This is a genomic window from Pseudomonas sp. S2_A10, from assembly GCF_054668465.1.
Window position 1 is genome coordinate 5,866,281 of the sequence record NZ_CP162773.1, and the last position, 56,731, is coordinate 5,923,011.

General features: G+C 57.9%; 57 protein-coding genes (1 of these 57 running past the window's edge). 26 read left to right on the plus strand and 31 right to left on the minus strand.

Annotated elements, in window-relative coordinates:
- Positions 1-45: 45 nt before the first annotated feature.
- The 9 genes from AB4N41_RS26490 (at position 46) to AB4N41_RS26530 (ending at position 3,990) form a co-directional block, all read left to right on the plus strand.
- The gene (locus AB4N41_RS26490) at positions 46-222 is read left to right on the plus strand and encodes a hypothetical protein (RefSeq protein ID WP_460138283.1); all 177 of its coding nucleotides are present in this window, start codon (positions 46-48) and stop codon (positions 220-222) included.
- A complete protein-coding gene (locus tag AB4N41_RS26495) occupies positions 219-809 on the plus strand; it encodes a hypothetical protein (RefSeq protein ID WP_460138284.1) in 591 nt (196 codons plus the stop codon). Before AB4N41_RS26490 ends, AB4N41_RS26495 begins: the two co-directional genes overlap by 4 nt.
- 10 nt (positions 810-819) lie before the next feature.
- Positions 820-1,101 carry a phage antirepressor KilAC domain-containing protein gene (locus tag AB4N41_RS26500; protein WP_038362346.1) on the plus strand — a complete coding sequence of 94 codons (282 nt, stop codon included), beginning with the start codon at positions 820-822 and terminating at the stop codon, positions 1,099-1,101.
- Positions 1,102-1,259: 158 nt separating this feature from the next.
- On the plus strand, positions 1,260-1,577 hold the full coding sequence (locus AB4N41_RS26505) for a pyocin activator PrtN family protein (protein WP_460138285.1): 318 nt from the start codon (positions 1,260-1,262) through the stop codon (positions 1,575-1,577).
- Positions 1,578-1,632: 55 nt separating this feature from the next.
- On the plus strand, positions 1,633-2,178 hold the full coding sequence (locus AB4N41_RS26510) for a hypothetical protein (protein WP_460138286.1): 546 nt from the start codon (positions 1,633-1,635) through the stop codon (positions 2,176-2,178).
- Positions 2,175-2,717, plus strand: a complete 543-nt coding sequence (locus tag AB4N41_RS26515) for a phosphohydrolase (RefSeq protein ID WP_460138287.1) — start codon at positions 2,175-2,177, stop codon at positions 2,715-2,717. The genes AB4N41_RS26510 and AB4N41_RS26515 overlap by 4 nt, the downstream gene beginning before the upstream one ends.
- Entirely contained in the window at positions 2,714-2,965 is a 252-nt protein-coding gene (locus tag AB4N41_RS26520) for a hypothetical protein (protein ID WP_460138288.1), read from the plus strand. The genes AB4N41_RS26515 and AB4N41_RS26520 overlap by 4 nt, the downstream gene beginning before the upstream one ends.
- Positions 2,962-3,717, plus strand: a complete 756-nt coding sequence (locus AB4N41_RS26525; protein WP_460138289.1) for a DNA cytosine methyltransferase — start codon at positions 2,962-2,964, stop codon at positions 3,715-3,717. Before AB4N41_RS26520 ends, AB4N41_RS26525 begins: the two co-directional genes overlap by 4 nt.
- A 12-nt stretch (positions 3,718-3,729) precedes the next feature.
- Positions 3,730-3,990 carry a pyocin activator PrtN family protein gene (locus tag AB4N41_RS26530; RefSeq protein WP_460138290.1) on the plus strand — a complete coding sequence of 87 codons (261 nt, stop codon included), beginning with the start codon at positions 3,730-3,732 and terminating at the stop codon, positions 3,988-3,990.
- Positions 3,991-4,032: 42 nt separating this feature from the next.
- Here the strand turns inward: AB4N41_RS26530 and AB4N41_RS26535 are convergent, their stop codons facing one another.
- The 5 genes from AB4N41_RS26535 to AB4N41_RS26555 form a co-directional block, all read right to left on the minus strand.
- The gene (locus tag AB4N41_RS26535) at positions 4,033-5,190 is read right to left on the minus strand and encodes a DNA cytosine methyltransferase (protein WP_460138291.1); all 1,158 of its coding nucleotides are present in this window, start codon (positions 5,188-5,190) and stop codon (positions 4,033-4,035) included.
- A gap of 19 nt (positions 5,191-5,209) precedes the next feature.
- Positions 5,210-5,536 carry an O-methyltransferase gene (locus AB4N41_RS26540; RefSeq protein WP_460138292.1) on the minus strand — a complete coding sequence of 109 codons (327 nt, stop codon included), beginning with the start codon at positions 5,534-5,536 and terminating at the stop codon, positions 5,210-5,212.
- Positions 5,517-6,164, minus strand: a complete 648-nt coding sequence (locus AB4N41_RS26545; RefSeq protein WP_460138293.1) for an O-methyltransferase — start codon at positions 6,162-6,164, stop codon at positions 5,517-5,519. The genes AB4N41_RS26540 and AB4N41_RS26545 overlap by 20 nt, the downstream gene beginning before the upstream one ends.
- Positions 6,165-7,487, minus strand: coding sequence for an ATP-binding protein (locus tag AB4N41_RS26550; RefSeq protein ID WP_460138294.1), 1,323 nt, complete (start codon positions 7,485-7,487; stop codon positions 6,165-6,167).
- A gap of 192 nt (positions 7,488-7,679) precedes the next feature.
- Positions 7,680-8,777 carry a site-specific integrase gene (locus AB4N41_RS26555; protein WP_460138295.1) on the minus strand — a complete coding sequence of 366 codons (1,098 nt, stop codon included), beginning with the start codon at positions 8,775-8,777 and terminating at the stop codon, positions 7,680-7,682.
- Between the two features lie 102 nt (positions 8,778-8,879).
- Here AB4N41_RS26555 and dusA point away from each other — a divergent pair, with 102 nt between their 5' ends.
- Positions 8,880-9,899: a tRNA dihydrouridine(20/20a) synthase DusA gene (dusA, locus tag AB4N41_RS26560; protein ID WP_460138296.1), complete on the plus strand. Its 1,020-nt coding sequence runs from the start codon at positions 8,880-8,882 to the stop codon at positions 9,897-9,899.
- Between the two features lie 27 nt (positions 9,900-9,926).
- A complete protein-coding gene (locus tag AB4N41_RS26565) occupies positions 9,927-10,346 on the plus strand; it encodes a DUF2388 domain-containing protein (RefSeq protein WP_460138297.1) in 420 nt (139 codons plus the stop codon).
- Here the strand turns inward: AB4N41_RS26565 and AB4N41_RS26570 are convergent, their stop codons facing one another.
- Positions 10,347-11,180, minus strand: coding sequence for an undecaprenyl-diphosphate phosphatase (locus AB4N41_RS26570; RefSeq protein WP_252876642.1), 834 nt, complete (start codon positions 11,178-11,180; stop codon positions 10,347-10,349).
- 491 nt (positions 11,181-11,671) lie between these two features.
- Between AB4N41_RS26570 and AB4N41_RS26575 the strand changes: the two genes are divergently transcribed.
- From AB4N41_RS26575 to AB4N41_RS26585, 3 genes are all read left to right on the plus strand, one after another.
- A complete protein-coding gene (locus AB4N41_RS26575) occupies positions 11,672-12,412 on the plus strand; it encodes a winged helix-turn-helix domain-containing protein (RefSeq protein ID WP_095182403.1) in 741 nt (246 codons plus the stop codon).
- 277 nt (positions 12,413-12,689) lie between these two features.
- Entirely contained in the window at positions 12,690-13,349 is a 660-nt protein-coding gene (locus AB4N41_RS26580) for a winged helix-turn-helix domain-containing protein (RefSeq protein ID WP_041477289.1), read from the plus strand.
- 390 nt (positions 13,350-13,739) lie between these two features.
- Positions 13,740-15,134, plus strand: coding sequence for an undecaprenyl-phosphate glucose phosphotransferase (locus AB4N41_RS26585; protein WP_252867993.1), 1,395 nt, complete (start codon positions 13,740-13,742; stop codon positions 15,132-15,134).
- A 323-nt stretch (positions 15,135-15,457) separates the two neighbouring features.
- Here AB4N41_RS26585 and AB4N41_RS26590 read toward each other — a convergent pair whose 3' ends face one another.
- The 6 genes from AB4N41_RS26590 to galE form a co-directional block, all read right to left on the minus strand.
- The gene (locus AB4N41_RS26590) at positions 15,458-17,536 is read right to left on the minus strand and encodes a YjbH domain-containing protein (protein ID WP_460138298.1); all 2,079 of its coding nucleotides are present in this window, start codon (positions 17,534-17,536) and stop codon (positions 15,458-15,460) included.
- Entirely contained in the window at positions 17,533-18,294 is a 762-nt protein-coding gene (locus AB4N41_RS26595; RefSeq protein WP_460138299.1) for a capsule biosynthesis GfcC family protein, read from the minus strand. The genes AB4N41_RS26590 and AB4N41_RS26595 overlap by 4 nt, the downstream gene beginning before the upstream one ends.
- Positions 18,291-18,956 (minus strand): YjbF family lipoprotein, encoded by a 666-nt coding sequence (locus tag AB4N41_RS26600; RefSeq protein WP_024013610.1) that lies wholly within the window; start codon positions 18,954-18,956, stop codon positions 18,291-18,293. The genes AB4N41_RS26595 and AB4N41_RS26600 overlap by 4 nt, the downstream gene beginning before the upstream one ends.
- Positions 18,957-18,968: 12 nt before the next feature.
- Complete coding sequence (locus AB4N41_RS26605) at positions 18,969-20,084, minus strand: polysaccharide biosynthesis/export family protein (protein ID WP_177180896.1); 1,116 nt, start codon at positions 20,082-20,084, stop codon at positions 18,969-18,971.
- A gap of 91 nt (positions 20,085-20,175) precedes the next feature.
- Complete coding sequence (locus tag AB4N41_RS26610) at positions 20,176-20,412, minus strand: hypothetical protein (protein ID WP_016775457.1); 237 nt, start codon at positions 20,410-20,412, stop codon at positions 20,176-20,178.
- Positions 20,413-20,642: 230 nt separating this feature from the next.
- On the minus strand, positions 20,643-21,659 hold the full coding sequence (galE, locus tag AB4N41_RS26615; RefSeq protein WP_016775458.1) for a UDP-glucose 4-epimerase GalE: 1,017 nt from the start codon (positions 21,657-21,659) through the stop codon (positions 20,643-20,645).
- A 387-nt stretch (positions 21,660-22,046) separates the two neighbouring features.
- On the opposite strand from galE, the gene galU reads away from it, so the two are divergent.
- On the plus strand, positions 22,047-22,880 hold the full coding sequence (galU, locus tag AB4N41_RS26620; RefSeq protein ID WP_056791458.1) for a UTP--glucose-1-phosphate uridylyltransferase GalU: 834 nt from the start codon (positions 22,047-22,049) through the stop codon (positions 22,878-22,880).
- A 32-nt stretch (positions 22,881-22,912) separates the two neighbouring features.
- The gene (locus AB4N41_RS26625) at positions 22,913-23,326 is read left to right on the plus strand and encodes a mannose-1-phosphate guanylyltransferase (protein WP_460138300.1); all 414 of its coding nucleotides are present in this window, start codon (positions 22,913-22,915) and stop codon (positions 23,324-23,326) included.
- Between the two features lie 99 nt (positions 23,327-23,425).
- Here the strand turns inward: AB4N41_RS26625 and AB4N41_RS26630 are convergent, their stop codons facing one another.
- The 8 genes from AB4N41_RS26630 to AB4N41_RS26665 form a co-directional block, all read right to left on the minus strand.
- Positions 23,426-24,556, minus strand: a complete 1,131-nt coding sequence (locus AB4N41_RS26630) for an SGNH/GDSL hydrolase family protein (protein WP_460138301.1) — start codon at positions 24,554-24,556, stop codon at positions 23,426-23,428.
- Positions 24,557-24,668: 112 nt separating this feature from the next.
- Positions 24,669-25,718, minus strand: coding sequence for an acyltransferase family protein (locus tag AB4N41_RS26635; protein WP_460138302.1), 1,050 nt, complete (start codon positions 25,716-25,718; stop codon positions 24,669-24,671).
- Positions 25,719-25,730: 12 nt separating this feature from the next.
- Positions 25,731-26,834: a hypothetical protein gene (locus tag AB4N41_RS26640; RefSeq protein ID WP_056791467.1), complete on the minus strand. Its 1,104-nt coding sequence runs from the start codon at positions 26,832-26,834 to the stop codon at positions 25,731-25,733.
- The gene (locus tag AB4N41_RS26645) at positions 26,825-28,057 is read right to left on the minus strand and encodes an MATE family efflux transporter (RefSeq protein WP_460138303.1); all 1,233 of its coding nucleotides are present in this window, start codon (positions 28,055-28,057) and stop codon (positions 26,825-26,827) included. The genes AB4N41_RS26640 and AB4N41_RS26645 overlap by 10 nt, the downstream gene beginning before the upstream one ends.
- Positions 28,054-29,166 (minus strand): polysaccharide pyruvyl transferase family protein, encoded by a 1,113-nt coding sequence (locus AB4N41_RS26650; RefSeq protein ID WP_041477306.1) that lies wholly within the window; start codon positions 29,164-29,166, stop codon positions 28,054-28,056. Before AB4N41_RS26650 ends, AB4N41_RS26645 begins: the two co-directional genes overlap by 4 nt.
- A 15-nt stretch (positions 29,167-29,181) precedes the next feature.
- A complete protein-coding gene (locus tag AB4N41_RS26655) occupies positions 29,182-30,264 on the minus strand; it encodes a glycosyltransferase (protein WP_116657877.1) in 1,083 nt (360 codons plus the stop codon).
- A gap of 40 nt (positions 30,265-30,304) precedes the next feature.
- Entirely contained in the window at positions 30,305-32,527 is a 2,223-nt protein-coding gene (locus AB4N41_RS26660) for a polysaccharide biosynthesis tyrosine autokinase (RefSeq protein ID WP_252876647.1), read from the minus strand.
- A 39-nt stretch (positions 32,528-32,566) separates the two neighbouring features.
- Entirely contained in the window at positions 32,567-33,007 is a 441-nt protein-coding gene (locus AB4N41_RS26665; protein WP_041477312.1) for a low molecular weight protein-tyrosine-phosphatase, read from the minus strand.
- Positions 33,008-33,296: 289 nt separating this feature from the next.
- On the opposite strand from AB4N41_RS26665, the gene AB4N41_RS26670 reads away from it, so the two are divergent.
- Both AB4N41_RS26670 and tal read left to right on the plus strand, forming a co-directional pair.
- The gene (locus AB4N41_RS26670; protein WP_252876648.1) at positions 33,297-34,253 is read left to right on the plus strand and encodes a glycosyl hydrolase family 5; all 957 of its coding nucleotides are present in this window, start codon (positions 33,297-33,299) and stop codon (positions 34,251-34,253) included.
- A 202-nt stretch (positions 34,254-34,455) separates the two neighbouring features.
- Positions 34,456-35,382 (plus strand): transaldolase, encoded by a 927-nt coding sequence (gene tal, locus AB4N41_RS26675; protein ID WP_016775468.1) that lies wholly within the window; start codon positions 34,456-34,458, stop codon positions 35,380-35,382.
- A 214-nt stretch (positions 35,383-35,596) separates the two neighbouring features.
- Here the strand turns inward: tal and rssC are convergent, their stop codons facing one another.
- The 3 genes from rssC to AB4N41_RS26690 form a co-directional block, all read right to left on the minus strand.
- Positions 35,597-36,079 (minus strand): anti-sigma factor antagonist RssC, encoded by a 483-nt coding sequence (rssC, locus tag AB4N41_RS26680; protein WP_003226553.1) that lies wholly within the window; start codon positions 36,077-36,079, stop codon positions 35,597-35,599.
- Positions 36,079-37,260, minus strand: coding sequence for a two-component system response regulator RssB (gene rssB / locus AB4N41_RS26685; protein WP_024013622.1), 1,182 nt, complete (start codon positions 37,258-37,260; stop codon positions 36,079-36,081). Before rssB ends, rssC begins: the two co-directional genes overlap by 1 nt.
- Positions 37,261-37,604: 344 nt before the next feature.
- Positions 37,605-38,294, minus strand: coding sequence for an MlaA family lipoprotein (locus tag AB4N41_RS26690; RefSeq protein ID WP_252876649.1), 690 nt, complete (start codon positions 38,292-38,294; stop codon positions 37,605-37,607).
- Between the two features lie 199 nt (positions 38,295-38,493).
- Between AB4N41_RS26690 and AB4N41_RS26695 the strand changes: the two genes are divergently transcribed.
- Together AB4N41_RS26695 and AB4N41_RS26700 are read left to right on the plus strand one after the other, a co-directional pair.
- Positions 38,494-39,114 carry an HAD family phosphatase gene (locus AB4N41_RS26695; RefSeq protein ID WP_252876650.1) on the plus strand — a complete coding sequence of 207 codons (621 nt, stop codon included), beginning with the start codon at positions 38,494-38,496 and terminating at the stop codon, positions 39,112-39,114.
- Between the two features lie 108 nt (positions 39,115-39,222).
- On the plus strand, positions 39,223-39,489 hold the full coding sequence (locus AB4N41_RS26700) for a DUF4404 family protein (protein WP_252876651.1): 267 nt from the start codon (positions 39,223-39,225) through the stop codon (positions 39,487-39,489).
- Positions 39,490-39,676: 187 nt separating this feature from the next.
- Here AB4N41_RS26700 and queF read toward each other — a convergent pair whose 3' ends face one another.
- Together queF and copI are read right to left on the minus strand one after the other, a co-directional pair.
- Positions 39,677-40,507, minus strand: coding sequence for an NADPH-dependent 7-cyano-7-deazaguanine reductase QueF (gene queF / locus AB4N41_RS26705; protein WP_056791486.1), 831 nt, complete (start codon positions 40,505-40,507; stop codon positions 39,677-39,679).
- A gap of 61 nt (positions 40,508-40,568) precedes the next feature.
- Entirely contained in the window at positions 40,569-41,102 is a 534-nt protein-coding gene (copI, locus tag AB4N41_RS26710; protein ID WP_252868005.1) for a copper-resistant cuproprotein CopI, read from the minus strand.
- A 166-nt stretch (positions 41,103-41,268) separates the two neighbouring features.
- Between copI and AB4N41_RS26715 the strand changes: the two genes are divergently transcribed.
- Entirely contained in the window at positions 41,269-41,949 is a 681-nt protein-coding gene (locus tag AB4N41_RS26715) for a heavy metal response regulator transcription factor (RefSeq protein WP_130903103.1), read from the plus strand.
- Positions 41,949-43,295, plus strand: a complete 1,347-nt coding sequence (locus tag AB4N41_RS26720; protein WP_252876652.1) for a heavy metal sensor histidine kinase — start codon at positions 41,949-41,951, stop codon at positions 43,293-43,295. Before AB4N41_RS26715 ends, AB4N41_RS26720 begins: the two co-directional genes overlap by 1 nt.
- A gap of 119 nt (positions 43,296-43,414) precedes the next feature.
- On the opposite strand, the gene AB4N41_RS26725 is transcribed toward AB4N41_RS26720, so the two are convergent.
- From AB4N41_RS26725 to AB4N41_RS26735, 3 genes are all read right to left on the minus strand, one after another.
- Positions 43,415-44,659, minus strand: a complete 1,245-nt coding sequence (locus AB4N41_RS26725; RefSeq protein WP_024013627.1) for a lipoprotein-releasing ABC transporter permease subunit — start codon at positions 44,657-44,659, stop codon at positions 43,415-43,417.
- 63 nt (positions 44,660-44,722) lie between these two features.
- Complete coding sequence (gene lolD, locus AB4N41_RS26730; protein WP_024013628.1) at positions 44,723-45,421, minus strand: lipoprotein-releasing ABC transporter ATP-binding protein LolD; 699 nt, start codon at positions 45,419-45,421, stop codon at positions 44,723-44,725.
- Positions 45,414-46,664, minus strand: a complete 1,251-nt coding sequence (locus AB4N41_RS26735; RefSeq protein ID WP_024013629.1) for a lipoprotein-releasing ABC transporter permease subunit — start codon at positions 46,662-46,664, stop codon at positions 45,414-45,416. Before AB4N41_RS26735 ends, lolD begins: the two co-directional genes overlap by 8 nt.
- Before the next feature lie 94 nt (positions 46,665-46,758).
- On the opposite strand from AB4N41_RS26735, the gene AB4N41_RS26740 reads away from it, so the two are divergent.
- Both AB4N41_RS26740 and AB4N41_RS26745 read left to right on the plus strand, forming a co-directional pair.
- Positions 46,759-47,340 (plus strand): PilZ domain-containing protein, encoded by a 582-nt coding sequence (locus tag AB4N41_RS26740; protein ID WP_016775478.1) that lies wholly within the window; start codon positions 46,759-46,761, stop codon positions 47,338-47,340.
- A 14-nt stretch (positions 47,341-47,354) separates the two neighbouring features.
- Positions 47,355-48,077 (plus strand): glycerophosphodiester phosphodiesterase, encoded by a 723-nt coding sequence (locus AB4N41_RS26745; RefSeq protein ID WP_056791501.1) that lies wholly within the window; start codon positions 47,355-47,357, stop codon positions 48,075-48,077.
- A gap of 42 nt (positions 48,078-48,119) precedes the next feature.
- On the opposite strand, the gene sthA is transcribed toward AB4N41_RS26745, so the two are convergent.
- Entirely contained in the window at positions 48,120-49,514 is a 1,395-nt protein-coding gene (gene sthA, locus AB4N41_RS26750; RefSeq protein ID WP_039760770.1) for a Si-specific NAD(P)(+) transhydrogenase, read from the minus strand.
- A gap of 201 nt (positions 49,515-49,715) precedes the next feature.
- Positions 49,716-50,762, minus strand: coding sequence for an FAD:protein FMN transferase (locus AB4N41_RS26755; protein ID WP_252876653.1), 1,047 nt, complete (start codon positions 50,760-50,762; stop codon positions 49,716-49,718).
- Positions 50,763-50,837: 75 nt separating this feature from the next.
- On the opposite strand from AB4N41_RS26755, the gene tcuC reads away from it, so the two are divergent.
- Entirely contained in the window at positions 50,838-52,136 is a 1,299-nt protein-coding gene (tcuC, locus tag AB4N41_RS26760) for an MFS transporter (protein ID WP_252876654.1), read from the plus strand.
- 172 nt (positions 52,137-52,308) lie between these two features.
- Here tcuC and AB4N41_RS26765 read toward each other — a convergent pair whose 3' ends face one another.
- The gene (locus tag AB4N41_RS26765; RefSeq protein WP_016775482.1) at positions 52,309-53,772 is read right to left on the minus strand and encodes a glyceraldehyde-3-phosphate dehydrogenase; all 1,464 of its coding nucleotides are present in this window, start codon (positions 53,770-53,772) and stop codon (positions 52,309-52,311) included.
- 354 nt (positions 53,773-54,126) lie between these two features.
- On the opposite strand from AB4N41_RS26765, the gene mfd reads away from it, so the two are divergent.
- Positions 54,127-56,731, plus strand: the 5' portion of a protein-coding gene (gene mfd / locus AB4N41_RS26770; RefSeq protein WP_252876655.1) for a transcription-repair coupling factor. It continues 845 nt past the right edge of the window; the window shows 2,605 of its 3,450 coding nt (coding positions 1-2,605); it begins with the start codon at positions 54,127-54,129; its stop codon lies beyond the right edge, outside the window.

Below are 56,731 nucleotides of genomic sequence, written 5' to 3' on the forward strand. Positions count from 1 at the left end.
CGTGATATTTGCCTCACTCTCACACCACAGAGCGAGGCATCACCTATGCAAACCAGTGCAACCCTCCACATCCACCCGGCGTGCGTCAGTAATAAAAAGATGATCGAGCAGCTGCAGTCCATCACCGGCTGCTTGGTCATCATTCACAACAACAAACCGAAGCTTATTGCTAAGCCCCAAGCCTCTCCATTTGATCCAAATGGCGGAGGGCACGCGGCATGAGCAAATACCGAATCGACAACCGCACCCTGCAATTACTCAAAGCTCAGGTCAACCTGACCGAAACCTTCAATCATGTCCTACGAACCGCTCCCACTCGCGAGTGCCTTGCGTTCCGTCTCAAAGTAGAACGGGGCGCAACTGAGACAGCATTCAGTGTCGAGCTGGGGACTGAGCGTCACACGCTGACCCTTCCAAGCGACAAGAAAACTCACCTTAAGCTGGCCGACTTCATTGAAGAGATTGCCAACGGACCGCTCGATCCGAGCAATAGCAGCGATCCGGTTCATCTCCCGCATGCCAGCCGCGTATACGGCCGCTTTGAAACCCAAGACAAGCAGCGCGTGCTTGAGCTGGTGCGCACCGGCGGCGTGCTGAGCCTCGACATGGGGTTTGATCTCCCCCTGCACGTTGCCATTCACCGTACACACACGCGCCGAGGGGCGACCATCATCCTAAGCATCGGGAACAAAAGCCCCAACACCCGATGCTTCACCGTGAGCGACACCGATGCCGAGATTTACCTGATGGTTATCGAGTCCATCAACCATCTCGCGGCCGCAGCAACACCTGCCGCACATGCGGCATGAGGTGGACGACATGGAACGCACCCTCGCCCAAGTAGCCTCGCAATTAGGTCTCACACGTCCAAAACTGATTGCACTCATGCGGGAAAAAGACCTGCTTAAGGGCAACTTGCCGGCTTACCCAAAACGGGACAAAGAGTATCTGCGGGTTAAGGACGGCACTTGGTATGACGAAAAGTACGGCTTGCAATACAGCCAGTCGACGCGGGTCAAGCAAGCCGGCATTCGTTGGCTGGCTGAAAAACTCGGCATCGACCTACCTGAAATTCCGGCAGACCGCCGTGACGTGGCCTAGGGAATATGCCCGACAGATCATCGCAATGCGGACACGAGAGGAGCGCAATGCCGCGCTCCTTGAGGTGCCCGAGCATCTGCGGGAGTTGACCAAACGCCATTGCCTGAACGCCTGGAACCATCCAGCAAGAAGCAAACGCAAGGAGGCCACACAAAGCCATGAGTAATGCAGCCCAAGCCCCACTGCGGCTACGCCCCGCTCCTGAACCAACGACCATCGAGCTGCTGTACCGCACCTTCGGTGATGTGCTGATTCCGCTGGAGGCCGTACGCGAAAAGTATTTCCGCAACCTCAACGAGCAAAAGTTTGTGATTGAAATCAACAGCGGTCGGATCCAGCTTCCGATCACCACACTGGACTCAAGTCGGAAAGCGCCCAAGTACGCCCACATTCGACACGTTGCATCGCTCATCGATATCCGCGCCTACCAGGCCGACGAAGAAATGCAGAGCCAGCAAGACGAGCCAACCGAGTAAGCCTTATCCCAAGGACTGCCACCACCAGTCCGACCCTGAACCAGGAGCAAACCAAATGACTGCAATTCAAATCTGCGCACTCATCGCCCTAATCATTCTGGCCGGACTATTAGTCTGGGCCGGCTACATCATGGGCCGTACCGACGGCATGTCCGCTGGCATGAAACATAGCGACGACATCCTGCGCGCCGAAAGCGCCAAGACCATTCGCGAGCTAAGAGCCTCCCTCGAATTCATCAACGCCGACCACGCCCATTTGGCGCAAGTCAGCAAACGCCTTCAGCAAGCGTTGAAGTTCGGCAATACCGAACGCCAGACGCTGTTCGATATCGCCGAAAAGCTCCGCATTGCCGCCGATACGTTCGCCGCCTTCCGCACGGGGAAAAAACTCGAACGAGAAACCCGCGCCCTGCTCGACCAGGCGCTTGCCATGGCCGAATTACTGAGACCCGCTGAAATCACAGGCAATGCAGAGGTTGAGGTAATGCCTCTTCGTATTGCTCTCAGCACGGACGATGCGGAGAAGGCTGCCGTTTTTTTCCAACAAGACCACCAAGCAATCGCCACCGCAATGCATACAGCTTTAGGCGATGCCGCATGAGCGAGATTCTGACTTCCACCGGCAAACGGTTCGAACTGTTCAAACCCGACACCATCATGATTGATCCGAACGACATCTCTCACGCACTCGCCCATGTGTGCCACTTCGATGGCCAAGCCCGCGAGTTCTACAGTGTTGCCCAGCACAGCTGCATCGTTGCCGCCATGGTGCCGGAAGAACACAGACTCGCAGCCCTACTTTATGCCGCCACCGACGCGTATGTGCCCGTCATCAACGAACACCCCAAGATATGGATGTTCCTCCAACAGCATTTTGAAGATGTTATTTGGCAACGTATTTGCGAGCGCTTCAGCCTTTCCCTTGAGACTCCCGAATGCGTATACGAGGCAAGCCTCGTTACGATGGCCACCGAATACCGAGATCTCATGCCAACAGCCCCGGTTATCCGTGAATGTCTTATCGGCATCGAACCTTCAGTCGAAACCATCCGTCCCTGGCCTGCTGCAGAAGCTCAACTCAATTACCACCAGCACTTGATGGATCAACTAACTATCGAACTTCGGAGGAAAGCGGCATGAAGGTCCCACAGAACATCACCCATACCCAGGCCGCTTTGCTCCGCAACAATGACGGTATCGCCACGCGTGTAAAAAACAGCTGTTGCGTAGCAGCAAGCATTATTGCTCCTTCCAGCAGCACCGAGGCGCTTATACCCCACGAAAAGCTGCGCGAGGCAGCCACCCTCAGTGCAACGCTAATCGCTCAGAATCGCCAGCCCGCGCAGCTTGTTCAGGGGTATAAGCGTCCTTCACTGGAGGCCATGTGAATGAGCTGGCTCTTTTCGCAGGCGCTGGTGGCGGAATACTCGGCGGCCACCTCCTCAGCTGGCGCACCGTCTGCGCCGTTGAGCGTGATGCCTACGCCGCACAGATTCTGGCGCAACGACAAACCGATGGACTGCTCCCGCCTTTCCCGATTTGGTCTGACGTGTGCAGTTTTGACGGACGCCCTTGGCGAGGCCTTGTTGACGTGGTTTCGGGAGGATTTGCTTGTCAGGACATCTCGGTCGCAGGCAACGGCCTCGGTATCACCGGCGCCCGCTCAGGACTGTGGCGGCAGATGGCACGAATTACCGATGAGGTACGACCGCGCTACGTCGAACTGGAGAACTCACCATTGCTTGTGGGAAGAGGACTTGCCGTGGTGCTCGGTGACCTTGCCGAAATGGGGTATGACGCGCGATGGGGTGTTATCGGAGCGGCAGACCTCGGCGCCCCTCATCAGCGTGACCGGATCTGGCTCATCGCAGAAGACACCCTTCAGACGATGGCCAACACCCGTGGCGAGCATGGCAAAGGGATCCTCCCGTGCCGCACTGACTCGCCGATCCGGGGCCGACCGTTCGAACGATCGCCTAGATCACGCCGTGATGGCACTGGATGGTGGTCATCTGAACCCGGAATGGGCCGAGTGGCTGATGGGGTGGCCCATCGGGTGGACCGACTTAAGTCCATTGGCAATGGACAAGTTCCACTCGTGGCAACGGCAGCATTCGAATTGCTCTCCAAGACAAGCTAATAAGGTGGTCGCATGAACACACTTTTTTTACTTATGGCGCAGTACGATGGCCAAGCGGTGATACCACTCAGCCGCGTTTGCGCCGATTATATGTCTTTAACTGTCGAAAAATTTAAACTCAAGTGCTTGTCGGGTGAGATAGACATACCAATTGTAAGACTAGGTGCAACCAGTCAAAAAGCCGCACTGGGAATTCATCTGAAAGACTTAGCAGAGTACATAGATAGACAACGTGAGAAAGCAGCCACAGAGCAAAAAAAATTAATGAGATGAGACCAAACAGTCAAGGGCTGGAGAAACCAGCCCTTGTTCTAACTAAGCAGCCATTTTTCTAAGAATTGATTCAGACAAAATATCCAAAAGATATTTTGACATGACTGGCGAGACGCTATTACCAATCATACGAAATGAATGCCAAATCGTCGGGTGAAATAAAAACCAATCTGGAAAGCCTTGGAGCCTCGCTGCTTCCCGGACAGTAATAACGCGAGACTCTAAGGGATGAATGGGTCTCATAGCCTGAAAGCTCCCCTTATCGCTTCCAGTACCTGCACGAAGAGTAGGGCAATATCCATCCCAAGATAAACGGGGATAACGGCTCACAGCCTCGATTTTACCAGGAGGCGTAGCCGCGAAACGCTCTACAACTGCAGGAGTATGCTTAGTACCCAAAACACCAGAAACGTATCCATTGGCAAGCATTTCAACTGAAATACTTGAGCCTAACCCATTGAGAGGCGCTAACTTTAAATTTGACGCGTAGTCAGAAACATCATCGCTAGTCGCTTTAACCCACCTGAAACCACCCACGACAAGAGAATTACCGAGCGAGCAAGGGGAGGGCAAATCACTGATCGCCTCTCTTACAGTGGTGGATTTGACATCAGGCTTCATCAGCGACGATATATCAGGCAAAGACATACAATTTGAATCATAGCCTACTACCACTACTCGTTTTCTTGATGTTGCTGCACCGCAATCTAGTGCATTGACTTTAAATGGCCCTACAACAGTATATCTTTTATCAACAGACGCAATCGCAAGTTCCAATGTAGATTTGTTTTGCGAGTCCAATATACCCTCAACGTTTTCCATAACGAAAAACTTTGGCTGTAGAATATTTACTTGTTTGAAAAAGTGCATCACTAGATTGTTACGAGGATCCTCAGGTTGACGCAAGCCAATGCGGCTGAAGCCTTGGCAGGGTGGCCCACCGATAACACCATCTGGTTTGATATTGCCAATAGTCTCCTTCCAAAAGTCTTTGGTCAGGAGAGAGATATCGGCTAACACTGCCTTCACATTTGGAAAATTCAGGCGATATGCAGATTGGAGGTTAGGATCAACATCCACTGCAGCCAAGACTTTAAAGCCTGCTAACTCTGCACCTAGCCCAAAGCCGCCGCATCCGCAGAAAAGATCAACAATGGTTGGCTGGCCTTGCATCATAGTATCGCCCAAATTTCCTATCATAGCGTTTTCCCGCCATTTTTTAAAGCGTTAGCTCTCCATAGGTTGGATAAAGTTTGTAAAACTTTGAATAACCGTCTAGTTGATCTTGACGCAGAGTGAAACCGAGAACCTTTTTTACTTCCGCTTGCGTCAGACTTGCATCGGAGGGTAGAAGAGCATCAAGCGCCATTCTCTCTCTATGCGTGAGCGGAGGAATACTTATCTCATACAACTCTTCACCGAAATATTCGGAAGTCTTGAAGTGGGGATCATTCAATAGCTTTTCTTCAGACTGTTCGTTCACAAACATACCACCAACAGTAATCATGGGCGCATTGTCGGTATACTTAAAGTTCAAAAATGGCACAAATCTCCCCCCTCCCTGAACGCCTATGCGCACGCTCGATATGCCTGATCAAGCAAGTGGCCAGCACTGAAGGGAATTTTTTAGCGTTGATATGAGGAAATTCTTCCTTGCTAGGCGCTGCATCCTTCAACATCAACCTCAGGCTTTCATGTTTAGTAACTTCCTTGCCATGCTCATCAAGCTTCGGAATTGTTCCAAGATGAGCATTAACAGTGACCATTAATATCGAATCAAATGATATGCGCGCCGCCAAGTCCGCACTGTCATCGAAAACCGCTGGGTTATCAGCTCCAGAGTCGTAGTCTAGCCACACTATTGCTGGTTTCGCCCAATCAAAATCAGCTATTCCATCAGCAGCAGGCCCGGCGATTACTTTTATATTTTTATACGGCCGGTTGAATTGCGCACGAGGATGGTACTCAGCGAGTTCAAACGAGGTCAGATTTTTTATGGCCAAGTATTTGTGCGCCATAACAAAATCGACAAACCACATAGAACCCATACCGACATAATGATAATCGGAAAAATTAAACGCTAACGACAATCTACTTAAAGACTCAAAAATTATTTTCCGCTCAACACACTTATTGGGTCTAACTGAATAATTTATTGCCTCGAAAGACGCCATTTATTCGCCCACCTCATTCTCAACATAATATTCAAATGTCTTTAACCCTATCTGCTTGAGTGACATTTGACTATTACCCAACTGACGCGCGACTCGATCAAGCGTCGTACGTGGCTGCTGATACGAAACGGTTCCCATTGCGATTTTAGGGGTCTCAGAAAATGTCGGAAGCTTCATCGGGGTGACTGCACGAAATTCAGAAATTGATCTGACTACCGCTCGCTCCTCAATAACCTTCGCCTCTTCGAGATTGGCTTTGCGAGAGTTTGTATAAGTAACATAATGCCTTGTCGCGTCTCTCATCACGGTCGTAGCTCTTCTGAAGACCGGAAGAGTTTCATCGATCTGTCTCTTCGTTGTGGTCCAAGGAAGAAGTTTTGGATCCTCGGCTGTAAAAAAAATCAACCCCATGAAGCCATTGTACTGTGAGTGCCAGGACGGAAAGGCACCGCCCCATACAGTCTTATCAGTCTTATCACCAGCGAGCACTATTCGCTTATTACAAACCACATACCAACCCCAATCGCCGGAATCTACAGAGCTACTATTAGGATCACCGGCGTCATCCGGGGGAGTACCAGCCAAACCCGAAATTACTTTGACACTCACCCCGGTTTGCGCGTCTGTATACTCATTAAAAAAAGGTGCTATTGCTTCGCTGGAGCGGACGCCGAACACATGTTGAACAATCTGAACCCCATTAATTGCTATTCTTATACCATCCTGCAAAAAAAACGAGTAATAGCGCCCCAAACCGCGCCTGATATTTGAAATAAAAATATCATCAGAAAATTCTGACGCAGTACTTTCTTTCAAATTTGTTACCGTGATCTTAGTTCCGATAAAATCGGGACGATCAATTCGATCTAACCCAAACTCCCACTCTGGTTCTTGCGCCCAAGCATCAACGTCGATCTTAGCTTCAAAAGCCTCTTCAGGAGCAGCCTCCGTACTACTTTGTATTACGATGGACTTACCTATCTTAAAGATAGCACGCTTCATTCCGATGCCATAAAGACCGATGGATTGCTTCGCATCCTTGGGAGCATCAGATCGCCGACCAAAGTGAAACGCATAATCTGTAGCATCAAGCAAACTCATACCACCACAGTTATCAATAATACTGAAGCAGTCCGGCCTAAGCACTATATTAACGTAATAGCCACTTAAATCAGCCTCACCTTTCGCCTCAGCGGTTCGGGAAGCTCCATCAATACTATTATCCAACAAATCGAATATGCACTCATCTAAACCTATATCTCGAGTAATCATATCAATAAAAAATTCTTTAGTTGGATCTGCCTTTGCCGTCCACTGAGCCATTTACCCTCCCACTTCTTCTATGAAGATATACTATATTTTTTTATATAAATAAAAATTTATACAAATCCAAACCAAAAACACATACCTTTCACTAAACACAACAACTCAAGCATAATTCGGCAGATTCATAACTGGGTAAGGCCAATCTCGACCTCACGTCCAAGCATGGCAATCTGCTCGCGTCTACAGACATTAATGGCAGTCACGAAGAACGTCTAGCCAATTCCATCCAGCGTAGAGATTCCCACGCCCCCGGAGGTGGGTGTACCTACGTAGCGAATTCCAATCCCTATGACCTGAAACGCTGGAAACCCTCGGAATATCCCAGTCCATCTCAAATAACCGACTAACCCCTTCATGTCGCAGGTCATGAAAATGCAGATCCTCGATGCCAAGCATCGGACATGCCCGAGTGAATGAGGCCGACACCGACTTCGCGTTGTAAGGGAATATCTCCCGCTCAACCTTTGGCATGCTCTGGAGAATTGCCCAAGCCTCGTCTGGCAGATGACACCAAACGTCGTTGCCGATCTTCTGCCCGGGGTTTTTCATATCGCGCACCAGGACAGACTGCCGAGACTCGTCGAGATCATCCCACCTGATCCGGGTTATCTCTTCCTGCCGGCGCGTCGAGAAAAGCGCAAAGGCGATTACCTTCGGCATGTCGATCTGGGCTTTGCGACGCTGCTGCATTTCAAAGAAGTGCGCCATAAGCTTGTCCAACTCCTCGAGCGTCGGCCGACGGTTACGCTCCTTGCTCTTGCTCACCATGCCGAGTTTGCGTAACACCTTGCGCGCGTCGGACATTGCCAACGGATCCACCTCATAACCCCAAGCCGGCCGCGCAACGGACAGCACCGCACCGAGGTGCGATAGATCGTTGCCGACCGTCTGCGCCTGAACGCCGCCGCCCTCTTTGCTCATCCGCCATTGTGCGAACTCCACCAGCTTCTGACTGGTCAGCGCCGAGTCGTCGAGATCACCTAACCAGGTATCCTTGATCGCATTGAGTGTTGCGTTCTTTGTTTTACCCAATGGCCGGATCTTTTCGTACTCGTCCAAGTACTGCTCGATCATCTTTCTGATCGTCACACCCTTGCGGTTCGCTCGCTCGATTGCACCAGGCTCGGCCAACTCCGTCTCACGCCGCTTGATCCATGCCTGGGCGACCTGCTTACGGTCGAAGGTTTGGCTTTCCTGATAAACTGTGCGCCCATCCCGATTGATCCGTATCTGCGCCGTGTAGGCCGTCGAGTTGTCCTTGCGCTTGCGTGAAGTGATCGTGCCCATTTCCAGTTGCTACATTGCCGAATTCACTTGCTACATTGTAGCAACGGACTTCGAAAAACAAGGAAAAATGGGTAAAAACCGCTGTATAAAAGATCAGTACCAATGAATTTCGAAAAACCTGAAGCGCCCGTAAACATTAGCCAAGCCCGCTCTGAGCCGTCTCGCCGCTTCAGCGTGGCCCCGATGATGGATTGGACGGACCGCCATTGCCGTTTCTTCCTACGCCTCCTGTCGAAGAACGCCCTGCTCTACACCGAAATGGTCACCACTGGCGCGTTGCTCAACGGCGATCACGAGCGTTTCCTCCGCCACAACGAAGCCGAGCACCCGCTCGCCTTGCAGCTCGGCGGTAGTGTTCCGTTGGATCTCGCCGCCTGCGCGCGCATGGCCGAGGAACACGGCTACGACGAGGTGAACCTTAACGTCGGCTGCCCGAGTGATCGTGTGCAGAACAACATGATCGGCGCGTGCCTGATGGGGCATCCGCAGTTGGTGGCGGATTGTGTGAAGGCGATGCGTGATGCGGTGTCGATTCCGGTGACGGTGAAGCACCGGATCGGCATTAACGGGCGGGACAGTTATGCCGAGCTGTGTGATTTCGTCGGGACTGTGCGGGATGCCGGATGCACGAGTTTTACCGTGCATGCGCGGATTGCGATTCTGGAGGGGTTGTCGCCGAAGGAGAATCGTGACATTCCGCCGTTGCGCTATGACGTCGCGGCGCAGCTGAAGGCGGATTTTCCGGAGCTGGAGATTGTGCTGAATGGCGGGATCAAGACCATGGAGGCCTGCCATGAGCACCTGCAGACGTTCGATGGCGTGATGTTGGGGCGTGAGGCTTATCACAATCCGTATTTGCTGGCGGAGGTGGATCAGCAGTTATTTGGCAGTTCGGCGCCGGTGATCAGTCGGGCTGAGGCGTTGGCGCAGTTGCGTCCTTATATAGCCGAGCATTTGCTGGCCGGTGGCGCGATGCATCACATCACTCGGCATGTGCTGGGCCTGGGCACGGGGTTTCCGGGGGCGCGGAAATTCCGGCAGCTGTTGTCGGTGGATATTCACAAGGCCAAGGATCCGCTGGCGTTGCTGGATCAGGCGGCTGAGTTGCTTGAAGGGCGTTAATTGAAGTTTTGAATGTGCGGGCAATGCATGAGCGTTGCCCGGTGTTTTGTTGTACTGACAGGATGTCTTTCGTTTATGCCCGCGTTTACTTTTTCAGGTTTCAAGCGTTTCACCCTCCTCGCTTTGTTCAGCTTCACTTCCAACGTTTATGCGCACTGCGATGGTTTTTGCATGGGCCGTACCGATACGCCGTGGGAGGTGACGCAGTTTTCCGGCTTCACTTTGGTGTCTTTGATCCTCGCACCTATTTCGTCTAGCCAGGAAACCACCGACAGTCACAAGCGTGTTTACTCCGCCGAGGAGCAAGAAGACGCGCGACTCTATCTGGCCAGCGACGGCATGCTGCAAGCCGCGTATTTCACCTCAGCCTTGCAGCGCTTTCGTCAGGAGTCGTCGGATTCGACGTTAAACGATCTCGCCGTGGCGGCGTTGATCAGCGCGCAGTGATCAGGCGGCCGCTGCGGCGGTCCAGTTGACCCAGCCAAACAGCCACGTCGCCAGAATCAACAAACCAAACGCGATCCGATACCAGGCGAACGCGGCATAGCTGTGGTTGGCGATAAATTTGAGCAGGCCACGCACTGCGATCATCGCGAAGATGAAGGCGGTGACGAAGCCGAGGGCGAAGACTGGCAGGTCGTTGGGTTGGAACAGGTCGCGGTATTTGTAGCCGGAATAAACGGCGGCGCCGACCATGGTCGGCATGGCGAGGAAGAACGAGAACTCGGTGGCGGCTTTGCGCGACAAGCCGAAGAGCAGACCGCCGATGATGGTCGAGCCGGAGCGTGAGGTGCCGGGAATCATCGCCAGGCACTGTACGAAACCGACCTTCAACGCGTGAGACCAGCGCATGTCGTCGACATGTTCGACGCTGACTACATGGCTGCGCTGTTCGGCCCATAACATGACGATGCCGCCGACAACCAGGGCGACGGCAACGGTGATCGGGTTGAACAGGTATTCATGAATCGCGTCGGCGAATAACACGCCGAGGATAACGGCCGGGAAAAACGCGATCAGCAGATTAAGGGTGAAACGTTGCGCGTTGCGCTCGGTGGGCAGGCCTTTGACGATATCGAAGATCTTCGGACGAAACTCCCAGACCACAGCAAGAATGGCCCCCAGTTGAATAATGATGTTGAACGCCATCGCGCGTTCGCCGCCAAACTCGAGCAGGTCGGCGACAATAATCTGGTGGCCGGTACTCGAGATGGGCAAAAACTCGGTCAGGCCTTCAACCGCGCCTAATATCAATACCTGGAAAAGGGTCCAGAAATCCATTAATCCTCCGTCAGAGCACTCAGGGTGAGCGACCGGTTCAATAACACTCAGGGGTTGAGTATCTGAAGTAATGCATACAGCGATTCGCCGATCCGGAAGAATAGGGTTTATGCAGAGTTAGACTCAAGAGCTGTTAGTAATCGTCGGCCGACGAACTAAACGGAAAAAATTTACATCTATTACAACAAATATTTCAGTTCAGATATGAAGTGTGATCAACCTCACACATTGTTGACATGGCCAATCAGTGGCAAAAGGACATAGACAACGCCATCGTCACAAGCTCAAAATAGTGGCACCATTGCATATAGCCATCACTTATCCATTAGTTCACAAGCCCGAGAAAATCAACTAAAAGCCTGAAAAGCTTAGTTATTGTTAGAAAACTCGGGAGACACGTCTAAAATCCGCGCAAATGTTACCAATTGTCAGTCACAGATGAGAACCGGTGCTTTAACATCCCGATGTCAGCACCTAATTCGAGTCAACGCATGATGCTCTCAGGGAACTTGGCGACGAGAAGTCCGCGCCCGACAAATGATGAATCCGGTGTTCTTGCGCTGGGTCGTACACTGGGTGTGGCTGATCATTTGAGATCGCTGATCGCAAAGCACGTGCAGCCCGATATGACTCTGGAAACAGGTGCTTTCACTAGTTCATATAAGCAGCACGGTTACATCGGTTCCTACCGCGCCATTTTCGTCATCATCGATAATCCACAAGCTATCGAAGAAAATCTGGCCCTGGTGCAGAACCTGCGCGATGACAACTTGAAGCCACTTATTTGCGCAATTGTCACCGGCCGCGGTGCCGTCAACAAGATCAAATATTTCCTCGCCGGGGCGGATGCCTGTATCAAGCTCAACACATTGAGCGATGACAGCGAAGACTTGCTCGCGGAGTTCTTCAACAGCGAAGACTGGCAACGAGATATCAATCTCACGCTTGATCCGACGCGAATCTGCCTGATGGACAGTCGGCGCAAACTCGATATCTCTTTCGCCGAAATGAAGATTCTCGAAGCCTTTGCGCACACCGGCAATCACATTCTGAGTCATGATGAAATCGCCAGCATCATGGGCCTCAACAGCAATTTCTACGATCCTCGGGCACTGGAAAAATCAATCAGTCGCTTGCGTGGAAAAATCAAGGACATGTATGGTACAAACGCGATTCAGAGCATCCGCGGCTACGGCTATCGCCTGATGCGGGGCCTGATATCGACTGCCTGAGTCTCGGGCAGTCTTCCCTTTTGCATACGTACGAAGGATCGTCTGATGCAGCCATATCGTTTCAATTGCGCCTCATACTTATTAAAACTCAAGCACTTGAATGAGCACGGCATCACGCCACATAACAATAAAACTCCATAACATAGCAGCAGATCGAGTGGAATTTATCGATGGCCATTTTCGGCCAGAACCCTGCCTACGATTACTTCCGAGGAAGTCATTGCTCGCCTGCCGATTTATCTTTTAGCCAATTTTGGTGTGTATTTAGGAGAGAGACATGGAAACGAGTACAACCCTCCCCAGAAAATATTTTGTTGTTGTGACGCACAGCACAACGTCGCAACGTGAACTGGAAAGCATCTTGTCCAGTGAGCGTTTCAATTCGTTTGGCACGTCGCAGGCACAAATGTTTGTTGAAGGTGTTGCTTCGCCCTCTTCCGCCCCGATGGTCATGGAGTTCAGTTACCCAAGCCTCAGCCGAAAGAATGTTGCGCGCAGTATCGAACATGATACTCAACGCATACTGGCCACTCTTGAAAATGAATGGCGAGCCGCGCAAACAGACAATCCGTTTCAAAGCTTCCCGACCCGCAGTGCAGAACGCGCTCATATCTCCAATGTCAGCGAGAGCACTGAGCCTTGCAGCGATACCTGGCATCTTGACGATGAACAAGGCGTGCTGCTCAAGGACAATGTTGCGATCAGCCTCACTGGCCTGGAAACCGCGCTGGTGAGGAAAATGCTGAGCCATGAAGAGCGTGTGGTCAGTCGTGATGACCTGATCATCAGTATTGGCCGGGAACCGGAACAATACCGTGGCCTGGAAATGTGCCTGAGCCGGTTGCAGGACAAGTTCAAGAGTGCGAGTAATGGCGAGCGATTGTTCCGTGCCGTAAGAAATCGCGGATATTGCCTGATCCAGGAAGTCGTAGCGTAATCACCGGCGCCACTAAAACCGAGACAAACAGATATAAAGTGCGACTACAACAACAAGAAGAGCACTCTGTCTGGTTTTCCCTCCCTGATTCAATAAAAGCTTCCCTGCCTCCACCCCGCAACAGTAACAAATACCCCCTCGCCTTTTCATCCCCCGCTCTACGACCTTTTCTAACAGCCATCTATTTAATTATTAAAAAGTTGGCACTGTGCCATCTTGTTAGAACTCGTCAGACACCATTCCCGGCAATAACTTAGTCTATTGGCTGACGACAGTTCGGCTCTCGATGTTGTTACCTCAAGACACTCGCTAAAACAAAAACAATAAGTCTGCATAACAACTCGGCTTTCAACTGTTGAAACCTGAATGGACGTCTTTTGGGGATATCGTATGGATCTTTCTCTCAGTATTAATCGAAGCACGGGCCTCAAGGGACTGACCTTTTGGGGCCAATGGGCGCTGGCACAGGCTTTCGTTGTGACGCTGCTGTTCATCCTCGCTGAACAGCACACCGGCACCGTCGCGTTCTACTACCGAATGTGCGCCACCCTCGCCGTCCTGGCCTCGGTGCCCGCTTACACATTCACGGGTGTTTACCGCAAACGCGACAACTACCTGACCGGCCTCGGCCGCCTGTTCATGGGTTGGTCGATAACCATGGCCGCGCTGGCGTGCATCGCCTTTGTCTGCCAGGCCGATGAGCTGTTTTCCCGTCAGGTGATTCTGAGCTGGGCGGTGTACGGCTTCCTCGGTCAGGCGTTCCTCTACGCGCCGCTGCATGCGTTTTCCAAGTTCTACCAGCGTTCGCGTAAAAGCGAACACCGGACGCTGATTGTCGGCACCGGCGAACTGGCGCTGGGCCTGGCGAAGAAACTCAGCCAACTGGAAAACCTGCCGCTGATCGGGCTGGTCAGCAACGGAGACAAGCCCGCTCTCGGCTCCGATGCACCGCGTGTCGTTGGTGCTCAGGACGAGTTGCTTGAGCTGATCGAAGCCCACGACATCCGTCGTTTGTACATCACCCTGCCCCTGTGCGAAGCCGCGAAGATCGAAGCGATGTATGTCGATTTGCTCGGGGCCAACGTCGATGTGGTGTGGGTGCCGGACTTGAACAGCCTGACCCTGCTCAACCACTCGGTGAAAGTCGTGGACGGCCTGCCGGCGATTTACCTGAACGAAAGCCCGCTGACCAGCCGCCCGACCGCTGCTCTGAGCAAGAGTCTGGTGGAGAAAACCGTGGCGTTCCTGGCGATCATTGCGCTCAGTCCGCTGCTGTTGATCATCGCTCTGGCGGTGAAAATCAACTCGCCCGGCCCGGTGTTTTTCAAGCAGGACCGCCATGGCTGGAACGGCAAGGTGATCAAGGTCTGGAAATTCCGCTCGATGCGTGTCCACGATGACCGCGAAGTGAAACAGGCCAGCCGCAATGACTCGCGCATTACCGCAGTAGGTCGTTTTATCCGCCGTACTTCGCTGGATGAGTTGCCGCAGTTGTTCAACGTGTTGCAGGGGCACATGGCGCTGGTGGGGCCACGGCCGCATGCGGTGGCGCACAACAATTACTACTCGGGCAAGATCCTCGCTTACATGGCGCGTCACCGAATCAAACCGGGCATCACTGGCCTGGCACAGATCAGCGGCTGCCGGGGTGAGACCGACACCATCGACAAGATGCAGAAGCGTGTCGAGATCGACCTGCAGTACATCAACAGCTGGTCGTTGTGGCTGGATCTGAAGATCCTGGTGAAGACGCCGTTTACGTTGTTGTCGAAGGATATTTACTGAGGTTCAGCGCTGCAGATCACAAGGGGACGAAAGTCCCCTTTTTTGTGGGCGGGATTTTGGTAACCAGTATCGACTACCGGCACAAACCTTGTAGGAGTGAGCCTGCTCGCGATGGCGGTGGGTCAGTCAATGACGATGTCGGCTGACACGAAGCTATCGCGAGCAGGCTCGCTCCCACAGGGATTCGGGTGATGACCTGGATGTGTGGCGTGACGCCGATCAACTGTGGGAGCGAGCCTGCTCGCGAAAGCGGTGTGTCAGGCACTGGAGATATTGGATGTGCCGGACCATTCGCGAGCAGGCTCGCTCCCACAGACCAGCGCCTACTCGGTAATCTTCTCGAAGTTGCGATAGAACATGTCCCCTTCCCGGCTATCCGTCATCGAGTGCAGTTGATAGCTGCGGCTCAGTCTGGCGCCGCCATCTCGGGTCAGTGGCGCCCAGACCAGGTTGGCGCGGCGCATGGTCGACATGCTCATCATCTCGTCGAACGGGATCGACAGGTACAGGCCCTTGTCGAAACTACCTTCGCCATATTCCGCGCTGCTGGCCGTGGTGATGGTTGCCCAGGCACCGACGCGCACGCCATTGAAGAACTCACGCGAGATATCCACGGTCGTGCCCCAATCCCCGGCCAGATAACGACCGACACTGACCGCCGCCAGCGTGTCGAACGGCAGATCGGTATAGCCGGTGATATGCCCGGTCACCACTGAGTAATCGCGCAAGGCAAAGCCCTGATCGAAATCACGCTGGCGCACCCAGTTCAGATCCGCACCCAGCGACCAGCGCTCGCCGGTCGGGCGGAACAACACTTCCGCGCCGACGCCGGCAAACATCGATTCCAGATAGCCGCCGTACACCATGCCGTACAGGTCTTTATCCAACTGCTCGGCATGGCTGAGCTGAAACAACGGCATGGTCGTGTTTGAGGTGGTCAGGTACTGGCGCAAATCCGTGCGCACGCGGGGCAATCCGCTCGGCGCGTCGTAGACGAATTTGTCGAAGTTGTTGACCAGGTTGGCGCTGAGCAAACCGCTCCACCAAGTGTTGCGGTTGAAGCGATATTCCGCGTCCGCATCGGCACTGAATTGATAGAGCAAACCATCCGGGCCGCCGACGTTCTGCTTGAAGCCCAGACCCACGCCATAGCTGAAATGCTGCGGCGCTTCGGTGTAGAGGGTTTTCTCGTTGTGCGGCATCGCCGGGTTGATTTCGGTAGTGCGGTGCAGCGACTCCAACGGTTCTTCATTGTTGATCACTTCGCGGAAGGTCTGGCGCGGCAGGCTGGTTTCTTCCAGCGGCAGGTCGTAGCGCTTGTTGACCACGGTGAACCAGTCGATGTCGTCGTTGACGCTGTTGTCGAGAATCCGGCTCGCGCGGCCAACGGCTTTGGACGAATGGAAATACCGCTGCTGCTCGCCGTAGACGATCAGTTCGGAATCGCGCTGACTGATGCGCTCGACCTTGTACCCGGCGTTCTGCTGCAAACGCCGCGACACATCGGCCCAGTTGACCTGTTCCATCGAGGTCGTCGGCGCCTTCGCCGGCAGCGGTTCGGGGGTCGGATCGTAAGTCTTGGCCGGCGCTTTGCGGCTGACGAAATTGGTGTGAAAGGTCACGCCGAACATCGCCGTATTGCCCCGTTCCCAGGCAGCGCTCAGATCGATCGAATCGGTCACCTTGAACACCGCGCCAAGGTTGATCGGCGAGTCCTGTTTGATCTCGTTCTCCTTCGGCTCGTTCTTGTAGTCGTTGCCTTCGAATTCCAGCTTCAGGCTCAGCCGATCCCACGGCGTCTGGTAGCTCACGCCACCGAACAGAGAAGGCTTGCCACGAAAGTACGAGCCGGAGTTGACGTCGCCGGTGCCTTCCAGCGCCGGGCGCGTATCGAAGCGATTGCTGACGTAGCCCAGCGGGTTGTCGAAGTCGCCGCGATTACCGATGTAGCCCCAGGCAATGCCGGCGCTGAAGTCGAAATTGTCGAAGCGCTTGTTGGCGACGAAGAATTCGCTGGAGAACAAACCGGTACCACCGATATCTCGAAAGCCCAGCGCCACTTCCGGCGCCCAGTGGCTTTCCTGCCACAGGCGCACCTTGGCGTCGACCGCCTTGTCCTTGTAGCTTTGGCTGCCGCTGAGGGCCTCCGAGCCGTACGGCCGGTTGGTGATCGCGGTGTAGCGAAACGAACCTTCTAGCCAGTCCAGCGGTTGCAACGACACGCTGTAGCGGCTGTACGGGTCGGTGCGGTTGGCATTGACGCTCAGCTCGCCGGCCGGGGCCATGCGCGCCGTCGGCGTCTGCAACAGACCGGTGCCACCGAAGTCATTCTGGGTGATGCGCGGCTCGGCGTGAGCCAGACCGCAGGGCAATAACAACACAGCTGCAAAACGTAACTTCAACGAACCACCTCGGCCAGCTGCGTGGCAATGAATTCGGCCAACTGCTGATTCAATTCAGGAAGAGGCGGATCAAGATCATCATTTTTTATCGGCACCAGAATCCTGCTGCCGGCCACCGGAAACTGCCCGGACTCGCGATTCCAGTGCGCGATGCCGACGCGCCGCGACACGCCGTTGGGCTGGATCAGCCACAGGTAATCGGCCTCGGCATCGTCGAGAATCGAGCAGCCTTCGAGATATTCGCGGGCCTCCTGCAATGGCTGGTACGGCAGGTGGCACGGCTCGGTGACCGCGCCCAACACCTGCACTTCATCAACCCGTTTCGGATAGATCAGCCGATCGCCGTCATCCAGGCGAATGTTGCGCGCGAAGCCGACTTCCACCGCCACCGGATCGAGGTCAGCGATCTGCCGTCCGGTCACTGGCATTTGCCGGACTTCTTCAGCAATGCGCTGTGCCAATGCCGCGCGGCTTGGCCGATCAAACAGCGTCGCCATGCGTTGCAGCACCTCGAGATCGAACAACACGCCGACCTTGAGCCGTGTCTGTTCCTCGACCAGCGACTGGCGCAACAAGCCGCCCGTCAGCCAATAGCCTTCGGCATTGGGCACGGCTTCGCTGATCACATCGAACAGGCGTCCGCCCGGCGGCAATGCGATCGGACCGGGATTGGCGACGTCGCCGGACACGATGACGGCGGCCTGACTCGCCCCAGCGATCAGCAAAAGACCCGCCGCGATTAGGCTTAAGCGCTTCACGGCAGATGCCTGCGGTCAGGAGTCAATTGCACCAGCTTCACGCGCAGTTGCGAGGTCAGTTGTTGTTCGCTTTGCAGAATGAAACCGTCGCGCGGGTCGACCCAGTAACGGTTGGTCGCGCTGAGGCCGATGGCTGGGGCGTCGATCTGTTCATCGACGCGCAGCACCGAGTAAGCCTTGTCGAGAATCTCCAGGGTCTCGGTGGAACGGCGCGAAAAGCGGCTGTTGACGATCACGCCGACTTCCTGGCCCTTGTACAGATCGATCCAGCGCCGTGTGGTGAAACCGTCGGCGACGTGATGCAGGCCGTGCTTGAACGGCGAATCATCGGCCAGCCGTGTGCCATCCAGATCACCTTGCAGACCGAGGCCGATGCTGCGCACGGCGAGGCCATCGCGCAGCAGCAACACCTGCTTGCCGGAGGCGACCCAGAATTGCAGGTCTTCGCGCTCGCGCACCAGCGCCAGCACGCCTGAGCCGGACGGTGTGGTCAGTTTCAGTTGCGGGTAGTTGACCCCGGCGACTTCGGCCGCTGTCACATCAACCTCGTCGGGGCCGACGACGGCGGCCTTGAGGTTGTTCAGCGACGCGCTCATCAGAGGGTTGCAGCCGCACAGCAACGAGGCCGCCATCAGGCAGACGCCCACTTTCAATAGGTTCACAGTCGGGCGGCCTTATTTGCTGTTGTTGCTGTATTCGCTCCAGTTCTTCGCTGCCGAAGCCCCGGTGCCGACAATCGACGCCGACGGCACCAACTGGCTGATGAAACGGTTCCAGCGCGTAACGTTGGCCGGGCCGACGTAGACGACATCCTGCGGCCGCACCTGAAAGTGCGAGGCCAGCGCCATGGCGGTCGGCGATTCGGCTTCGAGCTGATAAATCTTTGCCGGCTCGACGTCGAGGTTTTCCACACCGCGAATGACATAGACCGCGTTGCCGTTGGAGCTGGTCTGACTCAGGCCACCGACTGAACCGAGCACGTCGGACAGGTTCATGGTTGCGGTCTTGAAGCTCAGCGCGCGCGGCTGGTTGACCTCGCCCATGACGTAGATGCGCTTGTTGTCGTTGTACGGCAGATACAGCTGATCGCCGCCCTTGAGGTAGACGTTCTGCAGTTCGGAATCCTGCTGATTGAGCGTGTCGAGATTGAGTGGATAGACCCGCCCGTTGCGCGTCAGCAACAGCCCGGACAAGTCAGCATTGTTGGTGTCGATGCCGGCGGAACCGAGGGCCTCGACCACGCTCAACGGGTTGGTCGAAATCGCTTGCGGGCCAGCCTTCGTGACGGCGCCGGTGACCACGACTTTCTGACTGGCGAAGCGCAATACTGCAACGTCGACCTGCGGCTCGGCGATGAATGCCGACAGGCGTTGTTCGATGTCCGCTCGTAGTTGCTGGATGGTCCGGCCGGCGGCCTGGACTTCCTTGATGAACGGGTAATATAGCGTGCCATCGGAGCGCACCAGTCGGCCGTTGGCATCAATCTGTTGTTGCGCGCCGGAGGGGGCAGTCAGCTCCGGGTGATCCCAGACGGTGATGTACAGCACGTCATTGTTGCCGATGCGATATTCCGCCGGCGTCACCAGCAGCTCCGCCGGCAGCGACTCACGCTTCTGGGTGGCGCGGTTCATGGCGATCAGCTTCGGGGTGATCGGAATCAGCTCGACCCGACTGCTTTCGCTGGCACCCTGGCGGGTGATATCGCTGGTGCTCAGGTACTGGCCGGGGGAAAACATGCAACCTTGCAAAGCGAGACTTGCCAACATTAAAAGATAAACACTACGAGTCATAATGGCACTACGCTATTCAAGGGCGAATCCAAAAAACAAAGTCACCCGACTTGCGTCGGGCGACTCTGTACTGCACTAACAAATGTTCCTGTTAGTTATGCGTGCCGGTTGTACCGGTGGTACCCGTCGTACCGGTGGTACCGCCGTTGGCACTGCCACCGCTGTTGGACGCCGCTACAGCACTGGCAACCATTGCAGTACTGGCCGCGGGCGCTTGCGAAGCCGCCACACTGCCACCTACATTGGTTACCGCTGTCAACGGTGCTTCAGCGGCGGCAGCCCAGTTGCTCAACATCGTCAACAGGGCAACTGCCATCACTTTTTTCATAACAACTCCTTTCTAACATTCGAACTGTTAAAAAACAGATCTGTGTCAGAGCTGGTAGCTTTCAAGTCCGCAAAGAGCGCGAACAAGATCCGTCGTTCTTTCACAGTCCTGTGCAACTGCTAAAGTCGAACGGCAGGTTTATATCTACGGACTTGCAAAAGGCATTGCCAGTGTAATTTCCCGACGTTATCTAACAACCTGACTGAAACTAACATCGGACTAAATGGCCATCATCGCGAATAACCATTGGGATGATTCGATTGCCAGCGCCAAGTGTCGGCAACCATGTCCTGCAAGTTGCGCGTGGCTTTCCAGCCGAGTTCTTTCGCCGCTTTCGAAGCATCGGCAAAACTCTCAGCGATATCACCGGCGCGGCGCGGCATCATCCGGTACGGCACCGGCCGCCCGCAGGCCTGTTCGAAGGCATGTAGCACCTGCAGCACGCTGTAGCCGTCGCCGGTGCCGAGGTTCCAGGTGTGAATGCCGGTGCGCTCGCTGATCGACTGCAACGCTTTCAAATGCCCATCCGCCAGATCGACGACATGAATGTAATCGCGCACGCCGGTGCCATCGGCGGTCGGGTAATCGTTACCGAAGATCGACAGCTCGCGCAGGCTGCCGACCGCAACCTGGCTGATATACGGCACCAGATTGTTCGGGATGCCGTTGGGGTCTTCGCCCATGTGCCCGCTGGCGTGGGCGCCGATCGGGTTGAAGTAGCGCAGCAGTGCGATGCTCCAGCGCGGCTCCGCGAGGCTCAGGTCGCGCAGCACGTTCTCGACGATCAGCTTGGACTGGCCGTAGGGATTGGTCGGATTGCCCGTCGGAAAATCCTCGCGAATCGGCATCTCTTCAGGCTCGCCGTACACCGTCGCCGAGGAACTGAACACCAGCCGGAACACCCCCGCCGCTGCCATCGCCTGACACAGGGTGATGCTGCCGCCGACGTTGGTTTCGTAGTATTCGAGCGGCTTGCGCACACTCTCGCCCACGGCTTTCAGCCCGGCGAAATGCAGCACGGCATCAATCTGATGCTCGCGGAAAATCCGGTCGAGCAGCGGCCGATCGCAAACATCGCCGCGAATCATCCATGCACTTTTGCCGCAAATGGCTTCAACGGCGTGAAGTGCTGCGTCGCTGCTGTTACAAAGATTATCCAGCACGACAACTTCATAACCTGCCTCAAGCAATGCAAGTGTGGTATGCGAGCCGATATAGCCGGCACCACCCGTTACCAGAATCTTCATAGCGCGGTCCGTCATTGAATAAATACCCGGTAGCGTGTCAAGCCATGCCTGGTGGAGATGCGGAGCAATTCACACAAACAGGGCGACAACAACCTCAAACAAATTTAGTTCAACCACTGGCAATAATTATTTTTGCCGATCAAACTGTTTGACGGGTACTTATTAGCACTCCCTGGACACTTATCACTATCGACAGATACCGACTAAAAATAACTAACAACCAAGTAGTCGACATCTCATAACATTAGCGCTTTTTAACAGCGCAACTAATTGCCAGCAACAACCTGACTCGGGTATTAAAGTAAGCCTTCAATAATCATTGAAACTTGCCGCCACTTTGTGGTGCGCAACCGTCGCCTGTGTTCCATGACTGTCCAGGATACTTTTATGATTCGTAAATGTTTGTTCCCCGCTGCCGGTTACGGCACGCGTTTCTTGCCGGCGACCAAAGCCATGCCGAAAGAGATGCTGCCGATCGTCAACAAGCCGTTGATCGAATACGCCGTTGAAGAAGCACGGGACGCCGGCCTGCAACACATGGCCATCGTCACCGGCCGGGGCAAGCGCGCGCTGGAAGACCACTTCGACATCAGCTACGAACTCGAGCACCAGATTCGCGGCACCGAGAAAGAGAAATTCCTCGCCGGCACCCGCGAGCTGATCGACACCTGCACCTTCTCCTACACCCGTCAGGTGGAAATGAAAGGCCTGGGCCACGCCATTCTCAGCGGTCGCCCATTGATCGGCGACGAGCCGTTTGCCGTGGTGCTGGCCGACGATCTCTGCCTGAACCTCGAAGGCGACGGCGTGCTGTCGCAGATGATCCAGCTGTACAGGAAGTTTCGCTGCTCGATCGTCGCCATTCAGGAAGTCCCCGCCGACCAGACTCACAAGTACGGCGTGATTGCCGGTGAGCTGATTTCCGAGGGCATCTACCGGGTCAACAACATGGTGGAAAAACCGGCGCCGCAGGACGCGCCGTCGAACCTGGCGATCATCGGGCGCTACATCCTCACCCCGGACATCTTCGACCTGATCGCCGACACCCAACCGGGCAAGGGCGGCGAAATCCAGATCACCGACGCACTGATGAAACAGGCGCAAAACGGCTGCGTGCTGGCCTACAAATTCAAAGGCCTGCGCTTCGACTGCGGCGATGCCGAGGGTTATCTGCAGGCGACCAACTTCTGCTACGACAACGTGTACCTCAAGGGCCGCTGAGACGGCTTTTCTCTCCCCACAGGCAGGCAACCATGAACATTGCACAATATTCGACAGAGATTGAACGTGAGGTGGGCAACCTCGGGGTGATGAGCTGGTTGTCGCGCCATCAACCGCTGCCCAGCGCCAACGAAACCTGGCTGGGCACGATTCTGCTGGTGGAGCGGATCGGTGTGTTTCCTGCGTCCGGCGATATCCGCCGGCCGCTGCGTGATCCCTATCCGCTACTCGCGCACCTGAAGGCGTTGTATGGCGAACAGGCGCTGGAAATGGATGACCGCGATGGCCTGAAAGTGATCTTCAGCGACTGGCGCTTTCGCGTGCGCATCTGCTGCAACGACCCGGCGATCATCATTAACGTTGAGACGCGCTGTGATGCGCGGTTGATGCCGCGCAAGCTTGACGAACTGCTGGGGCTCATCGACGCCTTCAAGCACGACGCCTGATCACCCGGGCGTCACGCCGATCCATTGTGGGAGCGAGCCTGCTCGCGAAAGCGGCGGCACAGTTAGCATTGATCGTTCCCACGCTCCGCGTGGGAACGATCATGGTGGCGAGTCGTCGCAACCGGTACTCGTACCAGTTATCCAGCCATAAAAATAATCGGCAATCACCTTCCCGCCCGTGGCCGGCAACGGATGAATCCTGTCCGGGCCGATCATCGCGCTGGCGTAGCGTTTGACGTCGGGGCCGAATGCGCATTGCAGGTTGGCGAAACCGAGCTGCTGCTCACGCGCCCACGGCTCGAGCACCTGCGCATAGGCCGACATCGGGTAAGCGCTGGAGCGCGTAGTGTCCTGACGCAGGATCAGGTTGATGCTCGCCGCTGGCTGGATCTCGCGCAGCATGGTCACCAGGCCCTGAACGTTCTGCAGGTACTGCGCAGGTTTGACGCCGAAGCCCTGATCGTTGCCGCCGAGCATGATCAGGTACACGTCGGCCGGGATCTTCGACACCACCGCTTTCCACTGCGCCTGCCACTGTGGATCGGCGTGATAGAAATCCGCCGATGCCGCGCCAGAAGCCGCCAGTTTCGACACCCGCACGCCCTGCTGATGGTTACCCAGCCACAGGCCGAACAGCGTCGGCGCGCCCTTCACCACTTCCAGTCTGAATGACCAGTCTGCGGCTGATGGAACGCCCGCTAGCGCGACTTCCTGAACGCCTGAGCCTGCGAGTTTCAACGGTTGCCAGGCTTGCGCGGGCGACCAGCGATAGCGCAGCTCGTCGGATTCGCCATTGGCCAGATACAACAGTTTCGCCTGAGTGACCGTGGTATCGATGCGCGGCGAAGGGCTGGCATCGACTTGCACCCAGGCACCCGGCTTGCCGCTGATCGTGCGACTGTCCGGGCTGGCCTGGCCCAGGTCGGAAACCTTCCAGCCGCCACCGAAGTATTTGTCGCTGCTGCGGGTGTATTTGAAGTGCGTGCCGCCCAGCGCCGCGCCGTGGTTGAAACCGACGTAACCGGGGCCGGCAAAACCCACCTCGGCGGCCACTCGCTGCACCAGTTTGTTCAGGTAGAAATCCTGCCCGGCGGTGTAGCTGTCGCCGATCACCGAAACCGCCAGCACCTTGCCGGTCTTGCCGTCGCGCCACTGCGCAAAGCGCTGGCGGGCATCGTCTACCGTGATGGCCGAGGTGGCGACTGGTTGAGGGGCGTCTACTGGCATCATTGAATATTTCCTTTGTCCGGGATGAACCCTTCGCGAGCAGGCTCGCTCCCACAAGGATGGTGTGACTTGCACGGATGCACTGTAGGAGCAGCCTCGTTTCACTCGTCAGCTCCTACAGGGAGGATTGCGTCTGTACCACCGGGGTGATGGGCGCCAACGGTTTCCGCTTCGCCGCACGCTCGCCAAGGAACAACAACGAGGTGAAATTGAACCGGCTGAACACCATCGCCAACAGCACCGGCCCGAGCAATCCACAACTCAGACCACCGAGCACCAGCAAGCTCTCGTCCTTTACGCCCAGGCGCCCGAGGACAAACCGCGAGGTCGCTGCGAACAGCACATGAAAGAGGAAAATCGCATAGGAGTACCCGCCCAGCCAGGTCAGCGCTTTCGAACGCATGTCACTCGACAGCAACGCAATGCAAGACACGCAACCCACCGTCAAACCAATCAGGCTGCGGCGATCGACAATCAGCTCTCGATCAATCGCCGCGACGTACAGCAACGTCAGCGAGATCAGCACAAACAATAGCGGCCCGATCACTTTGAAACGCTGCTTCAAAACATCGACATTTTCCTGACCGATCATCCCCGCAACAAAAAACGGCAGCAGGTAAATCGCACCGTTGATACCGAACGCATCCAGCGGCAACGGCGGCAGCAGGAACAACACGGCCGCAAACGCAAACAAGCCATACAGCCGCGTTGCTGAACGCAGCAGGCCGCGCCACTCCAGCAGGCCGACGAAGATGAAAATGCTGAACACCGCCTGCAGGAACCAGAAGTGGTTGATCGGTATCCAGAACGACAACAACGCGTCGATCACGCCGACGTCCTTGTTCACCCCCGGACCCACCGCTTGCAGCACCGAGAACGGCACGCCGACGCAGAACAGCGGCACGATCAGCCGCCGCACCTTGCCAGCGAAGAAGGCGGAAAAGTCATTGCCGCGAATCTTGTAGATCGAATAGATGTAGCCGGAGATAAAGGTGAACAGCGGCATGCGCACATACACCATCGAGTCGGCGATGACCCGGAACGGCGAGCCGATGTCGATCTTCAAGCCTCCGCCCAGCGGGCCGATGACGTGATAGAGCACCAGCAGCAGGCACGCCAGGCCGCGCAGGGTTTCGATCTCCAGGGATTTTTTCTTGCTCGACATAGAGCACCTGCCTTAAGTGAGAATTCTTGATTCGACCTGCACCGGTTTGTTCGCGCGCAGCATCAAGCCCAGGCCGACGAACAACACCGGCACGACCATCGAGAAGTGTCGGGCAAAGGAGCCGAAGTCCGGCTCGAACAAGCCCTGCACCAACAGAAACGCCAGAGGAATCGCGATCAGTTCCTTGGGTTTGGTCTGGATCGGCGCGCCCTTGTAGTCGGTCGAAGTGATGACTTTGAACAGTAGCAGCGCGGTCATGATCATCAGCGCAACGAAGATCACCTGCCCCGGCCCGGACAGCAGAATCAGCTCAACCGGAAACGACAGGCGGAAGAAAATGATCATCGAGTCCAGTGCCTGGGAAACGAAGTCACTGCCGCTGAGCCACGACACGATGAGCGACTTCGAGCCCTCCTCGCCCGCCGTGCGCAGCTCGTTGTTGCTCGCCCGGATCGACGACACCGGAAAGCCCAGCGCCAGCTGAATGGCCATGGCCACCGCCAGATAAAACAGGAACAGCATCAGAAAGAAGGTGAAGCGCGAGACGTACTTTTTCATCACGCAGACGCCGACCCACGACAGCGAAAACAGAATCCAGTACGGCCGGATCAGCACACCGTAAATCACCGCCGAGAGAAAAAAACCGCCGCGATATTTGCGCGTCAATGCGCTGAGCAGAATGCTCAACACCGCTACCGACACGATGATTTCCTTGGTCAGGTTCTCGAGGAAAAACGAGCGCACGATGCCCCACAGGCACAGGGTGCCGAAGATGGTCAACGGCATGCGCCGGAACACCACTACCGGAATTGCGGTGAGGAAGAAATTGCAGAACATGCCGTAGGCCCAGGCATTGGTCAGGTTGATCCCGGTAGGCCGCAGCAGGAACGCCGAACACTCGTAGGACGAGCGATCCGGTGAGAACGGATTCCAGAAATTGCAGTTGTCGGCACGCGCATATGACGACCACAACGTCATCGCGTCCGGCCCCGGATCGCGTGGCACCAGCAACGGCATCGCCACCGACAGAAATAGTCCGGTGAACAGAATCAGGAAGGAAATCGACGAATCGAATGTGCGCCCACGAAACTCAATGCGCGGCAGCTTCAAGCCCATGACAGCGCAGCCTTTTTCGCTCCGGTGACACGGGTCAACACTGCAATCACACCAAGTTGCACGACAATGGCGAAGACGTTGCCCCACGCCGCGCCATAGATCGAGTAATGCTTGATCAGCACATAGCTGACCGGCACTGAAATCAGCAGGCAGAGCGCCGCGCTGGCCAGCGACACCCGGCTGTTTTTCGAAGCAATCAAACCGCCCCAGACAATGTCGCCAATCGCCCGCAAGGCGAAGGAAAAAATCAGCACCGCGAGGAGCGCGTTATCCGGACGCGGCACGCTGGCGGCGACGTAATCGAGCAGCACATTGAAAAACACATAGATCGCCACGGCCACAACGGCGGAGACCGCTAGCGAGCGCATCACCCATTTGTTGACGAACAGTTGCTTGACCGTGAATGCCTGCTGATCGGCCTGGAAACGCTTGGCCAGCACCGGAATGCCGACCACCGCCACCACCGCATACGACAACGCCTGCAAAGTGTTCGCCGCCGACCACGCGTACACATATTTACCGAGGCTGGCGTAGGGCTCCAGGTCGATGATCAGAAAGCGCTCGGCGTACTGACTCAGCGCGATCAGACCGGTGCCGAGATAGAACGGCAACCCGGCCTTCCACACCGTCGCGGTGTCCAGCGACGCGGCTTCGCGGCCCTTGTGCACGTTCACCACGATCAAATAACCGGCGATGATTACCATCACGTTGGCGGCGACCCACAGCCACAACACACTGGCGATGCCCGCGACCCAGCCGAGCACCATGCCGCCCACCGCCAATACCGCCCACAGGCCGGTCTTGATGAAGAACAGCAAGGCGCCGGCGGTGGCTTTCTGCGCAGAAAACACGAAGGAATTGATTTCGAACGACAGGTGCTCGGTGAGCAGCACCAGGGTCACGCACAGGATCAAGGTGGCGGTTGCTTCCACCGACTGGAACAGCGAATAGACCAGCACCGTCAGTACCGACAACAACAGCCCGACCGCCAGATACAGCAGCAGAACCTTGTCGACCACCCGCCGCGAGCTGCCGCCGACGCTGATCAGCCGGTTGATTTCGGAACTGAAGCCGACGCTGTAGAACTTCGAGGCGATCAGCGAAGCCGCGACCACCACACCATAAAAGCCCAGCGCCTCGTATCCGAGGTAATGGGTGATGGCCAACACCAGCAAGAACTTCGCGCCCAAGGCTCCGCCGCGAAGCAACAGCCGAAATATCATCGAACGACACCCTTGATGATTTCGTCCATGGCCACGGTTTTCGCCTCTATCTCGCGGCAGGTGTCGGTCAGGCGCTTGCCGAAATCCGCCAAGGCATTGGGCGCGTAAACGGTGTTGATGATGGTGTCGACGTCGATGTCGCCGCCGTTGATCACCCAGTCCTCGACGCCCATGTCCTGATAGGCGCCAAAGCCTTTGCGCTCGTAGCTGATGTGGTACGCCGGCACGCCGGAGAGCAGCGATTCGATGGCGCCGTGCAGACGCACCGAGATCACCAGGTCCGGTTGGTATTTGGCGATGGTTGCCTTCAGCGACAGCAGGTCTTCGTTGATGCCCAGCTCACGGTAGAACGCGCCGTCATCGTTGCCGCGCACCGCGCTTTGCACGGCGCAGACCACTTTGCTTTTGTTCTTCAGGCGCTGCAGCAGCAGTTTCAGATTGGCCACATAAGCGACCTTCTTCTCTTTGCTCCACTCCGGTGGCTTGCGCAGCACCACGCAGACGGTCGCCGGCGAGGCGGCGCAGCGGGTGAATTTCGGTTGCTGAAGAATCTTGCTCGCCAGCGACTGCACGGCCAGATCCGGCGCGCGGTAGACGTTTTCGCAAGCGTCAAAAATCGCCGAGGAACGGTTGTCACGCACGAACACCGCATCGGCGCTGGCGTAGTGTTCGACGATCTTGCTGCTCTCGCCGTGGAATGGGCCGATGCTCTGCGGCAGGTACACCGAAGGCACCTTGCTGAGGATCGCGGTTTCCAATTGCTTGGCATGGCCGAGCTTCAGCTTGATGTGCTCGAAGGCGCTTTTCGAACGCATGTAACCGCCGCCGACACCGACGATCAGATCGGTTTTCTTCAACAGATCGGCGAGCCCGGCGTAGGACTGATTGAGAAACACCGCTTGCTTGACCCGCCCCAGACCCTTGGCCGCCATCACCGGCGCATCGAAACGCGGGTGCGGCAGATAGTTGAACGACTCAGGGTCGGACGCCACGACACTGATCGCGGTGTCGTCACCGAAGTTACGCTGCACCAGAGCAATGGCCAGATCGACGAGCAGACCGTCACCGGAGTTGGACGCACTGTAGCCATGCAAAATCGTTACGTTCATAAGCTTGAGTTCTACTTAATAAGTGGGAGCGTGATACAGGTCGTAGGTCTGGCGGATCATCAACGCGGCGCTGAAACGTTCGCGGACAATGCTCCGGCCTTCGTTGCCGAGGTCGAGCAGGCGCGGCTTCTGGATGATCGTCAAAACGTCGGCCAGCGCCTGGTGATCGCCGGAGGGGAAGACGTAGCCGGACACTTCATTGGTGACCAGTTCCGGCAGTGAAGTGCAGTTGCTGGCAATCACCGGCAGCCCCATGGCCATGCCTTCCAGCGGCACCATGGCAAAGCCTTCCCAGCGACTCGGCACGATCAGCGCATCGGCTTTCTGATACAGCGCCTGCACTTCACTCGGGGTCACCCATGGCAGGTACTCGACCGAATCCATCGGCGGGCACTCGACCGAATCTTCGTTGACCGCACTGCCAACCACCGTCAGTTTGAGGTCGTTGCGATTGACCTTGGCGTAGGCCTTGAGCAGCACGTCGAAGCCTTTCTGGTAATCCAGGCGCCCGACGAACAGCAGATGAATCGGCTCGGCGCCAGCGGTTTTTGGCGCGTCATCCTTGTGATGAATGCCGTTGTAGATCAGCTTCATGCGCTTGCGCTCGATACCGAAACGCGCGGCTTTATCCAGCTCGTACTGGCTGACGCAGATGATCACGTCGGTGACTTTCTGCAGCACGCGCTCGATCCACGCGTAGACCTTCTGCTTGGTCGGCGAGCTTTCCATCAGGAACGAAAACGCATGCGGGCAGTAGACGATTTTCGGCTTGCGCCATGGTCGCAACAGCACACACACCACACGGCCGATCACCCCGGAAAAGGTGCTGTGCAAATGCACCACGTCGGGTTTTTCCTTGAGCAGCACCTGGCTCAGACGCCAAGCGAAACGCAGCAGCGACGGCACGTTGCGGCCACTGCGTGGAAAGGTGCGCACCTGCTGTGGGGCGATGCCGTGCAGCTCCTTGGCCTGATCCTCGGGGACCAGATAGACCAGTTGATAATTCGCCGCGTCGTCTTCGGGCGATGCCGAGATCGTGCGGATCACCGTCGCCACGCCACCTTTGATCGTCTCTGCCACGTGCAGTATTTTTTTCACAGCTCACCCACTTCAAACAGGAAAGAACAATCGGCAACCATCAGGATTTGTCGGACGCGTATTCGTAGTTGTAATAGCCCGTGCCGCCGTAATAGCTGGCCGCTCGCTTCTCGACGCCGTTGAACACCGCGCCTTTCAATTCGATGCCGTTCTGGGCGAAGCGGCGAATGGTCAGTTCGATCTCTTTGGCCGGGTTCACCCCGAAGCGGGTGACGATCAGGCTGATGCCGGCCTCGCGACCGACGATGGCGGCATCGGTCACTGCCAACAGTGGCGGCGTGTCGATGATCACCAGGTCGTAGCGCTCGCTCAGTTGCGCCAGCAGTTCGCGGAAATTGGCGTGCATCAGCAGCTCGGAAGGATTGGGCGGCACCTGCCCCCGGCTGATGAAATGCAGGTTGTCGACTTCGACTTTGTTGATCGCCTGCTCGAGGGTGCAGCGCTTGACCAGCAGGTCGGACAAACCATTGCTGATCGGCGTGTTGAGGGTTTTGTGCAGGTGCCCTTTGCGCATGTCGGCATCGATCAGCACCACGCGCTGGCCGCTCAGGGCCATGACCGCCGCAAGGTTGGACGAGACGAAGGTCTTGCCGACCTGCGGGCTCGGCCCGGAAATCATGATGCGGTTGTTGGTCGAATCGAGCCCGGCAAAGTGCAGGCAGGTGCGCAGGCTGCGGATCGATTCGATCGACAGATCAGTCGGGTTGCGTAGCGCCAGCAGATACGCCGGCTTGTCGACGCCATCGCGGGCGCGGCCCTTTTTGTTGTCCTCTTCCTCCTGCAAGGCGCTGTAGGGAATCGACGCGTAAACCGGCAGGCCCAACTGCTCGATGCCTTCCGGGCCTTCAAGGCCACGGCTGAGGGATTTGCGCAGCAGCACCAGCGCCACGCCGACAAACGCGCCGAGCAATGTCGCGATCAGCACGATCAGTGGTTTCTTCGGTTTGATCGGATTGGTCAGGTCGACATCGGCGGTGTCGATCAGGCGCACGTTGCCGACGGCCCCGGCGCGGACGATGTCCAGTTCTTGGGATTTGTTCAGCAACTGCGTGTAGATCTGCGAAGCCACCTCGACGTCGCGGGTCAGGTTGAGCAATTCCTGCTGGGTGGCCGGCAGGTCCTGAACCTTGCCTTCGAGGGATTTCTGCTGCTGGGTCAATTCGCCGATCTGCGTCATCAAGGCGCGATAGGCCGGGTGCTGTTTGGTGAACTTGCGATCGAGCTCAGCCTGCTGCATTTTCAGCTCGGAGATGCGCGTTTCCAGCGCCACCGACTGGCCCAGCACCGACTGGGTTTCCAGCGAAATGTTCACCGTCTTGCCGTGGGTCTGGTAGGCATTCAAAGCGTCGCTGGCCTTGGCCAGATCACGCTTGACCTGGGGCAACTGGCTCTGCAGAAACGCCAGGCTCTGCGCGGCCTCCGCCGAAGTGCGCCGTACGTTTTGCTCGACGTAGAGCGAGGCGATCTTGTTGAGGATCTTCACCGCCTCGGCCGCGTCGGAGCTGGCCAGCGCCAGACGAATGATCCCCGACTCTTTGCCCTGTTCGGAGATATCCAGCGCGTCCTGATAGCCCTGAATGGTCACGATCCGAGGATTGCGCACCACCTGAAAGCGCGTGCCGGGGTTGGCCATCAGGCGCGCGATCTGCCCTTCTACGCCGTCATTGGCAAACGCTTCGCCGGCCACGCCTTCGGCGAGCAGATTGTCGTTTTCATCGAACAGTTGAAAACGCTGCTGCTCGCCGGCGATCAGGGTGAGTTTCTTGCCGAGCAGGTCTTTCGGCAATTGCAGCCGATTGAATTCCAGACGTTCGCCGCCCCAGGCGTAACTGTTCAGGCCGAAACGCGGCGGCGCGACGCTGGTCTCGCTGTCACCGCGATAGCGCCGCGAAAGGAAGCCGCCGATCAACGGGAACGTGTTGGGCGTGACGTCGATATCCAGGCGCAGGTCGTCAACGGTTTTGCCGATCACCGCGCGGGATTTGATGATGCCGATTTCGGTCACCGACGGCGATTGCCCACCGAGCATACTGTTGAGGTCGGAGAAACCGAGCATGTCGTTCTTTTTCGGTTCGACCTGCACCAGCGCGTTCGCCAGGTACACCGGCGTTGCCAGAACCGCATAGGCGACGCCGGTGACCATGAAGGCGCCCGTCAGCGCGCCGATCAGCCACTTCTGGTCGATCAGGCTGCCGAAGATGCCGAGCAGATCAATACTGTCTTGATCATTGTCGCGGGTGCCGATTACGGACGGTAACTGCATAAGTCTGTTCTTACCATTTGCTGTTCTGAAGAATATTCATCAATGCCCGAGACGCTTCGCCCATGAACTAACAGCATCTTCAATCAATGCGTGGGCATGAATAAACGCGGCTTTGCCTTGACGATACGGATCATGTATTTCGCGCTCGCTCTGCCATTTACCGAGCAGAAACACTTTGCCTCGGGCGTGCGAGGCAATCTTCAGCACTTGATTGACGTGGGTCTTTTCCATGACCAGGATCAGGTCCGAGTCATTGACGATGTCCGAAGTCAGTTGCCGCGCCTTGAAGGCCTCGGCGCAATGCCCGTGTTCTTCGAGAACCTGCCGCGCCGAGGCCTCCACGCCCTCGCCGACGCGGGCGGACAGGCCGGCGGAAGACACGGTGATGGCGGACTGGCCCAGCGCGTTGCGCAGCAGTAGTTCGGCCGTCGGACTTCGGCATATATTGCCCACGCAGACAACGAGGATCTTTTTGAACAAGTCTTGCTTTCCTGTGTAATATCAAACAGCCAACATGTCGCGAAAGTTAATGAACCCTCACGACTTTCCTGCACTCAGAAATAGCTTCGCCCTGTTAGTACAGGAACATTAAGTACCACAGCGTTTTAAGCCGCCCCAACCACAATTAGCGGACTAAAAATAACTGTGATTTTCAGTTGCTGTTTTCCTGACAAAAAATAACATTCGCGCACTTAGTGCCATCACCGTTATCGGAAATTGAGTAACGGGATAAATATTCGTAGTTGTCATTCTCTTCAGGAGAGCAGACATGAAAACAGCACAGCGCAATAAACTCGCCGCCCTCGCCCTGATGGCGCTCGGTGCCGCCAGCCAGGTTCACGCCAGTGAGCTGTTCCCCAACCTTCCAGCAAAAACCATCGGCGTGCAGGTGAAAATCCAGAGCTTCACCGCCGCCGATGCCGCACAAATCAAGGCCGCCGGCTTCAGCTTTGTGCGCTTCGGTGTGTGGAGTGACAGCCTCACCGCCAAGACTTATCAGAAACAGGTCAGCGATGCCTTCGCCGCCGCCGCTTCCGCCGGCCTGCCGGTGCTGCTCACGGTGCGCGCGATCAAGGCATTGCCGGCCACTTCGCCCGAAGAGCTGAACGCCGCCGGCGGTAAGTTCGCCAACACCGTGACCGGGCTGGAAAAATCCTGGAGCTCGCAATTGGTGGCGATCGAAATATGGAACGAACCGGACCTGGAAACCTATTGGCCGACGCGCAATTTCGATACAACGTTCGTGCCGTTCATGGCCGGCATGTGCAAGGCCTTCGAAGCTCAGCCACAGACGACGCCACGGGTCGGTTTCGGCTTCGCCCGGCCGCCAAGCGCAAGCTCGGCTTCGACGGTGGCGCTGAAAAGTATCGTCAGCGAGTACCCCAAATGCTTGAACGCCGTGTCCTACCACCCTTACGGCATGACCGCCACGCAGATCAGCAACGCGCAGACCTTCATCCAGCAGAGCTTCAATCTGCCGGGGGTCATCAGTGAATGGGGGGTTTCGGCCCTCGCCTCCAACGGCGGTCCTGAGGGGCAAGCGACCAAGATCAACGCGTTTATTACCGACGTGAAACGCCTCAATATTCCCCTGACCTCTATCTATGAATGGCGGAACAGTGATTCCGGCAGCAACGATCGCGAGAAGAACTTCGGCTTTCTCACCTCTGACGGCCAGCCAAAACCGGCGCGGTTGTCCGTGGAAGGTGTGTTGAACGCTGAGTAGGCGTTGGGCGACCGGCCTGTTCACAGGTCGGTTGCTTTGAACCTGTGGGCTGTTTTGGCATCGTATTCAGCGACACCGCGCCCCGCCTTTCAAACAATCGTTTTCAGGTTGTTGCCGCAGGGGCCATCGATCCACCAATGCACCCTTGAGTGCCCGTCAGCGCTCGGGTAATGTCTTCAGACCCATAGGATAGAGCACGCCCATGACTTCCAAGCTGGAACAACTCAAACAGTTCACCACCGTGGTTGCCGACACCGGCGACTTCGAAGCGATCGCCCGAGTCAAACCGACCGATGCCACCACCAACCCTTCCCTGCTGCTCAAGGCTTCGGCCATTCACGGTTACGCCGAACTGCTGAACGATTGCGTTCGCGACTGCAAGGGCGATGTCGGCCTGGCCAGCGACCGTTTCGGCGTCGCAGTGGGCAAGGAAATTCTCAACGTGGTTCCGGGCCGCATCTCCACCGAAGTGGATGCGCGCCTGTCCTTCGACCAGGATGCGATCCTCAAGCGCGCGCATCGCCTGATCGAGCTGTACGACAAGGCCGGCGTCGGCCGCGACCGCGTGCTGATCAAGATCGCCTCGACCTGGGAAGGCATCCGCGCCGCCGAGATCCTCGAGAAGGAAGGCATCCAGACCAACCTGACGCTGCTGTTCTCCTTCGCCCAGGCCGCCGCCTGCGCCGACGCCGGGGTGTTCCTGATTTCGCCGTTCGTGGGCCGTATCTACGACTGGTACAAGAAGGCCAACGGCAACGACTACACCGGCGCTGATGATCCGGGCGTGCAGTCGGTGACGCGCATCTACAACTACTACAAGGCCAACGACTACAAGACCGTGGTCATGGGCGCGAGCTTCCGTAACATCAACCAGATCGAGCAACTGGCTGGCTGCGATCGCCTGACCATCAGCCCGGAACTGCTGGAGAAACTGGCCGCCGATACCGGCAAGCTGGAACGCAAACTGGCACCGGGCAATGCCGGTGAAGCGCGTCTGAGCCTCAACGAAGCGCAATTCCGCTGGTTGTCCAACGAAGACGCGATGGCCACCGAGAAACTGGCTGAAGGCATCCGTCAGTTCGCCCGCGACCAGGAGAAGCTGGAAGCATTGCTGCAGGCCAAGCTGTGATTTGAGTCTGTAGAACGCAAAAAGGGCGAACCTGTGAGGGATCGCCCTTTTTCATTTGCCTGCACTGATAAATGTATCGACCGACCCGACGCCATCGCGGGCAAGCCCGCTCCCACAGGGTATGTGGAGAACCTAAGTTTGAGGTTTCACGCGATCATTGTGGGAGCGGGCTTGCCCGCGATGAGGCCAGCCCAGACAACATCAATTCATGAGGTCAGTGTCTTTCCAGGGCATTGACCAGATCATGAAACGCTTCACGATTGGAATCGTTCAGGCCCATGAGAATCTTGTGCGCTTCCAGCACCTTGATTCGCACCACTTCTTCGGACTGGTCCTGATCCGGCAGGTCGTCCAGGCACTCCGGGCACGGCACCGGGTGGTTGACGATGTTGAACACCTGCTCGAAGCCCATCGACTGCAAAAGCCGAGTGATGTCTTCGTGGGTGGTGACAACCGTCGGCAACAGGCCGACCTTCTGCCGCGACAGGATCGACAGTTTGGCCAGCAGGCCCAGGGTGGTGCTGTCGATGCTGCGGGTTTCGGTCAAATCGATCACGATCGCGTTGAAATTCAGCGCGGTGAAGATTTTCTCAATAGTCGCATCCAACGCCGAACACAGGGTCAGGCGAACTTCACCGACGAACTTCAGGACGAAGGTGCCGTCCTGCTCGGCGAACTGGATTCTACCGGTACTCATTAAAGATTCCTGCTCAACACCAACAGGGCGATATCATCCGGCATCTCCCCTAGCGTGGCCAAACCAAACACTTGCCGCAGACCATCCAGGCTGCCGCCCGCCGACTTCACCCGTTCGGGCAAAGCAGCCTCTTTTTCTTTGAGCGTTGCTTCCGGCAAAAGGTCCAGAATGCCATCAGACATCAGCGTCAGGCTGAACGTCGGCGGCAGCTCAAGCACGTGGTCTTCGTAGGTGGCTTCGTTGAAAAGCCCCACCGGCAGACCACGGCCTTCGAGATAACGAACACTGTCAGGCGTGTACAACACAGGCAAAGGCAGATGGCCGCCGATGCTATAGGTCAACAAACCGGTCTCCTCGTCGATGACTCCACCGACCATTGTGACGTGTTTACCCAGCTTACAACTGATCAGCCCCCGGTTGATATGACCGAGCACTTCCGAAGGTTTGAACTCCGGCAAGGTACCGCTGCGTTTTGACTCGAAGAGCAAACGCGTGGTCATGAACTTCAACAGCACGGTGACGAAGGCTGATGACGCACCATGCCCGGAAACATCCGCCAGATAAAACGCGACCCGGCGCTCGTCAACGCGGAAATAGTCGACAAAATCACCCGACAGGTACAGCGACGGGATGATCTGGTGGGCAAAGTTGAATTCGTCGATGCTCCACGGGCTTTCCGGCAGCATGTTCATCTGCACCTGGCGACCGGCGTTCTGGTCTTCCTGGAGCAGGTTCAGGCTGGCTTCAAGCTCGCGGTTGGCCTTTTCCAGCTTCTCGCTGTAGCGCTGGTTTTCCAGCAGCAGCCGCGCACGATCCAGGGCCCGGCGCACGGAGTGCTCGAGCACAGCCAGATCTTCGAGAGGCTTGATCAGGTAGTCCGCCGCACCCAGGCGCAGGGCCTCGACTGCGTCGTTCATCACCCCCGCACCCGAGACCACGATCACCGGCGTATCGGGTGAGCGCTCGGTGACCTGACGGATCAGTTCGAGACCGCCCATCTGCGGCATGCGCAGATCGCAGATGACCAGATCGGGCTCGTCTTGCTCGAATACCTGAAGACCCTGTTGACCGTTGCCGGCCTGCAGGACGCTGAAACCACTGTCTTCCAGATAGGCCGCGAGGCTCGCGCGCACTACCTCGTCATCATCGATTATCAGCAGCGTGGCACTGGTTTTTGGCATGTGGGCAAACGGCGCCAGAATTAGGTTGGCGTAGTGAGCGGGGCAACGGCCCTGCGCAGACTACTGGATTCGCTTTCTAGCCTCTCTGTTGCAGCGCTTTCAAGCATTCGCCTGGCGCGCGGTTTTAAACAGAGGTGCCCTTCTAAGGCGCAGACGGTACTCCCATCCGCAGAGCGTTTCAAGCATGCGCCGATTGTCGCTTGACGACTTTGTTTGTCAAATCACCGGGAGTTATAAGAACCGCTCCAACGGTAACCCGATGGAAGGTAGTGGCAGTCGCAGGCGACGCTCTGGCGCGGACAAAAAAGGCGACCCGAGGGTCGCCTTTCTGTCGCCGGTCGAAATCAGAAATCGTCTTCGACCTGACCGTCCTTCACCTTGAACTCGCGGTTCTGCAGGTAAGCGTTGCGGATGAAGGTGTATTTATCGCCGCTGATCAGCTTTTCGCTCGACAGCAGGCTGGCGCGAGTGTCAACGATGTTCAGGCCGAAGATCGAGTTGCGCGTCGGCACGTGGTCGATGTAGCGGTACGCGCCGGTGAAGCTGTCGACATATTTCGACGGTGCGTCACGCAGGGTGCTCGGCCCCATCAGCGGCAGCATAACGTACGGGCCGCTGCCCACGCCCCAGTAACCGAGGGTCTGACCGAAGTCTTCGTCGCTGCGGTTCAAGCCCATCTTGGTGCCGACATCAAAGAAGCCGAGCAGACCGAAGGTGGTGTTGAAAATCAGTCGGGCGGTATCAACGCCCGCCGCAGCCGGTTTGGCCTGGAGGATGTTGTTGGCCAGGTTGGTCACGTCGCCGACGTTGCGGAACATGTTGTGAATGCCGTCTTCAACGAACTGCGGGGTGATGTACTCATAACCCTGGGCCAATGGCTTCAGCGCGTAGGTGTCAACGAAGTCGTTGAACTGGAAAATCGGCCGGTTGACGCTTTCCCAAGGGTCTTCTTCGGTGGCCGCCTGGGTGGCGAACGGCGCCAGCAACAGGCTGGCACATACACTTAGCTGAGTGAGCGAAGGGCTCCAGCGCATAGAAAAACTCCTTGGATTCGATACTGGCGCGGTCCTCTCGGCCCGGGCATTAAGGCCGCTAGTATAAGCGTAAACGGCGATTTGGGCAGTGCGCCGCTGCAAGGATATGCAGGAAGTTTCCTACGCAGGCTTTCACCCGCCTGTCATGCAACTGTCACCCCAGCGCCTTAGTCTTGAGCGTTATTTCAGGGACGTTGCCATGACTCACGCCGAAACCTTGCCCGTCGCCGCGCCCGGCCTGACTGCCGTGCTGTTCGGCCTGAGCGGTTGCCTGGTGGATTTCGGTGCCCGCGCCGCGCGAGAGCTCAACCCCCAGCCGGAACATGCCAAAACTACACCGGGCGCACTCGATAGCCTGAAAAGTTTGCAGCGCCAGGGAATTCCCTGCGCGTGGCTCGACGAATTGCCCCCTGCCCTCGCTCAGCCACTGGCCGCGTCGCTGCCGGACTGGATCAAACCGACGCAACATTCAGCAACAATGAATCCATGGCCAGCGCCCAACGCGTGCTGGCAGGCGTTGATGAGTTTGAACATCGACCGCCTCGACGGTTGCGTGCTGGTCAGTGGTGAGCCGCGCCTGTTACAGGCCGGTCTGAATGCCGGGTTATGGACGATTGGCCTGGCGTCCTGTGGCTCGCTATGCGGCCTGAGCCCGAGCGAGTGGCAGGCGCTCTCGCAAAAGGAACGCGAAAAGTTGCGCGGCAAGGCAACCGTGCAGTTGTTCGGCCTGGGCGTGCATTCGGTAATCGATCATCTCGGCGAACTGGACGCCTGCCTCGCCGACATCAGCTTGCGCCGCGCCAAAGGCGAAAAGCCCTGACCGGCGTCATGCAGGTTTACCGAGAGTGGATTAATCTAAAGGTCAGCCATAGACCTTTGGCGCGCGGCTGCGGTCAATGCCAGTGCCTATTGATAAAAGGAAACCACCATGCCCGCCCGACGAGAACTGCAGGATCAGCTCAACACCTTGCATGATCAATTGGAGCAGAACCCGCCTCTGTCCGAGTCTGAACGTGAAAACTTACACCGGTTGATGGCGCAGATCGAAGCAGAAATTCAATTGGAAAATCAGCTACAGGACAACAACCTGGTGGACGGGGTGAACCTTGCCGTGGAGCGCTTCGAAGTCGAACACCCGGCGATCGCCGGCACCCTGCGCAACATCGTCAACGCGCTGGGCAGCATGGGCATCTGACGCCCCGCCGCACAAAAAAGCCCTGCCAACGATGGCAGGGCTTTTTCATTTGCAAAATGTGCATGCAAGCCCTTGAGGGAGCGAGCCTGCTCGCGAAGGCGTCGTGTCAGTCGACATCATCGTTTAATGACACACCGCATTCGCGAGCAGACTCGCTTCCACATTGGATGTCGCACATTCAGGATCTTTATTGACGTACGAGCCGATGATTCGGCAGTTGTACGCTTTCGGTACTGCGATACGGATTGATATCCAGCCCACCCCGGCGAACGTAACGTGCAAACACGGTGAGCTTTTCAGGTTTCAACAACCGCTGCAGATCGAGGAAAATCCGCTCAACGCATTGTTCATGGAAGTCCGAATGCTGGCGGAAGCTGACGATGTACTCCAGCAGGCTGGCGCGATCCAGCGCCGCGCCGCGATATTCCACCACGACGCTGCCCCAGTCCGGCTGGCTGGTCACCGGGCAGTTGGATTTGAGCAGGTGGCTGTGCACGCTCTCCTCGACCACGCGCGAATTGTCGCAACGCAGCAGCTCCGGACGCGGATGCTCATAGTTGCTCACGCTGATATCCAGATCGTCGATGCACACGCCCGGCAACGCCACCACGCCTTCGGCTTCGACGTCCTTCAGACTGCGAACCCGAACGCCCACAGGTTTGCCGGCAGCGGCGGACAGATCCTTGACCAGCGTCGCTTGCAATATGGCAACGTCGGCGAACGGCGTCTGGTTCAGCGAGTTGAGGTAGAGCTTGAACGACTTCGATTCGATGATGTTCGGCGAGTCCGCCGGGATGCTGAATTCAGCGATCGCCACCACCGGTTTGCCCGAGGGCAGCAGCCACGACAGCTCGAAGCAGTTCCAGAAATCCACGCCTTTATACGGCAGGGTTTCGGCGGTCAGGCCCAGCTCGGCCCATTTCGCGGTGCGCGGAATCGGGAACAGCAGGGACGGCGTGTACGTGGCGATGTATTCGCTGGATTTGCCCAGCGGCGAATGTTCGGCTGCGGGATGCATGGCGGAAACCTGACTGAAGAATCAGCGGATTCTACCAGCCTTTGCCCGCGCCTTTGAGTGCTTACTGACTGACTGTCAGTTTGCCGACCATGCCCGCCTGATAATGCCCGGGGATATTGCAGGCAAACTCGAGCACCGTGGCCTTGCTGAAGGTCCAGGTCAACTCGGCGGTTTTACCGGGCTCGACCAGCACGCTGTTGGGGTCGTCATGCTGCATGCCGTGGCCTATCGCCGCGTGATTCATGCCCGCCATGTCGTGGGACATTTCTTTCATGCCTGTCGGCGTTAGCATGCCGCTTTGCTGCATCTGCAACATTTCCTGCTGGTGACTGGCATGCATCGCCGCATCACCGAGGTTGAATTCATGCAGCAACTGGCCTTTATTCACCAGTACAAAGCGAACCGTCTCACCGGCCTTGACCTGTATGGCTTTCGGGTCGAAGTTCATGTCGCCCATGACGATTTCGATACTGCGCGTGGCCTGGCTCGCCGCTGCCGGCTGGCCGAAGGCGAAGGTGTGCGCCGGTGTCGCCCAGGCTGGCGAACTCAATGCCAGCAGACAGGTGGCTATTTTCAGCGAGGTGCGCAAAAACATGGTCGTACTCCAACAAGAGAAGGTTCAGCCTGTGGGAAACTCTAACCACCCAGTGCTGGCATCGACCTGACAGGCAGATTACAACTTTGTCAGCTTGGCGCTTATCGCCGGATCTCACGGTATAACGCCCTCGCCCTTTTTCATCCCGAAGCAGCCCGAGTCGCCCATGAAACTGTTGATCGTCGAAGACCAAGCGAAAACCGGCCAATACCTGCGTCAGGGCCTGACCGAGGCCGGATTCAATACCGAGCTGGTGGCCGATGGCATCAGCGGCCAGCAATTGGCCTTGAGCGGCGACTACGCGCTGTTGATCCTCGATGTGATGCTGCCCGGGCGCAGTGGCTGGCAGATTCTGCAAGCGGTGCGCAGCGCTGGCCTCGAAACGCCGGTACTTTTTCTCACCGCCAAAGACGCCGTGGAGGACAGGGTTCACGGCCTCGAACTGGGCGCCGACGATTATCTGGTCAAGCCATTCGCCTTTTCCGAGCTGCTCGCGCGGGTGCGCAGCCTGTTGCGGCGCGGCAGCGCAATCGCCCAGGAAACCAGCCTGCAACTGGCCGATCTGCGCCTGGATCTGATCCGCCGCCGGGTCGAACGCAGCGGCCAGCGCATCGACCTGACCGCCAAGGAATTCGCCCTGCTGGAAATGCTCCTGCGCCGTCAGGGTGAAGTCCTGCCCAAATCGCTGATCGCCTCGCAGGTTTGGGACATGAATTTCGACAGCGACACCAACGTCATCGAAGTGGCGATCCGCCGCTTGCGCCTGAAGATCGACGATGACTTCCCCAACAAGCTGATCCACACCGTGCGCGGAATGGGTTACGTGCTCGAAGAGCGTTCGCTGTGATGCGTAGCCTGTCCTTGAGCACGCGCCTGGCCCTGTTGTTTGCCGCCTGCACTGCGGTGGTCTCGCTGTTCGCCGGGGTGCTGTTCGACCGCGCCAGCGAGGCGCACTTCATCGAACTCGATCAGCAACAACTGGAGACGAAACTGATCGGCCTGCGCCGCGCCTTGCAGGATCTCCAACCTGCCCAGCGCGAGGCGCGGCTGGCCGATGAACTCAGCCGTCAGGCGGATCTGTCATTGCGCATCACCAGTGGCGACGGGCAGCACTGGTACGACAGCTCGGTGCAGATTCCGAAGAATCTGCCGCTGCAAACTGGCCTGTCGACCATCAGCCATGACGGCACCGATTACCGCGTGCTGCGCGCCCCGCTCTACCCGGACACAGCGGATTCGCCACAACTGACGCTGCTGTTGGACATCACCCATCACCAGCATTTTCTTGAGCGCATGCAGCATCTGATCTGGCTGACCGTCGGCCTGTCGGCGCTGGCCACTGCCCTGCTCGGGGCCTGGGCCGCGCGCAGCGGTCTGCGCCCGTTGCGGCGGATGAGCGCGGTGGCCCGTGGGATTTCTGCGCAATCGCTGAATGCCCGACTGCCTGAAGAGAAGATGCCACCAGAGCTTGCAGAAATGGCCTACAGCTTCAACGCCATGCTCGCACGCCTCGACGACTCGTTTCAGCGCCTCTCGGCGTTCTCCGCCGACATCGCCCATGAACTGCGCACACCGTTGTCGAATCTGCTGACCCACACCCAGGTCACCCTCACCCGCCCTCGGGCACTGGAGGATTACCGCGAAGCGCTGCACAGCAACCTCGAAGAACTGCAACGGATGGCGCAACTGGTCAACGACATGCTCTACCTGGCCAAGGCTGACCACGGCTTGCTGATGCCCAAGCGCGAACCACTGGAACTGGCGGATGAGGCCGACATGCTGCTGGAGTTTTTTGCACCATTGGCGGAAGACGCTGGCGTGAGTTTGAGCCGTGAAGGTGAGGCGCAAATCGAAGGTGATCGCGGCATGTTGCGCCGGGCCTTGTCGAATCTGCTGGATAACGCGCTGCGGTTTACCTCGGCCGAGGGGTACGTTCGCTTGAGCATCGTCGACGAGGCGAAAGCTGTGCGCGTTTGCGTCGAGAATAGTGGCCAAGGGATTTCAGCGCACGCGCTGCCACGTTTGTTTGACCGGTTCTATCGGGCGGACCCTGCACGGCAGGAAGGCAGCAGTGAACATGCGGGGTTGGGCTTGGCAATTACCCAGTCGATCGTGCGTGCTCATGGCGGGCAGATTCATTGCGAATCTGAAGCGGGTTGGACGCGGTTTGTAATCGAGTTGCCTCGGACCTGATCGTTCCCACGCTCTGCGTGGGAATGCAGCCCGGGACGCTCCGCGTCCCTTCAAGAGCCGAACGCAGAGCGTCCGTTGAGGCATTCCCACGCAGAGCGTGGGAACGAGCATGGAGTCGCTTACGAATATCTCAGCGCATGCGCCGGTTCGATCTTCGCCGCCCGCCACGCCGGATACACCGTCGCCAAAAAGCTCAGGATGAAACCCGCCGAGCAGATCAACAGCACATCCCCACCCTGCAGTTCCGAGGGCAGGTTGCTGACGAAATACACATCCGAACTGAAGATGTGCTGCCCGGTCACACGCTCGACCCAGCCGACCAATTCACTGACGTTAAGCGCGGCGATAACGCCCAGCACGCCGCCAATGATGGTGCCGACAATACCGATCACCGTGCCCTGCACCATGAAGATCGCCATGATCTGCCGTGGTGTGGCGCCGATCGTGCGCAGGATCGCGATGTCGGCGCCCTTGTCGTTCACCACCATGATCAGCGTCGCGATGATGTTGAACGCCGCCACCGCGACGATCATCAGCAACAGCAGGCCGATCATGGTTTTTTCCATCTTCATCGCGCTGAACAGGCTGCCCTGGGTGTGAGTCCAGTCGTCAGCCTTGAAGTCAGCACCGAGGCCACCGGCAATGTCCGCAGACACCTTCGGCGCGGCGTACAGATCCTTGACCGCCAGACGCACGCTCTGCACCTGATTCGGTTGCCAGTGCTGCATGGTCGCGGCGTCGGCGACGTGAATCAGGCCCATCGAGCCGTCCAGCTCGGCGCCGACCTTGAACACGCCAACCACATTCAGGCGCTGCATGCGCGGGGTGATACCGCCCGGCGCGGTGCTGACTTCCGGGACGATCAGAGTGATCTTGTCGCCGACATTGAGGCGGAAACGCCGCGCGGTGATTTCACCGATCACCACACCGAATTCGCCCGGCTTCAAGGCATCGAGGCGACCCTGGACGATGTGCTGGGCAACGATCGACACCTTGCCTTCCTGGGCCGGATCAACGCCGCTGATCTGGATCGGCTGCATCGAACCCTTGTAGGAAAGCATACCTTCCATTTCTGTGAACGGCACGGCGGCCGTCACTTCGGGATTTTTCATCGCAGCGGCGGCCACTGGCTGCCAGTCATCGATCGGCTTGACGCCAACGATGGTCGCATGGGGCACCATGCCGAGGATGCGCGAGCTCATTTCGCGCTGAAAGCCGTTCATCACCGACAGCACCACGATCATCGCCAGCACGCCGAGGGCGAGGCCGATCATCGAGGTCATCGAAATGAACGAAACAAAGCGATTGCGGCGCTTGGCGCGGGTATAGCGCGTGCCGATAAAGATCGATAACGGTCTGAACATTCGCTGGGGCACCGTATAGAAATAAAAGACCCGGCACCGTTACGGGCGCCGGGTTTCAGCCAGTCAGATGGGAGTGAGGCAGCCTTCCTGCAGCTGCAGGACGCGGTCCATCTGGCGAGCCAGGTTCATGTCGTGCGTCACCACCAGGAACGCCGTGCGCATCGAAGTGCTCAGCTCCAGCATCAGATCCTGAATGCCTTCGGCGGTATGCAGGTCGAGGTTGCCGGTTGGCTCATCGAGCATCACCAGCCCCGGGTTGTTCACCAGTGCACGGGCAATGGCCACGCGCTGACGTTCGCCGCCGGAGAGTTCCGCCGGTTTGTGTTCCAGACGATGGCCGAGACCGACGCGCTCCAGCAATGCCGTGGCACGCTGACGCGCCTCCGGGATGGCGGTCTTGCCGATCAACAGCGGCATGCAGACGTTTTCCAGCGCGGTGAATTCCGGCAGCAGGTGGTGAAACTGGTAAACGAAACCAAGCGCGCGATTGCGCAGCAGGCCCCGCTTCTTCTCGCTCAACGCCGACAGTTCTTCACCGTCGAGCCAGACGCTGCCCTTGCTCGGCGTATCGAGGCCGCCGAGCAGGTTGAGCAAGGTACTTTTGCCGGAACCGGATTTACCCACGATCGCCACACGCTCGCCCGGGTGCAACTCCAGTTGCAGGCCGGCCAGCACTTGTACCGACTCAGGCCCCTCCTCGTAGGACTTGCCCAGGTTACGGCAGCTCAGAATTGCTTGTTCACTCATGCCCGACTCACTCATAACGTAACGCCTCCGCCGGCTGGGTGCGCGCGGCACGCCAGGCGGGATACAGGGTGGCGAGGAAACTCAGGACCAACGCAGCGGCGCAGACCATGACGACGTCCTGGCTCTGTACCTGCGAAGGAAGATAATCAATGAAATACACGTCAGCATTAAGGAACTTGTGGCCGATCAGCCCTTCAAGCGCCGAAATGGCCGCACTGACATTCAGCGCCGCGAGGATCCCGACCACCGCGCCGATCGCCGTGCCGACCACGCCGATTACCGTGCCCTGAACCATGAACGTGCGCATGATCGTGCCCGGTGTCGCGCCGAGGGTACGCAGAATGGCGATGTCGCCCTTCTTGTCGTTCACCACCATCACCAGCGTGGAAATGATGTTGAACGCGGCGACGGCGACGATCAGCAGCAACAGCAGCCCGATCATGGCTTTTTCCATGCGGATCGCCTGATACAGGTTGCCGTGGGTGCGGGTCCAGTCGCGGGCGTAGTAACGATCTTCGCCGAGCTGCTGGGCGATGTTCCACGCCTCACGCGGTGCCTGGAACAGGTCGTCGAACTTCAGCCGCAGGCCCTGCACCTGATCGGCTTTCCAGCGGTGCATTTTCGCCAGATCCTGCAGATTGGTCACGCCGAGGTAGCCGTCGAGCTCACCGGCGCCGACATGGAAAATCCCGACCACGGTGAAGCGCTTCATGCGCGGGAACATCCCGGCCGGGGTCACGCTGACCTCCGGCGCGACGAAGGTGACCTTGTCACCGATGCCGACGCCAAGCTTGGTCGCGGCCTTGTCGCCGATGACGATGCCGAAGCTGCCCGGTGTCAGGTCGTCGAGTTTGCCCTGCTTCATGAAGTTGTCGATGATCGACACATTGCGCTCGAGCGCAGGATCAATGGCATTGAGCAACACTTTGGAAACCTGGCCGTTGTTGGTCAGCAGGCCCTGCATCTGGGTGAACGGCGCCACCGCCGTCACCTGCCGGTTCTGCTTGACCTTGTCGGCCAGGCTCTGCCAGTCATTGATCGGCTCGCCGGTCTCGAGAGTGGCGTGGGGCACCATGCCCAGCACGCGGGTGCGCATCTCATGGTCGAAGCCGTTCATCACCGACAGCACGACGATCATCACGACCACGCCAAGGGCGAGCCCGATCATCGAAGTCAGGGAAATGAATGACACAAAATGATTGCGACGCTTTGCACGGGTATAACGCGTGCCGATAAATACGAAGAGAGGTCTGAACATGTCGGGGCTTGTTCGGAGGGAAAAGGAACGTCCTTGTGGCGGGGGTCGAAAACCAGCTTTACACTCAGACCACCGCCGCTACCATGGGTTCGCCATGTCGACATTAGATGAAGAAGATCGCCGCGAATACTACCGTATCGAGGACACGATCGCACTGGAAATTCGGCCCCTGTCCGCTCCCGAAGCCGCAGGCCAGGAAGTGTTGCAGGATGCTTCCCCACTCTTCAACCTGCTCAGCGAACTGCACCTGAGCGAATTCGAGTCGCAGCACCTGTTGCGACAGATCAGCGAGCGCGACCGCGCCATCGCGGCGTTCCTCAAATCGCAGAACAAACGCATCGACCTGCTCAGCCAGGTAATCGCCCTGACGGTGCTCGGACACATCGGCGAGCCGCAGCCGGTGATCATCTCCGAGGGCGGGATCGACTTTCAGTACCCGACCCCGATTGCCACCGGCGCGCACCTGTCGGTGAAACTGGTGCTGATGCCGCAGGCGCTTGGCCTGCTGCTGCGCGCCCGGGTCACCCATTGCGATCCCAAGGGCGATGGCTATGACGTCGGCACCGAGTTCGAGCGCCCGACCGATGCCCAGCGCCAGTTGCTCGCGCGCTACATCTTGCAGAAGCAGGCTCAGGAACGCCGTCTGGCCCGCGAACAGAACGAATCTGGCATTTAACTTAAGGAAGCACCGTGACCCTCATCTACGGCCACCGCGGCGCCAAGGGCGAAGCACCGGAAAACACCCTGAGCAGCTTTCAGGAATGCCTCAAGCACGGCGTGCGCCGCTGCGAACTGGATCTGCACCTGTCCAAGGACGGCGAGCTGATGGTCATCCATGACCCGACGCTCAAGCGCACCACCGACCGTCGCGGCAAAGTCGTCGAGCACACCGCTGCCGAACTGGTGACCTACGACGCGCGCAAGGGTGGCCCGGGCTGGATTCAGCCGTGCCCGATTCCGACGCTGGAAGAATTGTTCGAGCAATGTGATTTCGAGCACTGGCAGCTGGAAGTCAAAAGCGCTTCACGCACCCGCGCGGCGACTACCGTGCTGGCGATTCGGGAAATGGCTCAGCGCCACGGCCTGCTCGACAAGGTGACGATCACCTCGAGTTCACGGGAAGTCTTGAAGGCAGCGCTGGATCTGGTACCGGACGTATCCCGTGGCCTGGTGGCCGAATACGCCTGGCTCGATCCGCTGAAGGTGGCGGCCAGCTACGGTTGCGAAATTCTCGCGTTGAACTGGACGCTGTGTACGCCGGAACGCCTGCAGAAGGCGCAGCGTCAGGGCCTGCATGTGTCGGTGTGGACCGTCAACGAGCCTGCACTGATGCGCAGACTCGCCGACTTCGGCGTTGACAGCCTGATTACAGACTTTCCCGGTTTGGCCACTGCCACCCTTGAGAATTGCTGAAATCGGTCTCCCCGGCCGGCTCAGGCCACCGGCCGGAGCCCGTCAAAAAAGCCGGTTGAGGCCGTCGTACGCCGCTACCCGATAGGCTTCGGCCATGGTCGGGTAGTTGAACGTGGTGTTGACGAAATACTTCAGGGTGTTCAGCTCGCCCGGCTGGTTCATGATCGCCTGACCGATGTGCACGATCTCCGACGCCTGATAACCGAAGCAATGCACGCCGAGCACTTCCAGCGTTTCGCGGTGGAAGAGGATCTTCAGCATGCCTTGCGGCTCACCGGCAATCTGCGCCCGCGCCATGCTCTTGAAGAAGGCCTTGCCGACTTCGTACGGCACTTTCGCCTGGGTCAGCTCCTGCTCGTTCTTGCCGATCGAGCTGATCTCCGGAATGGTGTAGATGCCGGTCGGCACGTCATTGACGAAGCGCCAGCTGCCATTGTCGACGATGCTGCCAGCGGCCGAACGACCCTGGTCGTGGGCGGCACTGGCCAAGCTTGGCCAGCCGATCACGTCACCGGCGCCGTAGATGTTCTCTATGCAGGTGCGGTAGTTCTGGTCGACCTCGATCTGGCCACGGCTGTTGACCTTGACCCCGATGTTTTCCAGACCCAGCGTGTCGGTGTTGCCGGTACGGCCGTTGCACCAGAGCAAGGCGTCGGCCTTGATCTTCTTGCCGGATTTCAGGTGCAGGATCACGCCGTTGTCCACGCCTTCGACGCGGTCGTACTCTTCGTTGTGACGCACGGTGATGTTGTTGTTGCTGAAGTGGTAGCTCAGCGCCTGGGAAATTTCCGAGTCAAGGAAGCTCAGCAACTGGCCACGGTTGTCGACCAGTTCGACCAGCACACCCAGACCACTGAAGATCGATGCGTATTCGCAACCGATCACACCAGCGCCGTAAACGATCAGTTTGCGCGGGGTGTGACCGAGGCTGAGGATGGTGTCGCTATCGTAGATGCGCGGGTGGTGGAAATCGATGTCCGCCGGGCGATACGGGCGCGAACCGGTGGCGATGATGATGTGCTTGGCCACCAGTTTTTCGACCACGCCGTTGCCGCAGACCACTTCGATGGTTTGCTCGTCGGCGAAGCTGCCGGTACCGAAGAACACGTCGACGCGGTTACGGGCGTAGTAGCCGGTGCGCGATGCGACTTGTTTGGAAATGACTTTTTCGGCGCTTTTCAACACGTCCGGGAAGGAGAACCAGCGTGGCTCGCCGATCGCGCGGAACATCGGGTTGGTGTTGAACTGCATGATCTGCCGCACCGAGTGACGCAGTGCCTTGGACGGGATGGTGCCGAGGTGGGTGCAGTTGCCGCCGACCTGACGACGGCTGTCGACCATCGCGACCTTGCGCCCCGCTTTGGCGGCGTTCATTGCCGCGCCTTCTCCCGCCGGGCCGGAACCCAGTACCACCACGTCGTAGTTGTAGACAGCCATGCGTACTCCTCAGAACAGGCCGCGGTGCCAGCAGCACCGGCGGCTAAATCACGCCGAACGGCGGCGCGAAGGAACAATTGGGGGCCAGTGAAGAACCCGGACACAGTCTATAGAAGCGTCAACGCCGCGCACATTAACCCTTGGTCGCGTCGTAGGCTACTTTTGCCTGCACTACAACGCCAGCTTTCGTCTTGTCTTCAGTCAGTTTTTTTCACCGACAAGCTGCGCAAATGCCTGACTGCTGCGGGTGACGAAACCTGTATCGGCACGCAAGACAAAGAATGCAGCAATGTCATGTTTTTGGGCATAGTCCCGCGCCCTTTCCGGCCCGAGAATCAGCAACAGCGTCGATAGTCCATCGGCCATCAACGCTGAAGGATGAATCACCGTGACTGACGCCAGGTCGTGTAGGACCGGTCGCCCGCTACGTGCATCGAAGGTGTGGGAATAACGCCGACCGTCCTGCAGAAAATAATGGCGGTAGTCACCGGAGGTGGACACGCCGTAGCCATCGACATCGATAATCCGCTCGGCCACTTGCTGGTCATCGCGAGGCTCTTCGAGAGCGATGCGCCACGCGGAACCATCCGGCTTCTTGCCCCGGGCTTTGAGTTCGCCCGTGGCTTCGACCAGGTAATTGTCGATGCCCATGGCCTGCAATCTGGCGGCGATGGTATCCACGGCGTAACCGGCGGCAATGCTGTTGAAGTCGACTTCGACGGCGGTGTCCTTGCACAACCGCTCGCCGTCGATGCGCAGATGCTGATGGCCGACCCGCTGCATGACCTCGGCCACAGCGGCCGCATCAGGGATCTTTTCTTCGCGTCCTTGCGGGCCGAATCCCCAGAGGTCCAGCAGCGGTTCCACGGTCAGGTCGTAGGAGCCTTCGCTTTGGATTGAAAGCTGTTCGCCGATGCGGACCAATTCGAGCACCGCTGCCGGCATGGCTTGGCAGCTATCGGCGGGCAAGGCGTTGAAACGCTCGATGACGGAGTCACTGCGGTAAGTCGACAGCTGTTGATCGACTTCGCCGAGGATGCGCTCCACTTCACCGCGCACTTGCGCAGGATCGGCGACCCCGGCGTGGCGCACGTACTTGACCGACCAGGTGCTGCCCATGGTCGAACCGCCAACCTGTTCCAGGGAATCGCCGTTGCCGCAGCCGCCGATTGCCGCCGCCAACACCACAAGCCCCAACCAGCGTCCAGTTAACAATTCTTCATCTCCCCGCAAAACCACGGCGGCCATTATGAACTACAAGCGCCCGCTCGCTTCCCCATGGCTGCAACGCCTTTATACAAAATTGAACAGTGAGTACCTCCCATGTCCTCCACCACGGGCAAAGGCAAAGCGATCTTTCGCGTTGTCAGCGGCAACTTCCTCGAAATGTTCGACTTCATGGTCTACGGCTTCTATGCCACGGCCATCGCCAAAACCTTCTTCCCCACCGACAGCGCCTTCGCTTCGCTGATGCTGTCGCTGGCGACCTTCGGCGCCGGCTTCCTGATGCGCCCGCTGGGGGCGATTTTCCTCGGTGCCTATATCGACCGTCACGGACGGCGCAAAGGACTGATCATCACCTTGGCGATGATGGCCGCCGGTACGGTGTTGATTGCCTGCGTGCCTGGCTACGCGACGCTCGGCGTCGCCGCGCCGCTACTGGTGTTGTTCGGCCGTCTGTTGCAAGGCTTCTCGGCGGGCGTGGAACTGGGCGGTGTGTCGGTGTATCTGGCGGAAATTTCGACGCCGGGGCGTAAAGGCTTTTTCGTCAGTTGGCAGTCCGCCAGCCAACAGGCAGCCGTGGTGTTCGCCGGTCTGCTCGGCGTTGGCCTCAACCACTGGCTGAGTCCGGAGCAAATGGGCGAATGGGGCTGGCGCGTGCCGTTTCTGATTGGCTGCATGATCGTGCCGGTGATTTTCTTCATCCGTCGCTCGCTGGAAGAAACTCCGGAATTCCAGGCGCGAACCCACCGCCCTACCCTCGGCGAAATCGTCCGCTCGATCGGGCAGAACTTCGGCATCGTCATTGCCGGCATGGCGCTGGTGGTGATGACCACGGTGTCGTTCTACCTGATCACTGCGTACACGCCGACGTTTGGCAAGGCTGAGCTGCATCTGTCGGACCTCGACGCCTTGCTGGTGACGGTGTGCATCGGCTTGTCGAACTTCTTCTGGCTACCGGTGATGGGCGCGGTATCCGACAAGATCGGCCGAAAACCCTTACTGCTGGCGGCGACAATTCTGGCGATCCTCACGGCGTATCCGGCACTGTCGTGGCTGGTGGCGAATCCGAGCTTCAGCCATTTGCTGATTGTCGAATTGTGGCTGTCGTTCCTGTACGGCTCGTACAACGGCGCGATGGTGGTGGCGCTGACCGAGATCATGCCGGTGGAAGTGCGCACGACCGGGTTTTCCCTGGCTTACAGTTTGGCAACGGCGACGTTCGGCGGATTTACTCCGGCAGCGTGCACCTATCTGATTCATGTGCTGGACAACAAGTCAGCACCGGGCATCTGGCTCAGTGGCGCGGCGGTGTTGGGGTTGATTGCGACGTTGGTGTTGTTCCGTGGCAACCGGCATGAGTTGCGCACGGCGCAGGCCTCGGTAGCCAGCGGCGCCTGACAGAATGCTTTCGCGAGCAGGCTCGCTCCCACAGAAGATTGTGAACGACACTGATCCAGTGTGGGAGCGAGCCTGCTCGCGAAGAGGCCGGCAAGGACGCCGAAGATCCAACAGGCCCACAAACAAAAACGCCCCGACAAAATGCCGGGGCGTTTTCATTCAAGCCTGAGACTTAGCGCGGGAACGCTGGCGGATTCACATCAGCCATGTCTTCCATCACACGAACTACCTGGCAGCTGTAGCCGAACTCGTTGTCGTACCAGACGTACAGAACGACACGGTTGTCCTGCACGATGGTCGCTTCAGCGTCGACTACACCGGCGTGACGCGAGCCAACGAAGTCAGTCGACACCACTTCCTGCGAATTGACGAAGTCGATCTGCTTGTGCAGCTCGGAGTGCAGCGCCATGTAGCGCAGGTACTCGTTCATCTCTTCGCGGGTGGCGGCTTTCTCAAGGTTGAGGTTGAGAATGGCCATCGACACGTTTGGCGTCGGAACACGAATCGCGTTACCGGTCAGCTTGCCGGCCAGCTCAGGCAGAGCCTTGGCAGCAGCGGTGGCGGCGCCGGTCTCGGTGATCACCATGTTCAGCGCGGCGCTGCGGCCACGGCGATCGCCCTTGTGGAAGTTGTCGATCAGGTTCTGGTCGTTGGTGTACGAGTGAACGGTTTCGACGTGACCGTTGATGATGCCGAACTTGTCGTTGACCGCTTTGAGCACCGGCACGATGGCGTTGGTGGTGCAGGAAGCAGCCGAGACAATCTTGTCGTCAGCGGTGATTTCACCGTGGTTGATGCCGTGAACGATGTTCTTCAGCTTGCCCTTGCCAGGCGCGGTCAGAACAACGCGATCGATACCCGGGCAGGCCAGGTGCTGACCCAGGCCATCGGCGTCACGCCATACACCGGTGTTGTCCACCAGCAGCGCGTCTTTGATGCCGTACTGGGTGTAATCCACCTCGGTCGGGTTCTTCGCGTAGATCACCTGGATCAGGTTACCGTTGGCGGTGATGGTGTTGTTTTCTTCGTCGATGGTAATGGTGCCGTTGAACGAACCGTGTACCGAATCGCGACGCAGCAGGCTGGCGCGTTTGGTCAGGTCGTTCTCGGCGCCTTTGCGCACGACGATGGCGCGCAGACGCAGGCCGTCGCCACCACCGGTTTTCTCGATCAGGATGCGCGCCAGCAGACGGCCGATACGACCGAAGCCGTAAAGAACAACGTCGGTGCCTTTGCGGGCCGAGGCGTTCTGCTGGCCAACCACGTCAGCCATCTCTTCACGCACGAACTGCTCGGCGCTGCGGCCGTTGCCTTCATTGCGGAATTTGAACGCCAGCTTGCCCAGATCCACCGACGCCGCGCCGAGCTTGAGCTCGCTCATGGCCTTGAGCAGTGGGAATGTTTCGTGGACGGAGAGTTCGCTGTCGTCGGAAGAACGGTGGCGAGCAAAGCGGTGAGCTTTGAGAATCGCGATGACAGACTGGTTGATCAGGCTGCGGCCATAGATCGAGCTAACCACGTTGTTATTGCGGTAGAGCTGACCGATAAGCGGAATCATCGCTTCTGCGAGTGCTTCACGGTCGATCCATTCACCAAGACACTGGTCGGGCTTCTGAGTCACGGTAACCTTCCACATGTAGGGGCAGAAAAAAGGGGCTACATTATGCCGCCGACAAGCCCTTTCAGCAATGCGCGCTTGTCGCGCAATCGGTAACAAATTCCCGTTCAAAAAATTTACGCCCTTCTCCAGCCCAATAAAACCGGGGCTTTCAGCGCAGTCAATTTTTCGACGACTGATAGACGATGTCTGTAACCCTCCGTAACACCACCCGGTTTCGGCACTACATAACCATGAAAAAAGTGCTCGTTTTTATGGTTACCACTACATTTCGTCCAAACCGTGAAGATAGACGCAGTCTGCAACTGACAGGCGGCACCGTAGGCCGCTACAATTACCGACTTTGTCGCAACGCCTGGAGCTCAACCTTCCGTGCCTGTTCTGCGTCTACCGCTACTCCCTGCCGAAGCAGGTAAACAGCACTGGGGCAATCTGCCCGGTGCCGCCCTCAGCCTGGCGATTGCCGAGGCTGCCAGCGCTGCCAAGCGCTTTACCCTGCTGCTGACCGCCGACAGCCAAAGCGCCGAACGGCTGGAACAGGAGCTGAGTTTCTTCGCCCCGGATTTGCCCGTACTGCATTTCCCCGACTGGGAAACCCTGCCCTACGACCTGTTCTCGCCGCACCAGGACATCATCTCCCAGCGCATCGCCAGCCTTTACCGCCTGCCGGAACTGGCCCACGGCGTGCTGGTGGTACCGATCACCACCGCCCTGCATCGCTTGGCGCCGACCAAATTCCTGCTCGGCAGCAGCCTGGTGCTGGATATCGGCCAGAAGCTCGACGTCGAACAGATGCGCGCGCGGCTCGAAGCCAGCGGCTATCGCTATGTCGACACGGTGTACGAGCACGGCGAGTTCACCGTACGCGGCGCGCTGATCGACCTGTTCCCGATGGGCAGCAAACTGCCGTATCGCATCGACCTGTTCGATGACGAAATCGAAACCCTGCGCACGTTCGATCCGGAAACCCAGCGTTCGATCGACAAGGTCGAGTCGGTCAAGCTGCTGCCGGCGCGCGAGTTTCCGTTGCAGAAAGATGCGGTAACCCGCTTCAAAGCGCGTTTCCGTGAGCGCTTTGACGTCGATTTTCGCCGCTGCCCGATCTTTCAGGATTTGAGCAGCGGTATCACCCCGGCCGGCATCGAGTACTACCTGCCGCTGTTCTTCGACGAAACTTCGACGCTGTTCGATTACCTGCCCCAGGACACTCAGGTGTTCTCGCTGCCGGGCATCGAGCAGGCGGCGGAAAACTTCTGGAACGACGTGCGCAATCGTTACGAAGAACGCCGCGTCGATCCATCGCGTCCTTTATTGCCACCGGCCGAATTGTTCCTGCCGGTGGAAGACTGCTTCGCGCGCCTGAAGAACTGGCCACGCGTCGTTGCCAGTCAACAGGACGTTGAAAGCGGCGTCGGCCGTGAGCGCTTCCCGGCACATGCGCTGCCCGATCTGGCCATCGAAGCCAAGGCCACGCAACCGCTGGCGGCGCTGGCCGGCTTCCTCGAAGAATTCCCCGGTCGCGTGTTGTTCACCGCTGAATCGGCGGGTCGTCGCGAAGTCCTGCTGGAACTGCTGGAACGTCTGAAGTTGCGGCCGAAAACCGTCGACAGCTGGCCTGACTTCGTCGCCAGCAAGGATCGTCTGGCGATCACCATTGCCCCGCTCGACGAAGGTCTGCTGCTCGACGACCCCGCGCTAGCTCTGGTGGCGGAAAGTCCGCTGTTCGGCCAACGGGTCATGCAACGTCGCCGCCGCGAGAAGCGCAGCGACGTCAGCAACGATGCGGTGATCAAGAACCTCACCGAACTGCGTGAAGGCGCGCCGGTGGTGCATATCGACCACGGCGTCGGGCGCTACCTGGGCCTGACGATTCTGGAAATCGACAATCAGGCCGCCGAGTTCCTCACCCTCGAATACGCCGAGAACGCCAAGCTCTACGTGCCAGTGGCCAACCTGCACCTGATCGCGCGCTACACCGGCAGCGACGATTCGCTCGCGCCGCTACACCGCCTCGGCTCGGAAACCTGGCAGAAAGCCAAGCGCAAGGCCGCCGAGCAGGTGCGTGACGTCGCCGCCGAATTGCTCGACATTTACGCCCGTCGCGCCGCCCGTGAAGGTTACGCCTTCGCCGACCCGAAGGCCGACTACGCCACCTTCAGCGCCGGTTTCCCGTTCGAGGAAACACCCGATCAGCAAGCCACCATCGAGGCCGTGCACGAAGACATGCTCGCGCCGAAACCGATGGATCGTCTGGTCTGCGGCGACGTTGGCTTCGGCAAGACCGAAGTGGCCATGCGCGCCGCGTTCATTGCCGTGCACGGCGGTCGTCAGGTGGCGATTCTGGTGCCGACCACCCTGCTCGCCCAGCAGCACTACAACAGTTTCCGCGACCGCTTCGCCGACTGGCCGGTGACCGTGGAAGTGATGAGTCGCTTCAAATCGGCCAAGGAAGTCAACGCGGCGATCGCCGATCTGGCGGAAGGCAAGATCGACATCGTCATCGGCACGCACAAACTGCTGTCCGATGATGTGAAGATCAAAAACCTCGGGCTGGTGATCATCGACGAAGAGCACCGCTTTGGCGTGCGCCAGAAAGAACAGCTCAAGGCCCTGCGCAGCGAAGTCGACATCCTTACCCTGACCGCGACGCCGATTCCGCGCACGCTGAACATGGCGGTGTCGGGCATGCGCGATCTGTCGATCATCGCCACGCCGCCAGCGCGGCGCCTGTCGGTGCGCACCTTTGTCATGGAGCAGAACAAGAGCACGGTCAAAGAGGCCCTGCTGCGTGAACTGCTGCGTGGCGGTCAGGTTTACTACCTGCACAACGATGTGAAGACCATCGAGAAGTGCGCCGCCGACCTCGCGGAACTGGTGCCGGAAGCGCGCATCGGTATCGGCCACGGGCAGATGCGCGAACGTGAACTCGAACAGGTGATGAGCGACTTCTACCACAAGCGCTTCAACGTGCTGATCG

What these genes read in the sequence shown, in the direction of transcription:
- lolD (WP_024013628.1), bottom strand. Translation starts at nt 45,421, where the DNA reads ATGAGTGAGTCGGGCATGAGTGAACAAGCAATTCTGAGCTGCCGTAAC.
- AB4N41_RS26640 (WP_056791467.1), bottom strand. Translation starts at nt 26,834, where the DNA reads ATGGGCTTGAAGCTGCCGCGCATTGAGTTTCGTGGGCGCACATTCGAT.
- AB4N41_RS26700 (WP_252876651.1), top strand. Translation starts at nt 39,223, where the DNA reads ATGCCCGCCCGACGAGAACTGCAGGATCAGCTCAACACCTTGCATGAT.
- AB4N41_RS26765 (WP_016775482.1), bottom strand. Translation starts at nt 53,772, where the DNA reads ATGTGGAAGGTTACCGTGACTCAGAAGCCCGACCAGTGTCTTGGTGAA.
- AB4N41_RS26740 (WP_016775478.1), top strand. Translation starts at nt 46,759, where the DNA reads ATGTCGACATTAGATGAAGAAGATCGCCGCGAATACTACCGTATCGAG.
- AB4N41_RS26635 (WP_460138302.1), bottom strand. Translation starts at nt 25,718, where the DNA reads ATGTCGAGCAAGAAAAAATCCCTGGAGATCGAAACCCTGCGCGGCCTG.
- AB4N41_RS26500 (WP_038362346.1), top strand. Translation starts at nt 820, where the DNA reads ATGGAACGCACCCTCGCCCAAGTAGCCTCGCAATTAGGTCTCACACGT.
- AB4N41_RS26610 (WP_016775457.1), bottom strand. Translation starts at nt 20,412, where the DNA reads ATGAAAAAAGTGATGGCAGTTGCCCTGTTGACGATGTTGAGCAACTGG.
- AB4N41_RS26630 (WP_460138301.1), bottom strand. Translation starts at nt 24,556, where the DNA reads ATGATGCCAGTAGACGCCCCTCAACCAGTCGCCACCTCGGCCATCACG.
- AB4N41_RS26535 (WP_460138291.1), bottom strand. Translation starts at nt 5,190, where the DNA reads ATGATAGGAAATTTGGGCGATACTATGATGCAAGGCCAGCCAACCATT.
- tal (WP_016775468.1), top strand. Translation starts at nt 34,456, where the DNA reads ATGACTTCCAAGCTGGAACAACTCAAACAGTTCACCACCGTGGTTGCC.
- AB4N41_RS26550 (WP_460138294.1), bottom strand. Translation starts at nt 7,487, where the DNA reads ATGGCTCAGTGGACGGCAAAGGCAGATCCAACTAAAGAATTTTTTATT.
- AB4N41_RS26580 (WP_041477289.1), top strand. Translation starts at nt 12,690, where the DNA reads ATGGAAACGAGTACAACCCTCCCCAGAAAATATTTTGTTGTTGTGACG.
- AB4N41_RS26515 (WP_460138287.1), top strand. Translation starts at nt 2,175, where the DNA reads ATGAGCGAGATTCTGACTTCCACCGGCAAACGGTTCGAACTGTTCAAA.
- AB4N41_RS26510 (WP_460138286.1), top strand. Translation starts at nt 1,633, where the DNA reads ATGACTGCAATTCAAATCTGCGCACTCATCGCCCTAATCATTCTGGCC.
- AB4N41_RS26690 (WP_252876649.1), bottom strand. Translation starts at nt 38,294, where the DNA reads ATGCGCTGGAGCCCTTCGCTCACTCAGCTAAGTGTATGTGCCAGCCTG.
- AB4N41_RS26570 (WP_252876642.1), bottom strand. Translation starts at nt 11,180, where the DNA reads ATGGATTTCTGGACCCTTTTCCAGGTATTGATATTAGGCGCGGTTGAA.
- AB4N41_RS26650 (WP_041477306.1), bottom strand. Translation starts at nt 29,166, where the DNA reads ATGAACGTAACGATTTTGCATGGCTACAGTGCGTCCAACTCCGGTGAC.
- AB4N41_RS26575 (WP_095182403.1), top strand. Translation starts at nt 11,672, where the DNA reads ATGATGCTCTCAGGGAACTTGGCGACGAGAAGTCCGCGCCCGACAAAT.
- AB4N41_RS26585 (WP_252867993.1), top strand. Translation starts at nt 13,740, where the DNA reads ATGGATCTTTCTCTCAGTATTAATCGAAGCACGGGCCTCAAGGGACTG.
- AB4N41_RS26490 (WP_460138283.1), top strand. Translation starts at nt 46, where the DNA reads ATGCAAACCAGTGCAACCCTCCACATCCACCCGGCGTGCGTCAGTAAT.
- AB4N41_RS26555 (WP_460138295.1), bottom strand. Translation starts at nt 8,777, where the DNA reads ATGGGCACGATCACTTCACGCAAGCGCAAGGACAACTCGACGGCCTAC.
- galE (WP_016775458.1), bottom strand. Translation starts at nt 21,659, where the DNA reads ATGAAGATTCTGGTAACGGGTGGTGCCGGCTATATCGGCTCGCATACC.
- AB4N41_RS26735 (WP_024013629.1), bottom strand. Translation starts at nt 46,664, where the DNA reads ATGTTCAGACCTCTCTTCGTATTTATCGGCACGCGTTATACCCGTGCA.
- AB4N41_RS26530 (WP_460138290.1), top strand. Translation starts at nt 3,730, where the DNA reads ATGAACACACTTTTTTTACTTATGGCGCAGTACGATGGCCAAGCGGTG.
- sthA (WP_039760770.1), bottom strand. Translation starts at nt 49,514, where the DNA reads ATGGCTGTCTACAACTACGACGTGGTGGTACTGGGTTCCGGCCCGGCG.
- AB4N41_RS26625 (WP_460138300.1), top strand. Translation starts at nt 22,913, where the DNA reads ATGAACATTGCACAATATTCGACAGAGATTGAACGTGAGGTGGGCAAC.
- AB4N41_RS26495 (WP_460138284.1), top strand. Translation starts at nt 219, where the DNA reads ATGAGCAAATACCGAATCGACAACCGCACCCTGCAATTACTCAAAGCT.
- queF (WP_056791486.1), bottom strand. Translation starts at nt 40,507, where the DNA reads ATGCATCCCGCAGCCGAACATTCGCCGCTGGGCAAATCCAGCGAATAC.
- tcuC (WP_252876654.1), top strand. Translation starts at nt 50,838, where the DNA reads ATGTCCTCCACCACGGGCAAAGGCAAAGCGATCTTTCGCGTTGTCAGC.
- rssB (WP_024013622.1), bottom strand. Translation starts at nt 37,260, where the DNA reads ATGCCAAAAACCAGTGCCACGCTGCTGATAATCGATGATGACGAGGTA.
- dusA (WP_460138296.1), top strand. Translation starts at nt 8,880, where the DNA reads ATGAATTTCGAAAAACCTGAAGCGCCCGTAAACATTAGCCAAGCCCGC.
- AB4N41_RS26660 (WP_252876647.1), bottom strand. Translation starts at nt 32,527, where the DNA reads ATGCAGTTACCGTCCGTAATCGGCACCCGCGACAATGATCAAGACAGT.
- AB4N41_RS26520 (WP_460138288.1), top strand. Translation starts at nt 2,714, where the DNA reads ATGAAGGTCCCACAGAACATCACCCATACCCAGGCCGCTTTGCTCCGC.
- AB4N41_RS26605 (WP_177180896.1), bottom strand. Translation starts at nt 20,084, where the DNA reads ATGACTCGTAGTGTTTATCTTTTAATGTTGGCAAGTCTCGCTTTGCAA.
- AB4N41_RS26715 (WP_130903103.1), top strand. Translation starts at nt 41,269, where the DNA reads ATGAAACTGTTGATCGTCGAAGACCAAGCGAAAACCGGCCAATACCTG.
- AB4N41_RS26645 (WP_460138303.1), bottom strand. Translation starts at nt 28,057, where the DNA reads ATGATATTTCGGCTGTTGCTTCGCGGCGGAGCCTTGGGCGCGAAGTTC.
- galU (WP_056791458.1), top strand. Translation starts at nt 22,047, where the DNA reads ATGATTCGTAAATGTTTGTTCCCCGCTGCCGGTTACGGCACGCGTTTC.
- copI (WP_252868005.1), bottom strand. Translation starts at nt 41,102, where the DNA reads ATGTTTTTGCGCACCTCGCTGAAAATAGCCACCTGTCTGCTGGCATTG.
- AB4N41_RS26725 (WP_024013627.1), bottom strand. Translation starts at nt 44,659, where the DNA reads ATGTTCAGACCGTTATCGATCTTTATCGGCACGCGCTATACCCGCGCC.
- AB4N41_RS26755 (WP_252876653.1), bottom strand. Translation starts at nt 50,762, where the DNA reads ATGGCCGCCGTGGTTTTGCGGGGAGATGAAGAATTGTTAACTGGACGC.
- AB4N41_RS26565 (WP_460138297.1), top strand. Translation starts at nt 9,927, where the DNA reads ATGAGCGTTGCCCGGTGTTTTGTTGTACTGACAGGATGTCTTTCGTTT.
- AB4N41_RS26695 (WP_252876650.1), top strand. Translation starts at nt 38,494, where the DNA reads ATGACTCACGCCGAAACCTTGCCCGTCGCCGCGCCCGGCCTGACTGCC.
- AB4N41_RS26545 (WP_460138293.1), bottom strand. Translation starts at nt 6,164, where the DNA reads ATGGCGTCTTTCGAGGCAATAAATTATTCAGTTAGACCCAATAAGTGT.
- AB4N41_RS26670 (WP_252876648.1), top strand. Translation starts at nt 33,297, where the DNA reads ATGAAAACAGCACAGCGCAATAAACTCGCCGCCCTCGCCCTGATGGCG.
- rssC (WP_003226553.1), bottom strand. Translation starts at nt 36,079, where the DNA reads ATGAGTACCGGTAGAATCCAGTTCGCCGAGCAGGACGGCACCTTCGTC.
- AB4N41_RS26505 (WP_460138285.1), top strand. Translation starts at nt 1,260, where the DNA reads ATGAGTAATGCAGCCCAAGCCCCACTGCGGCTACGCCCCGCTCCTGAA.
- AB4N41_RS26720 (WP_252876652.1), top strand. Translation starts at nt 41,949, where the DNA reads ATGCGTAGCCTGTCCTTGAGCACGCGCCTGGCCCTGTTGTTTGCCGCC.